The organism is Streptomyces sp. 5-10, assembly GCF_014712245.1.
Lineage (GTDB): Bacteria > Actinomycetota > Actinomycetes > Streptomycetales > Streptomycetaceae > Streptomyces > Streptomyces violaceusniger.
Genome location: NZ_JACVYG010000029.1, coordinates 1 through 55,871 on the forward strand (window position 1 = coordinate 1; position 55,871 = coordinate 55,871).

Sequence of the window (55,871 nt, forward strand, 5' to 3'; positions counted from 1 at the left end):
TCGACACGGCGGAGGCGGCCCAGCCGGAGGCGGAGGCCGCCGCCAAGCCGCGCCGCCGCCGCACGCGGGGCGCGGCGAGGGCCACCGACGCGGCCGAGGCGGCCGAGGGCGGCATGGCCGAGTCCACGGACACCGCCCACGCCGCCGAGGCGGCGGAAGCCGCGGTGACGGCCGTGACGACGGCGGAGGCTCCGGATGCCGTGGAGGCCCCCGCCAAGCCGCGCCGCCGGACTCGCGCCGCCAAGGCCGTGGAGGCCGTCGAGACGGCCGAGGGCACGACCGAGGCCGCCGAAGCCGCGGAGACCGCCGAAGCGTCGAAGCCCCGGCGCCGTACGCGCGCCAAGGCCGCCGAGCCCGCCCAGAGCGCCGTGGCAGCGGCCGAGGGCACGACGGACGCGGTGAACGCCGCGGAGACCGCCGACGCGCGGCCGGAGGCCGAGGAGGCCGCGGCCAAGCCGCGCCGCCGCACTCGCGCCGCCAAGGCCGACGCCGCCGACGCACCGTCGGGGACGAAGGCCGCGGAGGCCGCCGAGTCCGCTTTGGAGACCGTCGAAGGCACCCCCGAGACGGCCAAGCCCCGGCGTCGCACCCGTAAGGCCACCGAGGCAGCCCAGGCCGCCGTGGAAACGGCCGAAGGGGCGACGGCCGCGGTGAACGCCGCAGAGGCCGCCGAGGCCCCCGCCAAGCCCCGCCGCCGCACCCGTAAGGCCACCGAGACGGCCGAAACCGCCGTCCAAACGGCCGAGGGGACGACGGAGGAGGCCAAGCCCCGGCGTCGCACCCGTGCCGCCGCCAAGGCGGACACCGCCGACGCGCGGCCGGAGGCAGAGGCCGCCGAGGCTCCCGCCAAGCCGCGGCGCACCCGCGCCAAGGCGACAAAGGCCGCGGAGGCCGCTGTCGCGACCGCCGAAGGCACCACCGGTGCCACCGAGGCCGCCGACGGCGACGAAGCCGCCAAGCCCCGGCGCCGTACGCGTGCCAAGGCCGCCACGGCGGCACCGGCGGCGGACGAGGCCGAGGCCGCGCCCGCCAAGCCCCGGCACCGTACGCGTGCCAAGGCGGCCGAGGCCGTCGAGGCTACGGTCGAGGGCTGACGCGGCAGCACTAAGGCATTACGCCACGGCAGATGGCACCCGCCCAGGGGCCCGTTCCGCGACACCGCGGTACGGGCCCCTGGGCGTTCATGTGCCGTTTCCCGCGGGCTGTATAGCCTCGTCCCATGAGCAGGCCGCCCTTTCTCACACTGCCCGCGAGCGCCCGTGCGTACCGCCTCCGGACCGCGCGCGGCGAGTTCGCCGTCCATGACGCGCGGCCCGCTTCGGCGGCGCGCGGGACCGTCCTGCTGGTCCCGGGGTTCACCGGGAGCAAGGAGGACTTCATCGCGCTGCTGGAGCCGCTCGCCGCGGCCGGTTTCCGGGCCGTCGCCGTCGACGGCCGGGGGCAGCACGAAAGCGCCGGCCCCCGTAAGGAGGCCGCGTACGCCCAGGACGAGCTGGCGCGGGACCTGCTCGCGCAGGTCACCGCCCTGAGCGCGGGGACCGAGGACCCCGTCCATGTGCTCGGCCATTCGCTCGGCGGGCTGATCGCGCGGGCCGCCGCCCTGCGCGACCCGGGGGCGTTCGCCTCGATGACGATCATGAGTTCCGGCCCGGCGGCCATCTCCGCCCCGCAGCGCGCCCGGATCAAGCTGCTGATCGACGCGCTGACCGTGATGGACATGGAGTCCGTATGGCAGGCGATGCGCGAGCTGGACCCGCCCGAGGCGGCCGACGCGTCGACACCGCCCGGGGTCGCGGACTTCCTGCACCAGCGCTGGCTCGGGACCGTACCGGAGCAGCTGATCGTCACCGGGCGGCAGCTGTCCGACGAGCCGGACCGGGTGGATGAGCTGGCGGCGCTGCGGCTGCGCGTCCATGTGCTGTCGGGCGAGGCGGACTACGCCTGGCCGGTGCCGCTGATGGACGAGATGGCCAGACGGCTGGCCGCCCGCCGGACCGTGATCGAGGGCGCCGGACACTCCCCCAACGCCGAGCGGGCCCATCCCACCGCCGACGCCCTGATCTCCTTCTGGAGCGACCTCGGCTGAGCACTGAGACGTCGGCTGAGCCCGAAGCCCCGCCCCGATACCCCACCCGAAAACCCCGCCCAAAAGCCCCGCGGGCTCAGTACTGCGCCTGCAGATGCTCCCAGAAGCCGTCCCGCAGGGCCCGCCGCAGATCGGCGTGGGCGCGCAGCGAGAGCCGCAGCAGCCCCTCCGCGTCGATCAGCAGCTCCTGGTCCACGGAGCCGGGCAGATACGGATGGCCGGGCAGCAGCTCGGCAAGGGTTTCACGGCCGCGTGAGGACAGCCACTGGGCGGCGATCTGCGCCCCGACGAAGCGCACCTCGTCCCGGGTCGGGGCGGGCCCGCACAGGGGCGCGTCGCCGTTCGGCTCGTAGCCGGTGGCCCGCCGGGTGACATACGGCTTGCAGAAGTCGAGGTCGAAGGTGCGCTGGCTGTCGACCTCCCACAGCAGCGGCTCGGCCTGGTTGCGCCCGTCGAGTGCCTCGATGCCCCAGAGGTGGACGCGTGCCCCGTAGCCCTGGGCCGCCTCGACGGCGGAGACCAGGTCCTCGTCGCCGCCGATCAGCACGGCGTCGCCGATGGCGCGGTGGCGGGCGAGGGACTCCAGGTCGGAGCGGATGAGCGAGTCGACGCCCTTCTGCTGGTTGTTGGCGTTGAGGTTGCCGAGCCGCACCTTGACGTCGGGCAGCTCGGCGATGCCCTGCTGTTCCGGGGTGTGGATCCGGCGCCGGGCGCCGTCGAACCAGTAGACCCGCAGCAGCCTGCTGTCCGGGAAGATCGTGCGCGCCTTGTCGATGAACGCCTCGATGAGCCCCTCGGCGTCCAGCTCGAACGCCCGGCGGTCCTCCGTGCCGGCGACCAGCCGCCCGGCGGCCGCGTAGACATACCCCGCGTCCACGAAGATCGCGTGGGTCGAGGGCGTGGTCGCGACCTCGGCGAGCACGCGCTGCAGCAGCTCGTTCGTGCGCTCGATGCCCGCGACGATCGAGGCGAGGTCTGGTTGGCCCGGAGGCATGACGTCACTCATACGCGGTTCATTCTCCGGGCGGCTCGGCGAGGGGCACAACCGGACCCCGCCCCGGCTACCAGCGGATACTTAGGCTGCGAAAAAATTTTATTAGCGTAGGGAATGTTTTCGGGGGACCCTCTGGTTGAACCCGTACAGGAGCGCGTGGCAGCGACGCTGCGCGGCTCCGTACACATCAGTTCTCCTTCAGGAGGATCAGACGAAGGGAGAAGCCTTGCGCTTCGAGATCATGCGCCTTGACGACGTCGATGGCAGCGCCATCGAGAGCACCGTCGTGGACGCCGCCTCCGTCAATCGGATCGTGCAGCAGGCCGCCGCAATCGGCCAGCGCATCTACATCCGTCCAGCCGACACCGCAGCCCGGTAGTGCCGTAAGGCTCTCCCAGCAGCACAGAGCGTCGAGCGCCCCCGTACGGACGGTACGGGGGCGCTCGTGCGTGTCAGGCGGTGTGGGCCACCTGGATGACGCCGTTGATGATCTGCTGCACCGCGATGGCCGAGAGCATCATGCCGGACAGCCGGGTGACCAGCACCACTCCCCCTTCCTTGATCACGCGGATGATCAGCAGCGAGTAGCGCATAGTGACCCACAGCACGCCATGCATGGCCGCGATCGCGGTCCACACCGCCACCTGATCGCCGACCCCGCGCGCGTGCTGGACGGCGAGGATCACCGAGACGATCGCGCCCGGCCCGGCCAGCAGCGGCATGCCGAGCGGCACGAGCGCGACATTGACGTCCTTGGTCTGGGTCGGCTCGTCGTTCTTACCGGTGAGCAGATCGAGCGCGATCAGCAGGAGCAGCAGCCCGCCCGCGATCATCAGCGCGGGGACCGAGACATGCAGATAGTCGAGGATCTGCTGACCCCCGATGCCGAAGACGGCGATGACGCCGAAGGCGACGGCCGCCGCCTGGCCCGCCATCCTGCGCTGGACCTTGGCGGGGCGGCCCGAGGTCAGCGCGAGGAAGATGGGCGTGATGCCCGGCGGGTCCATGATCACGAACAGGGTGAGGAAGAGGGAGCCGAAGACGGCGACGTCGAACACGGTGAATGGCCTTGCGGGGACGAGCAGCGGTGCGGTGCTGATGCGGTACGGAAAACGGAGGGCTGATGCGGTACGGGAAACGGAGGGAGGACGGAGTGGGGGAAAGGCCGGGGCTCAGCCGCCCGCGCCCGGCACCGGGAAGGCCCCGGTCGCCCGGCGCACGATCTCCCCGTAGACCTCGGGATCGGTCGTGTACTCGCCGAGCCGACAGGTCTTCCGGCTGCCGTGATAGTCGCTGGAGCCGGTGGTGAGCAGGCCGAGCTCGGCGGCGAGGCCGCGCAGCCGCGCACGGGTGTCCTCGGCGTGGTCCATATGGTCGACCTCGATACCGTCGAGGCCCGCCGCCGCCAGCTCGCCGATCGCGCTCTCCGGGACGCACTGGCCGCGCTTGAGGGCCAGCGGATGCGCGAAGACCGCGACCCCGCCGGCGCCCTTGATCAGCCGGATCGCCTCGAAGGGGTCCAGCTCGTGCTTCTCCACATGCGCCCGGCCGCCGTCGGCCAGCCAGTCCTGCGTGAAGGCGTCCGAGACGCTCTCCACGACGCCCAGCTCGACCAGCGCGGTGGCGATGTGCGGCCGTCCGACGGCCCCGTCCCCGGCGATCTCCGCCACCCGCTCCCAGGTGATCGGGACGTCCAGCTCGCGCAGCTTCGCGACCATCGCCCGGGCCCGGGGCACCCGGTCGTCGCGCACCAGTTCGCGCTCGCGCGCCAGCTCGGGCTCGGCCGGGTCGAAGAGGTAGGCCAGCATGTGCAGGCTGACCCCGTTCAGACGGCAGGACAGCTCGGCGCCGGTGACCAGCGTCAGCCCGGAGGGCAGCGCCTTCGTCGCCTCCTCGTAGCCGCCGACGGTGTCGTGGTCGGTGAGCGCGACGACGTCCAGACCCTGGGTGGCGGCGTTCCGTACCAGCTCGGCGGGGGTGTCCGTACCGTCCGACGCGGTGGAGTGGGTGTGCAGATCGATGCGCACGGCACGGACTCCAAGCTGCGTTCGGGATGGACCGAGGGGACGCCCCAGCATAACCACGCCCGTACCTGCCCGTGTCGGCGGCCCTGACCTGTGCATGACCTACCGGGGCGACGGCGAATGCCTACGGTGAAGCCGGCGGCGAAAGTCAGCGGCGGAAGCCGGGCGGCGGAAGCCGACGGCGATGGGACTCAGGGCGAGAGCAGCCTCGGCGAGAGCGCCCCGCAGGGCACCAGGTCGACCTCGGCCCCCGCGTCCCGCAGATCGGTGAGCACCATCTCGTCGTACATCAGCAGCCCGGTCTGCTCGGGCCAGACGACCGCCCACAGCCACAGTCCGCACGCCTCGCCCGCGAAGACCGCGCGGTCGTCCGGGGTGCCCTCGACATGCCACAGCGGGGTGGGCCGCCCGGCGGCCAGCACCTTGACGTGCGGCGGCTTGTCCACCCGCATCCCGGGCCCCGGATCGGGCCCCGGGAGGCCCGCGAAACGCGCGCCGAGGCCGACGCCCAGCTCCTCGGCGATCAGCAGCAGCTCACCCGGGCCGCCCAGCGGTCCGGGCCCGGAGCAGGCCACGGCGGTGGCGCGGCCGCCGCTGCGGTCGTCCCCGGCGCAGGCCACCCCGGTGAACAGCCAGCCCACGGGCAGCGGCCACGGCATCCATACGGGCACCCGGGCGCGGTTGGTGACGACCACGAGTGCTTCGACGCTCGGCGGGACGACCGGCTGGAGGGGGTGCACCGTGCCGTGCACGCCGCACTGCCAGGAGTCGGCGAAGAGACCGGGCGCTCGCACCCGGCCACCGCACTTCGGGCAACTGGGTTCGCCCCTCATAGGGCCCCACGGTCCTCCCCGGTCGTCGCCGCGTCAAGGACGATCACCCGTCCGGAGGTCACTTCCCGCACCAGTTCCCGTACGGCCCCGCCGCGGCTTCCGTCCAGTCCCGTCACGGCATCCGCACGGCCCCGCTCCCGGGGGCGTCGCGGCCCTTCCGTACGGGTCTCAGTCCGACAACGGCACCCCGGGCCGCACCGGGTCGCGCAGATCCGTGCCGTGCCGCAGCCAGCGGTCCTGGAGGGCGCCGGCGCCGTGCACCCGCTTCCACGCCGCCTCGTTCGTGGTCATCGGCAGCATCGGCAGGAACCGCACCGGCTCCATGGGCTCCAGCAGCTCCAAGTCCTCGACCAGGCCGCCCGGTTCGGCGACCAGGACGGAGGTGAAGGGCGCCCCCGGCCACAGCGGCCCGCCGAGGTCCAGCGACGCGCCGGGGGTCACCACGACCCCCTCGACCTGGGGCGAGGCGGCCAGCACGGCGAGCGGGCGGAGCACCTCGTCGAGGACGGAGAGGTCGGGGCCGGAACCGCCCGCCCTCACGGTCAGCACGAGCTCGGCGCGCGGCCCGCGCAGCGGGTCGGCGACGGCGGCGGTCGGGCTGGTCATCGGATGGTCCGACATACCGAGCGTGGCATAGCGGATCACATCGCTCTCATCGCGGAACCGCAGCACCTCGATGCGGTCCGTACCGACGAAGGTGACGGCGGCGCGGGCGTCCGGCTCGCCCAGCGCGGTGATCAACCGGGCCTCGACCAGCTGCAGAACGTCTGACATGCGGTGAGCATAGATCGCGTATCGAACAGGCAAAGCGGCGACGTAACGGTTCTGCCGACTGATAGCCTTAATCCCTGCCCAGGGAGTTACAGATCGTCCCTCACGGGGGACCGGCCGGAGGAGGTGGGGCTGCGGTGGATCCTAGTCGACCGTGCAGTACCGACAGTTCTCCCGTCGTTTCCCCTTGGTATGCGACTTCATGATCTGAGCCTTCCGTACCCCGCCGCTGGGCGGTGAAACACGCGAAGCCCCCTCGCATCCAGGGCATCTGACGGTAGAGCGCCTTCGTACCGCTTTGTTCAGTTCCGAAGAACTTCCGTCAGCGCCATGGCACGGAGCGCCGCCCGCTTTGCGGACGTACGGGCACCGGATGTCGTACGTCCACCTTCCGGGCGCTGCGCTGCGCCGCGCGCCCGCGCTGACGGCCGGCCTGAGAAGGAGCCCGTCATGTCGATGATCCGTGACCTGCGCGCAGCCGTTCGCCCTGCCCTGCGCCGTTCCCGTACCGCCAGCGACTACGACGCGACGCGTGACCCGTCGGTCACCAGCGCCGTGGTCGACTGCGGGGTCTACCGCGACGGCAAGCGGATCAGCGAACACGTGAGCCCGGCGAAGGCCATGGAGCGGGTCCGCGAGGAGGGCGGGTTCGCCTGGATCGGGCTGCACGAGCCGACCGAGCGCGAGTTCGCGGGGATCGCCCAGGAGTTCGGGCTGCACCCGCTGGCGGTCGAGGACGCGGTGCAGGCGCACCAGCGGCCCAAGCTGGAGCGGTACGACGACACCCTCTTCACCGTCTTCAAGACCATCCACTACGTGGAGCACGCCGAACTCACCTCGACCAGCGAGGTCGTGGAGACCGGCGAGGTGATGTGCTTCACCGGCCGGAACTTCATCGTGACCGTGCGGCACGGCGGCCAGGGCTCGCTGCGCGCCCTGCGCCACCGGCTCCAGCAGGACCCGGAGCTGCTCGCCAAGGGCCCCTCTGCGGTGCTGCACGCCATCGCCGACCAGGTGGTCGACGGCTATCTGGCCGTGGCCGACGCGGTCCAGGACGACATCGACGAGGTCGAGATCGACGTCTTCTCGGCCGCGACCTCCCGGCGGGGCGGCGACGCGGGCCGGATCTACCAGCTCAAGCGCGAGGTCCTGGAGTTCAAGCGGGCCGTCTCGCCGCTGCTGCGGCCGATGCAGCTGCTGAGCGAGCGTCCGATGCGGCTGGTGGACCCGGACATCCAGAAGTACTTCCGGGACGTCGCGGACCATCTGGCGCGGGTCAGCGAGCAGGTGCTGGCCTTCGACGACCTGCTGAACTCGATCCTCCAGGCCAATCTGGCGCAGGCCACGGTCGCGCAGAACGAGGACATGCGGAAGATCACGTCCTGGGCGGCGATCTTCGCCGTGCCGACGATGATCGCGGGGATCTACGGCATGAACTTCGACTACATGCCGGAGCTGCGCTGGAAGTTCGGCTACCCGACCGTGCTCGTGGTCACGGTGGGCATCTGCTTCGCGATCCACCGCGGCTTCAAGCGCAACGGCTGGCTGTAGGGGTGTAGGGCTGTAGAGCCGGATCGCGCGCGGGCCCTCCTCAGCCGGGTTCAGCCGGGTTCGTTCAACGCGCCCTTCCCGTCCGCCATGATGACCAGCGCGAGCCCGCCGAGGATCACCGCGAGCGCCGGGTAGGCGGCCACGGGCGGCATCTGGCCCAGCCACAGGGCCGCGATCAGGGCCGCCCCCGGCGTCTCCAGCAGGATCGCGGTCGAGGTGACGGACGGGCCGAGGCCCTTGACCACCCGGTTGATGAGGGTGTGCCCCAGCAGCTGCGCGGTGACCGTCAGCGCGGCCAGCCGCAGCCAGGTGGTGCCGCTGTAGCCGCCGAGCTCCGCGCCCGCCACCAGGCAGGTCAGCAGCAGGAGCACGCTGGTGGTGGTGTAGCAGACGTAGGCGTACGCGGTGGTGCTCACCGAACGGCGCACCTCCGCCCCGAGCAGCACGTACCCGGCCGCCGCGACCCCGCCCAGCAGCGCGAGCCCGTCGCCCAGCAGGGCGCGCGGGGACGCGGACAGGTCGACCCCGGTGAGGATCACCACACCGAGGATCGCCAGCCCCATGCCCAGCCAGGCGAGCGTGGGCAGGCGGTGGCCGCGCAGCCGCAGCAGCAGCGCCGTCCAGATGGGGGTCGTGGTCACCAGCGCGGTCGAGGAGGCCACGGAGGTCATGTGGAGGCTCGGCAGCCAGGCCCCGAAGTGCACCGCGAGCAGCACCCCCGCCCCGGCCGACAGCAGCGCCGTACGGCGGCCCATCCCGCGCAGCTCGCCGCGGTGGCGCCACAGGGCGAACGGGGTGAGCGCGCCCACCGCCATGGCGTTGCGCCAGAAGGCGATGGCGAGCGCGGGCGCCACCGTCGCGGCGGCCAGCGGCGCGGAGAGCGAGACCCCGGCGATGGCGACCGTAAGGAGCGCGATGTCCACAGGGCCGCCGTGGAAGCGGCCACCGTCACCGGGCGCGGTGGGCGTGGCGGTGGAGGCCGCGGCGCGGGCGGCGCGGGCGGTACGGGCGATGGGCACGGCGCCAGGGTAAGGCGCGTGACGGTGAGACGGAACTGTCATTTCACGGGCTGGGACGGGTGCGTGGCTGGCCTAGGCTGTCGGCATGACGCAGACGCCGATGGACCGTGCCCTTGTCGAGGAGGCGGCCAAGAAGTCCGCCCTCATCTGGGCCCAGGGCACCGAGGGTGCCCCGCGCGCCCTGTGGCACATCTGGCACGAGGGCGCGGTCTGCCTCGTCGGGGACGGGCCCGACGAGCAGCCCCTCAAGGACCTCGGGCTGGCCGATGGCGGCAGCGCCACGGTGACCGTGCGCAGCAAGGACAAGGGCGGGCGCCTGGTGAGCTGGCCCGCGCGGGTGGTCGAGCTGACCCCGGGCGGCGAGGCGTGGACCGCGGCGGTCGACGAGCTCAAGGGCAAGCGGCTGAACGCGGCGGACGCCGACCACATCGCGGAGCGCTGGGCGCGCGAGTGCCGGGTGCTGCGGCTGGAGCCCGCGCCCGGGGCGCTCGCCGAGCACCCCACCGGCTCCCTGGCGGCGGCCCCGCTGCCGTCCCCCGCGACCACCCGCCGCCCGATCCCGGCGGCGCTCCCCAAGCTCCTGGCCCGCCGCAGGAAGCGGGCCCGTGACGACCGTAAGGACGCGTCCTAGCCGGCTGACGACCGTAAGGACGCGTCCTACGGGTGTCCGGCGGGCCACGCGGCGGAGCCGCACATCGACGCTTCCCCCTCCCCGCCCCTTCCCGAAACTGGGCTCCGCCCAGACCCCACGCGGCGGAGCCGCATATCGATGCCGTGAGAAGGGCCGGGGGAGGGAGCAGGCCGCCGCAGGCGTAAGGGCGCGCCCTTACACGGCGCGCCCGCGCCTACGGCGTCTCCGGGATCTGCTGCCCGTAGTCGAGCACATGGCCCTTCTCGGGGGCGGTGATCTTGAAGCCCTCGTTCCAGTCCGCGAGCCGGATCACACCCGCGCCGCCCGCCCGCCGCAACCGCAGCGGATACGGCCGGCCCTCCAGGGAGACGTCGAGCGAGCCACCCTCACCGGCCTTACCGGAGCTGATGGTGATCGTCCGCACGCCGTCCACCTGCCCGTGGTCGCCCGTGGTGATCTCGCCGTGCAGTCCGAGCAACCCGTCGAGCAGCAGCTTCATATCGGTGAAACCGCTGAGCCGCTGGTAGGAGGGGTCGCCGGAGGGGACCTTCACATACTTGTTGTCCAGCTTGCCGGCCGCGTCGCCCGCGCCGCCGCCGTCACCCTCGCCGCCGTCACCCTCGCCGTCGTGCGACTCGTCGTGCGACCAGAAGCCCGCGTCGGCCTTGAGGTAGAGCTCCTTGCCGACCCGCAGCAGCTCGAAGCTGGAGCCCTTGGTGGAGACCTGGCCCGTCCCGCCGTCGGCGTTGAGCCGCATGTTCAGCTTGTAGGTGGCTCCCCTGGTGACGAGGTTGCCGGAGAGCCGCACCGAATTCGCACTGGTGGCCGCCTGACGGGCCTTGCTCTCGATCTTCGTGGCGGGGAGCTTTCCCACGCCGTTCGTCCCCGCGTCGGGGTCCTTCTCCCCACCGCCGCCGCCACACGCGGCGAGCGTGGCGGCCAACCCCGCGCACATCGCCGCAACGACAGCCCTGTTCCGGGTGCGCACGTCCGCTCTGCCTCCTGATGCCGGTGCAGTAGGGCAGCGTACCGGTGCCGCCCCGCGGTGTCCGCCGGGTACCGCGGCGCCCTCGCCCGGCGGCAGGGCAGGTGCGGGCACGTTAGCCTGAACCCGGTGAAGAGCGGATCATTGCCTTGAACGACCACGAAATCTGACAAGGGAGCCCCACCTACGAGGGGAGGCAGGCATGCCGGCAGGCGCCCCCCGGGTCTTCGTCTCGCATCTCGCGGGTGTCGCCGTCTTCGACCCGAACGGCGACCAGGTGGGGCGGGTGCGCGATGTCGTGGCGATGCTGCGGCTGGCCGGCCGCCCGCCACGGGTGCTCGGCCTGGTGGTCGAGGTGATCGGCCGCCGCCGGATCTTCCTGCCCATGACCCGGGTGACCGGTGTGGAGTCCGGCCAGGTCATCACCACCGGCGTGCTCAACATGCGCCGCTTCGAACAGCGCCCCACCGAGACCCTGGTCCTCGGCGAACTGCTCGACCGCACGGTGCGGCTGGTCGAGACCGGTGACCCGGTGACGGTCCTGGACGTCTCGATGAGCCAGCTGCCCGCGCGCCGGGAGTGGGAGGTCGACAAGGTCTTCGTACGCCGCGGCAGGACCCGCGCGCTGCGCCGCCGTGGCGAGACGCTGACCGTGGACTGGTCGGCGGTCACCGGCTTCTCACTGGAGGAGCAGGGGCAGGGCGCGGAGACCCTGCTGGCCACCTTCGAGCAGCTGCGCCCCGCCGACCTGGCCAACGTACTGCACCACCTGTCCGCCAAGCGCCGGGGCGAGGTGGCGGCCGCCCTGGACGACGAGCGACTCGCGGACGTCCTGGAGGAGCTGCCCGACGACGACCAGGTGGAGATCCTCGGCAAGCTCAAGGAGGAGCGCGCGGCGGACGTCCTGGAGGCCATGGACCCCGATGACGCGGCCGATCTGCTCTCCGAGCTTCCCGAGTCCGACAAGGAGCGGCTGCTGGACCTGATGCGCCCCCGGGACGCCGCGGACATGCGCCGGCTGATGTCGTACGAGGAGGGGTCGGCGGGCGGTCTGATGACGACCGAGCCGATCGTGCTGCGCCCGGACGCCACCGTCGCGGACGCGCTCGCCCGGGTGCGCGACCAGGACCTGACCCCCGCGCTCGCCGCCCAGGTCTACGTCTGCCGCCCGCCCGACCAGACGCCCACCGGCCGCTACCTGGGCATCATCCACTTCCAACGGCTGCTGCGCGATCCGCCGTTCACCCTCGTCGGCGCGGCCGTTGACAGCGATCTGCCGACGCTGCCGCCGGACACCCCGCTGCCCGTCGTCGCGGGCCATCTGGCCACGTACAACCTGCTCGCGGCGCCCGTCGTGGACGAGACCGGCTCGCTGCTCGGCGCGGTGACCGTCGACGACGTCCTGGACCATCTGCTGCCGTCCGACTGGCGGGAGCGCGAGCTGCACGCCGGGATGGCCCTGCCGGAGGCCGCCGATGGACGGTGACGGCGGCCGTCTGGACCGGCCCAAGGCGCGGCGCCGCAGCCCGCTGCCGCGCTGGGACCCCGAGGCGTTCGGCAAGGCGTCGGAGCGGATCGCGCGCTTCCTGGGCACCGGGCGGTTCATCGCCTGGATGACGGTCTTCGTGGCCTTATGGCTGCTCTGGAACAGCCTGGCGCCGCCGCGGCTGCGTTTCGACCCGTTCCCGTTCATCTTCCTGACGCTGATGCTCTCGCTCCAGGCGTCGTACTCCGCCCCGCTGATCCTGCTGGCCCAGTACCGGCAGGCCGACCGGGACCGGGTCAACCTCGAACAGGACCGCAAGCAGAACGAACGGTCCATCGCCGACACCGAGTTCCTCACCCGGGAGATCGCGGCGCTGCGCACCGGGCTGGGCGAGGTCGCCACCCGCGACTGGCTCCGCGACCAGCTGGCGGAGCTGCGCCAGGGCCCGGACGGCGGCCGGAGCGCCCCGCGGCCGGGCGGCCACGGCGAACCCCTGCCGAGTGAGGAACGCGACCGCTGACGGCCGTCCGCGCCCCGCCCACGGCGCCGTACCATCTCCGTATGGCTACCGACACCCTCCCAGCGCCGAGCGAAGACGCGGTGCGCGCCGCGCTCGCGACGGTCAACGACCCGGAGATCCACAAGCCGATCACCGAACTCGGCATGGTCAAATCCGTCGAGATCGCGGCGGATGGCTCGGTCGCCGTGGTGGTCTACCTCACGGTCTCCGGCTGTCCGATGCGGGACACGATCACCGGCAACGTGCGGACGGCGGTCGCCGGGGTCGAGGGTGTGACCGGAGTCACGGTCGACCTCGAGGTGATGAGCGACGAGCAGCGGCGTGAGCTGGCCGCCTCGCTGCGCGGCGGCCAGGCCGAGCGCGAGGTGCCCTTCGCCAAGCCCGGCTCGCTGACCCGGGTGTACGCGGTGGCCTCCGGCAAGGGCGGGGTCGGCAAGTCCTCGGTGACGGTCAACCTGGCCGCCGCGATGGCCGCGGACGGGCTCAAGGTCGGCGTGGTGGACGCCGACATCTACGGCCACTCGGTGCCGCGCATGCTGGGCGCCGACGGACGGCCCACCCAGGTCGAGAACATGATCATGCCACCGTCGGCGAACGGCGTGAAGGTGATCTCGATCGGGATGTTCACGCCCGGGAACGCCCCGGTGGTCTGGCGCGGGCCGATGCTGCACCGCGCGCTCCAGCAGTTCCTGGCCGATGTCTACTGGGGCGACCTCGATGTGCTGCTGCTCGACCTGCCCCCGGGCACCGGCGACATCGCGATCTCCGTCGCCCAGCTGGTGCCCAACGCCGAGATCCTGGTGGTGACCACGCCGCAGCAGGCCGCCGCCGAGGTCGCCGAGCGGGCGGGCGCCATCGCCGTCCAGACCCATCAGAAGATCGTCGGCGTGGTGGAGAACATGTCCGGGCTGCCCTGCCCGCACTGCGACGAGATGGTCGACGTCTTCGGCACCGGCGGTGGCCAGGTCGTCGCCGACGGGCTCAGCCGGACCACCGGTACGACGGTGCCGGTCCTCGGCGCCATCCCGATCGACGTACGGCTGCGCGAGGGTGGCGACGAGGGCAAGCCGGTCGTGCTGACCGACCCCGACTCCCCGGCGGGCAGCGCGCTCAAGGCGATCGCGGGCAAGATCGGCGGACGGCAGCGGGGCCTCGCGGGCATGTCGCTGGGCGTCACCCCGCGCAACAAGTTCTGAGCGAGCGCGCTCGGCCACGGCCCATGGCCGACGCGCCCGCGCCCCACGGCTGAGGGGCGGTTTCCCGGAGGAAACCGCCCCTCAGCCGGGTACGCCCTACCCTCAGCCGGGTAACGCCCCTACCCGTCGTAGCGGGCGATGTCCTTCACGACGGCGAAGCCCAGGCCGTAGGCGCTCATCCCGCGCCCGTACGCGCCGATGTGCACGTCCTCGTTCGCCGTACCGGCCAGCACCCAGCCGTACTCCGACTCGCGGTAGTGGAAGTCGGTCGGCACCCCGTCCACCGGGAGCGACAGCTGCGACCAGCTCTCGCCCTCCAGGTCGTCCGCCAGCTCCCAGGCGATCGCGGTCTGCTGGTCCAGCCAGTCCTGGCGCAGCGCCCGCTCCATGCGGGTCGGCCAGGTGCACGACAACAGACCGGAGCCGGCCAGCCAGGCGGCCGAGGAGACCGAGGTGGCCTCCAGCTTGCCGGTGCCGTCGGAGCTGTCCCGCCCCGGGCGGCTGGCGACGGTGACGACCACCGTGAAGCGCTGCTGGTCCATATCGGTCTCGACCTTCAGGGACGGCTCCTCGCCATGACCGGTCGAGCCGTACTCCACGATGCCGTCCGCGGCCGCGCCCACCTGCATCAGCCAGCGGGGGCCGGTGAACGCCTCGTCAAGCCCGTACCAGGGGAAGGCGGCCATCAGATAGCCGTCGACGCTCCGCCGGGCGTCGGCCGGCATCCCCTGCGCGGCCGCTGCCACCCCTCGTTCCCCTAGCCGACCCGTGGTCTCCATGTGCGCGCGGCCTCCTCGTGTGCCCTGCGTCGTGGGCGGCCCGCCCCCCTCGGGCGACCCTCACCCCGGACAAAGGGAGGATAGCCATACGGGTCAACCAGGCCGGGCATACGGGGGGATCAAGTGGCGTCGGAGTCGAAAGGCGGACGCTCGTCGCGCCCCGGCTCCTCGCGCTTGCGCAGCAGGTCAGGCGTGTTGGAGCCGTCCTTGGACAGGGACGGCGGAGTGGTGCCGGAAGCCCCTGAAGAGCCCTGCTGCGGATCACTCTCCCGGCCGTGCACCGCGTCGGCGACCTCCGCCATCTCCTTGCGGAGGTCGAAACCGTTCCGGATCTCCTTCAGGCCCAGCTCATCGGAGTCCAGCACGTGCTTGCGCACGAAGGTCTTCGGGTTGAGGTCCTCGAACTCGAAGTCCTTGAACTCCGGCCCCAGCTCGGAGCGGATGTCCTCCTTGGCGCTGTCGGAGAACTCCCGGATCTTCCGGATGAACTGCGTCACGTCCCGAATCACCTTCGGGAGCTTGTCCGGGCCGAAGACGAGCACCGCAAGGACAACGAGCGCGACAAGCTCGAGAGGTCCTATGTCCAACACCTTGCAGCTCCTCAAGACGTCTGGGCCCCGGCCTGGGCCACTCAATACCGTACCTGGCGGTGGGGGCGGCGCGGGAGACGGCCGGGCCAACAACGGGCGTCAGCCGCTGCTCGCCGAGCCCAGGGTCAGCTCCGCGGCGCGCTCCTTGCCGTCGCGCTCGACGGTGAGCTCGAGCCGGTCCCCGGGGCGGTGGCTGCGGATCTTCACGATCAGCTCCTGGCCGCTGTGCACCTGGACGCCGTCCACCTCCGTGATCACGTCACCGGCCTCGATCCCCGCCTTGTCGCCGGGGCCGCCCGCGGTGACCGGCGGGCCACCGCCGGCGCCCTTGGTGTTCACCCGGGCGCCGTCGCCCGTGTAACCCATGTCGAGGGTGACGCCGATGACCGGATGGGTGGCCTTCCCGGTGTTGATCAGCTCCTCGGCGACCCGCTTGCCCTGGTTGATCGGGATGGCGAAGCCCAGGCCGATGCTGCCGCCCTGGCCGCCGCCGAGGCCCGAGCCGTCGTCGGCGGCCCGGATCGCGCTGTTGATCCCGATGACCCGCGCCTTGCGGTCGACCAGGGGGCCGCCGGAGTTGCCCGGGTTGATCGGGGCGTCGGTCTGCAGCGCGTCGACATAGCTGACGTCGCTGCCGTCCTCCTTCTCGCCGCCCGCGGTGATGGGGCGCTCCTTGGCGCTGATGATCCCGGAGGTGACCGTGCCCGCCAGGTCGAAGGGGGCCCCGATGGCCACGACGGGGTCGCCGACGCGCACGGAGTCGGAGTTGCCCAGCGGCAGCGGGGTGAGCCCGGAGACGCGGTCGACCTTGATCACCGCGAGGTCGTACCCGGCGTCCCGGCCGATCACCTTGGCCTTGGCGTCCTGGCCGCTGTTGAAGGTCACCGATATGTCGCCGTCCGTGCCGGCCGGCTGGACGACGTGGTTGTTGGTGAGGATGTGGCCCTGCTTGTCGAGGACGAATCCGGTGCCGGTGCCCTCCTCCGCGCTGCCGCGCACATGGATGGTCACCACGCCGGGCAGCGAGCTGGCGGCGATCCCGGCGACGCTGCCCGGCGACCTGGCCTCCTTCTCGACCGGGGCCTGCGGCAGCTTCACATCCACGCCCCCGGAGGCGCGGTCCCGCTCCGCGTAGGCGCCGATACCGCCACCGAGGCACCCCGCGACCAGGGCGATCAGCAGCACGGCGATCCACGCGCCGCGGCGCGAGACGGTCTTCCGCTCGCGCTCGGCGGGCGGCGGGACCACGGCCCAGGGGTCGTAGGCACCCCACTGGGCGCTCTGGGCGGGCCGCGCCATGGGGGCGCCCTGGTGGCTCTGGTGCGGCTGGTGGCCCTGGTGGGGCTCTCCGGGGCCCGGAGGCAGCTGTGTGCCGTGCGGCGGGGTCATCCCGGGGTGCCGCGGCAGGGGCGGGGGCGCGCCCTGGCCCGGTACGGGCCCCGCGGCGGGCGGCACGGTGGTGCCGTGGGGCGGGGTCATCCCGGGCGCCTGGGGCGGCGCCTGGGCCATTCCGGGCGGGACGTGCGTGCCCTGCGCGGGGGTCGCCACCGGGTGCTGAACGGGCGGGGCCGGGGCCCAGGGCCCTGGGTCGCCGTAGGGCGGGGTGCTGTACGGGTCGGGCTCATGCAACGGCCGAGGCGCCCGCTCCTCGGGCGCCGGGCCCTCCACGGGGGCGTCCACCGGCTCCGGCGCCACCTGCGCCGCGGCCGCCTCCGCACGCTCCTCGGCGCCCTCCGCCGCGTCGCTCGGCCGGTCGCCGGGTCGCGCGGCGGCCGGACGGCTCCACCACTTCGGCTTCGGCTTGGGCCCAGGGGCCTTGGCCATCGGCTCGTCCATGATCTCCCCAAGTTCCCGCAGACAGGCAGGGACCGCACCCGTCCGGGGGCATACATCGCCGCCTCCGGGTCGCGCTGCCCGGAGGCGATTCAATCAGGTCCGTCGGCGCTCGCGCAGGGCGGACGAAAAGACCTTGTCATGATCGGCAAAGACACGGGCGGCCGGAAACGGGGCGCCGTGATCGCCGTCGTACCGCTTCCGCGCTACTTCGGGGGCGCGCTGACCCCGAGGTACGGCGAGCCGCCCGACGCGGGTCCGGACGGGACCTCCAGCTGGGTCGGCCGGGGGGCCGGGGGTGTGGAGTTCGACGTCCGCAGCAGCTCGGTGACCGACAGAATCGGCTGTATCAGCGGATTCAGCGCCGCCACGGGCTGGCGCAGGGACGGTGGGTACGGGGTGGCCGTCGGGGACGGGGCGCCCGTGCTGGTGTCCGTGGTGGCCAGCAGGCCCACCTCCTGGCGGGTGCGCTCCCGCACGCCCGCGTTCACGGCGGTGTCGGCGCCCACCGGGGAGACCGCGGTGTCGGCGCCGTCGGCCGAATTCCCCGGGGGGTCGACCGCCGCGTCCAGCGGCAGGGCCGCGCCGAGCGCGAAGGCCGCCAGCGAGACCGCTCCGGCCGCCGCGAAGGCGAACCTGCGGCGCGGGGCGGGGCGCTCGACCTCATGGATCCGGAAGCCGCGCTGCCGCGAGGCACGGGCCGACGCCGCCGGTGCGATCGCGGTGCCCGGGGGCACCGCGGGCACGAAGGCGAACGCCCGCTCCCGTCTCTCCTCCGCCTCCCGCACATCGCGCAGCTCGCGCACGTCCCGCGAGCCGCCGCGCAGATCGCGCGGGCCGAAGACGCCCGGGCCCCCGAAGGGGGAGCCACCCACACCGTCCTCGCCGCCCGTGGCCGGCAGGCCCTGGAGACGGGCCAGAAAGCCCTCCGACGGTGCCGGGGGCGCCGTCTGGGCGAACACGTTTTTCAGCCGACGCTGAGCATCGGCTTCCGCCTTGCACTTGCAGCAGGTGGCGAGATGGGCGAGGACGCGCTCCCGCGCGTCATGCCCCAGCTCACCGTCGACCAGAGCCGCAAGGCGGTCGCCGAGATGCTGCTCGGCGGGGGACGGACCGCCTGATCGGGTCACGCGATTCCGACCTCCCCACTCAGCCGGGGGGCCGTGACACGCGGCGCCACCGCGGCGACCTCATGCTGCTGTCCGGTCCGCGCCGCGGGGGCCCGGTGCTGCAGCGCCTTGCGCAGATGCGAGCGGCCGCGGTGGATGCGGCTGCGCACGGTGCCCAGCTTGACGCCCAGGGTGGCCGCGATCTCCTCGTACGACAGCCCCTCGATGTCACAGAGCACCACGGCGGCGCGGAACTCCGGGGCGAGGGTGTCCAGCGCCTGCTGCACATCCGCGTCGAAGTGGGTGTCGTTGAAGTGCTGCTGGGGAGAGGGCTCGCGGCTGGGGAGCCGCTCCGCCGCGTCCTCGCCGAGCGCGTCGAAGCGGATGCGCTGCCGGCGGCGGACCATGTCGAGGAAGAGATTGGTGGTGATGCGGTGCAGCCAGCCCTCGAAGGTGCCCGGGGTGTACGTCGACAGCGAGCGGAAGACGCGGACGAACACTTCCTGGGTGAGATCCTCGGCGTCGTGCTGGTTACCGGTGAGCCGATAGGCGAGGCGGTAGACCCGTGCGCTGTGAGTGCTGACGATCTCCTCCCAGGTGGGAGGCGTCCACGCCGCGTCCGCATCCGTGGCGAAGGTCGCGGTGGTGGCGGACTCGGCGACGGGCGCACCTCCCGTGCCCTGCGGGCTACGGGGGTGAGAACGGTCAGCGGTGTTGGTCACGGATTTCGGCTCGCCCGCTGACCTGCGAAAGCGCTTCAGCACTCTCCGGTCACCGGCCGCAGCCGCACCTCCCCTGTCGGCTCTGGTGGTGTCCAGTAGAGCCCCTACCATATCCACCTCGCCCGTTAGCTCCGGATAAGCATTTTTGACCTGCATTTGGTCGTGATCCATACGGTCCCCCCGGCCTCTACAACGCCTGGTCCCATCTGCGGGTTCCCGTGCGCAGCGGATACAGTCACCGTTGCGCCAACTACGGGGACAGGAGAGGGTCATTACCGGCAACCGGCAGACGAGCTGGGCGTTCGCCGACGCGTTCGTCGCCGAGGACGAAGCCCTTCACTGGGCCCGCGACCGGGCCCGGGAAGCAGGGCTGCGCTCGGTGTCGGCGGGCACCGGCGCCGCGCTGCGGCTGCTCGCTGCCACCGCCGACGCCAAGGTCGTCGCCGAGATCGGCACCGGCACGGGCGTCTCCGGAATCCATCTGCTGCGCGGAATGCGCCCGGACGGCGTGCTGACCACCGTGGACACCGAACCGGAGATGCAGCAGTTCGCCCGGCAGGCGTTCCGCGCGGCCGGATTCACCGGGAACCGGGCGCGCTTCATCCCCGGCCGCGCCCTCGACGTCCTGCCCCGGCTGGCCGACGGCGGCTACGACCTGGTCTTCTGCGACGGCGACCGGCTGGAGTGCCTGGACTACCTCGCCGAATCGTTGCGGCTGCTGCGGCCCGGCGGGCTGGTCTGCTTCGAGGGGGTCTTCACCAACGGGCGGACCGTGGACTCCGCGGCACAGCCGACGGAGGTGCTGCGGGTGCGCGAGCTGCTGCGGACCGTACGGGAGTCCACCGTGCTCCAGTCGTCCCTGCTGCCGGTCGGCGACGGCCTGCTCTGCGCGGTCAAGCGGGGCTGAATCCCACGGTCGGACGGGGCTGAATCCTCGCGGTCAGGCGGGGCTGGATCCTCGCGGCCGCACGGGGCCGATTCTCGCGGTCGGACGGGGCTGATCGGGGCTGAATCCTCACCGATTCGGGAACGGCCGCCCTCCGCCTCCTCCGGCGGAACCCCCGTACGAGCGCTGCCCCGGCGGTCGGTACCTGACGTACCGGCCGCCGGGGCAGCGCGCGGGTGATGGTGGGCCGTAAGCCGTCAGCCGACAACCTTCTTCAGGGCATCGCCGAGGGCGTCGGCCTCGTCCGGTGTCAGCTCGACGACGAGCCGACCGCCGCCTTCGAGCGGAACGCGCATGACGATGCCCCGCCCCTCCTTGGTCACCTCGAGCGGGCCGTCGCCCGTCCGCGGCTTCATGGCCGCCATGCTCGTTCCCCTTCCTGAAACCAGCTCATCGCAGCCGACAACCCAGGTGTCACCGGCATCGAACACGTTGCTTCCCCCTCATTATCCCGCATGGCACGACCCGATGACCAACATCGGTCGGCAACGCCTGTGCGAGACGTTCTCCCAAAACCACCCAATTCGGGGAGGGGCTCGCGGTAGCGTACGCCCGCCGTCACCGAACGAAGGGCCGGTTCTTTGACGCGGGTCACATGTCGGTCGGTCATGATCTCCGGCATGCTGTGCGCTGACCGCATCGGCGGGCCCCTCCCGGGCCCGCCGATGCGGCCGCAGCCCGAGCCGCCCGCCTCGCCCCACCGCCGGAGGACCGCCATGGCCGACACCGTGCTCTACGACCTCACCGAGGGTCTCGCGACGATCACGCTGAATCGTCCCGACGCGATGAACGCCCTGAACATCGACACCAAGGAGGCGCTGCGCGACGCGCTGCTGGAGGCCGCGGAGAGCCCGGCGGTGCGGGCCGTGCTGCTCACCGGCTCCGGGCCGCGCGCCTTCTGCGTCGGCCAGGACCTCAAGGAGCACATCGGCCTGCTGGCCGCCGACCGCGACGGCAGCGGTGAGGGCTCGACCATGAGCACGGTGGCGCTGCACTACAACCCGATCGTCACCGCGATCGCCGGGATGCCGAAGCCGGTGGTCGCCGCGGTCAACGGCGTCGCGGCGGGCGCCGGGGCGGGCTTCGCCTTCGCCGCCGACTACCGGATCGTCGCCGACACCGCCTCCTTCAACACCTCCTTCGCCGGGGTCGCGCTGACCGCCGACTCGGGCGTCTCCTGGACCCTTCAGCGGCTGATCGGCTACGGCCGGGCGGCGGATCTGCTGCTCTTCCCGCGCACCATCGACGCCCAGGAGGCGCTCGGCCTGGGCATCGCCCACCGGGTGGTCCCGGCCGGCGAGCTGGCCTCCGAGGCGGCGGCGGTCGCCCGGCGGCTGGCCGAGGGCCCCACCGCGGCCTATGCGGCGATCAAGGAGTCCCTGGCGTTCGCCGCGGGCCACACCCTCACCGAGGCCCTGGCCATGGAGGACGAGCTGCAGCGCCGCGCGGGGGCCTCGGACGACCACGCCATCGCGGTGAACGCGTTCGTGAAGAAGGAGAAGCCGAGGTTCACCGGCCGCTGAGCGGACCGGCAGCCCGGCCGCCCGGCCTCGGCCCCGTCCCCCGGCCACCGAAGGCCGGCGGCCGGGGCGCTCAGACCGCGTCGCGGACGTGGCAGTCGGCCAGATGGTCGTTGACCAGGCCGCATGCCTGCATCAGCGCATAGGCCGTGGTGGGGCCGACGAAGCGGAAGCCGCGCTTCTTGAGATCGCGGCTGAGGGCCGTGGACTCCGGGGTGATCGCGGGAACGTCGGCGAAGGTCCGCGGGACCGGGCGGCCGTCCGGCGACGGGGCGTGGGACCAGATCAGCTCGCTCAGCTCCCCGGGCGCCAGCGCCGCCGCGGCACGGGCGTTGGCGATCGTGGCGGCGATCTTGGCGCGGTTGCGGATGATGCCGGGGTCGGCGAGCAGCCGCGCCTCGTCGGCCTCGGTGAACTCCGCGACCTTCTTGATCGAGAAGTCGGCGAAGGCGGCCCGGAACCCCTCCCGGCGGCGCAGGATCGTCAGCCAGGACAGCCCGGACTGGAACGCCTCCAGGGAGATCCGCTCATAGAGCGCGTCATCGCCGTGGACCGGGCGGCCCCACTCCGTGTCGTGGTAGACGCGGTAGTCGGCCATGGTCTCGCTCTCCAGGCCCCAGGGACAGCGCGGCAGACCGTCCGGCCCCTCGACCACACCCCGCTCGCTCATGCGCCATGCCCTTCGTAACCGCGGCCCTCGAAGCCGTTTCCGTCGAAGCCGATCCCGTCGAAGCCCCTGCCCTCGAAGCCGCCGTCCTCGAAGCCGCGCCGCTCGGGGCCGGGGCCCTCGAGGCCGCTCGGCCCGAAGCCATGGTCGCCCTCCGGGGCCGACAGCGGATCGGGGCCGGGCCCGGAGGACGACAAGGGCTTCGGGCGCGGACCGGCGAGCGCCGCCTCCAGCTCGGCGATCCGGGCGTCCCGCTCGGCGAGCTCGGCGCCGAGGCGGCCCAGCACATCGTCGACGTCCGCCATCCGGTAGCCCCGCAGCGTCATGGGGAGCCGCAGCCCCTCCACGTCGGCGCGCGCCAGCGGCCGGTCGGCGGGCAGCGGATCGTCCAGCCGGTCCGGGGGCGCGTCGGTGAGCGGGCCGTCACCGCCGCCGACGACGGCGAGCGTGACCCCGCCGACCACAACGACCAGCGCGATCAGCAAGAACAAGAACACGGTGATCGTCTCCCCGTCAGATGCATGGTTGAGTCTGTGTCCGTCGGCCTCGATAACTGTCTGCCCCGATCGTGCCATGCCCCTCTGACAGTTATCGTCGCTGCCCGCAACCTGGAAGAAGACGTGAGGGAAGTTCGATGCTGCGGCTGGGACGACGTGAGTTCGGCGAGAACGACCGGGTGATCATGGCGATCGTGAACCGGACGCCGGATTCCTTCTACGACCAGGGTGCGACCTTCAGCGACGAACCCGCCCTGGCCCGGGTGGAGCAGGCGATCGCGGACGGCGCCGCGATCATCGACGTCGGCGGCGTCAAGGCCGGTCCGGGCGACGAGGTGAGCGCCGAGGAGGAGGCGCGCCGCACGGTGGGTTTCGTGGCCGAGGTGCGCAGGCGCCATCCGGACGTGGTGATCAGCGTGGACACCTGGCGCCATGAGGTCGGCGAGGCGGTCTGCGAAGCGGGCGCGGATGTGCTCAACGACGCCTGGGGCGGGGTCGACCCCAAGCTGGCCGAGGTCGCCGCCCGGTACGGCGCCGGGCTGGTGTGCACCCACGCGGGCGGGGCCCGGCCGCGCACCCGCCCGCACCGGATCGGCTACGACGATGTGGTGGAGGACATCCTGCGGGTCACCCTGGAGCTCGCGGAGCGCGCCGTCGAACTGGGGGTGCGGCGGGACGGGATCATGATCGACCCGGGCCATGACTTCGGTAAGAACACCCGCCACTCCCTGGAGGCGACGCGACGGCTGGGCGAGCTGGCGGAGACCGGCTGGCCCGTGCTGGTCTCGCTGTCCAATAAGGACTTCGTCGGCGAGAGCCTGGACCGGCCGGTCAAGGAGCGACTGATCGGCACGCTCGCGACGACCGCCGTATCGGCCTGGCTGGGGGCCCGGGTCTACCGGGTGCACGAGGTGGCGGAGACCCGTCAGGTGCTGGACATGGTGTCGTCCATCGCGGGCCACCGGTCCCCGGCGGTCGCCCGCCGGGGACTGGCCTGAGCGGATCGTGCGGAGACGCGCGCGGTCAGGGGCCGGACTCCTTGGTCACCAGGTCGATCACCTCGTCGATGTCATCGGTGAGGTGGAACAGGTCCAGGTCGTGCGGGGACGCCTTGCCCTCCGCGATGAGGGTGTTGGTGAGCCAGTCGACGAGGCCCTTCCAGTAGGCGCTGCCGAAGAGGACGATCGGGAAGCGGGTGACCTTCTTGGTCTGGACGAGGGTGAGCGCCTCGAAGCACTCGTCGAGCGTGCCGAGCCCGCCGGGCAGCACCACGAACCCCTGGGCGTACTTCACGAACATCGTTTTCCGCACGAAGAAGTAGCGGAAGTTGACCCCGATGTCGACGTACGGGTTCAGGCCCTGCTCGTACGGCAGCTCGATGCCCAGGCCGACCGAGACACCACCCGCCTCGGTCGCACCGCGGTTGGCCGCCTCCATCGCGCCCGGGCCGCCGCCGGTGATCACCCCGAAGCCCGCCTCCGCGAGGGCCCGGCCGATCCGCACCCCCGCCTCGTACTCCGGGGACCCCTCGGGCGTACGGGCGGAACCGAACACGCTGATCGCCCGGCCCAGCTCCGCCAGGGTGCCGAAGCCCTCGACGAACTCCGACTGGATGCGCATCACCCGGAACGGGTCCTCGTGCACCCAGTGAGTGGCCCCCTGGGTGTCCAGGAGCCGCTGGTCGGTCGTCTCGGGTCGCATCTGGTGGCGGCGGCGCACGACCGGGCCCAGACGCTGCTCCCGCAGCGCTCGCTCTTCTTCGGCGTTGCCCACTGAGTGCTCCCTTCGCCAAGACCAAGATCTGGTCAAAGATCTGTGGTTCAGGGTAGGCCCCTCGGGCGGCCTACAGCCGAAATCCGGGCCACGCTCACCCACCGAACCGCTGATCACACAGGTGCGCGGTCCGCCGGCGCCGCTACGGGGTGCCTGGCGGACCACGCGGCGGAGCCGCCTAGCGATGCTTGCCCCTCCCCGCCCCTTCCCGATCCAGGGGCTCCGCCCCTGGACCCCGGGCCCCGGGCCGGAGCCGGCACATCGATGCCGCGAGAAGAGGCGGAGCCCCAGCCCAGGACCGAGGCACAGCCCCCGCTTCGGAGTCCGAGACGAAACCCCAGACACGGGGGCCCGGGACGAAACCCCAGCTACGGAGCCCCAGACAGAGCCCCGATCCGGGATCAGACATCAGACTCACAGCCCCCGCTTCGGGGCCCGGGACGAAACCCCAGCTACGGAGCCCCAGACAGAGCCCCGATCCGGGACCAGACGCACAGCCCCCGCTTCGGGGCCCGGGACGAAACCCCAGACACGGGGGCCCGGGACAAAACCCCAGCTACGGGGCCCCAGACAGAGCCCCGATCCGGGATCAGACATCAGACTCACAGCCCCCGCTTCGGGGCCCGAGACGAAACCCCAGACACAGGGCCCGGGACGAAACCCCAGCTACGGAGCCCCGATCCGGGATCTGGCGCACAGCCCCGGTTTCGGGGTCCGGGACGAAACCCGAGACACGGGGGCCCGGGACGAAACCCCAGCTACGGAGCCCCGATCCGGGATCTGGCGCACAGCCCCGGTTTCGGGGTCCGGGACGAAACCCGAGATACGGGGGCCCGGGGGCGAAGCCCCAGCTACGGGGCCCGGGGCAGAGCCCCGATCCGGGGGCTGGGGCGGAGCCCCGGTTTCGGGAAGGGGCGGGGTGGGGAGCAAGCCCGCCGCAGGCGTCACGGTCCGCCGGGCACCGCCTAGCGGGTCAGCCAGGCCCGCAGTCGCTCTTCGGCCTCCAGAACGGCGGCGACCGAAACGTGCTCCTCCCGGGTGTGGGCCAGCTTCGGATCACCGGGTCCGTAGTTCACGGCGGGCACGCCGAGCGCCGAGAAGCGGGCCACATCGGTCCAGGCGTCCTTGGGCGCCACCTCCACCCCGAGCGTCGCCACGAGCGCGGCGGCCGACGGATGGGCGAGACCGGGCAGGGCGCCGGGCGCGCTGTCGGTCAGCTCGACCTCGAAGCCGGTGAAGACCTCGCGGACGTGGGCGAGCGCCTCCTCCTCGGAGCGGTCGGGGGCGAAGCGGAAGTTCACCGTCACCGTGCAGAAGTCGGGGATGACGTTGGTCGCGTGGCCGCCCTCGATCGTCACGGCGTTGAGGCCCTCGCGGTAGGTCAGCCCGTCGATCTCCGCCCGCCGGGGCAGGTAACCGGCCAGCCGGTCCAGGATCGGGGCCGCCTTGTGGATGGCGTTCTCGCCGAGCCAGCTGCGCGCGGAGTGGGCGCGCCGCCCCCGGGTGCTCACGCGTACCCGCAGCGTGCCCTGGCAGCCGCCCTCGACCTTGCCGTCGGTGGGCTCCAGCAGCACGGCGAAGTCCCCGGCCAGCCACTCGGGGTGGTTCCTGGCCAGCCGCCCCAGCCCGTTGAGCTCGGCGGCGACCTCCTCGTGGTCGTAGAAGACGAAGGTGAGGTCGCGGTTGGGCGCGGGCACGGTGGCGGCCATGCGCAGCTGTACGGCGACGCCGGACTTCATGTCGGAGGTGCCGCAGCCCCACAGCACGCCGTCGTCGTCGAGGCGCGAGGGCACGTTGTCGGCGATCGGCACGGTGTCCAGGTGGCCCGCCAGCACGACCCGCTCGTCCCGGCCCAGGTTCGTACGGGCCACGACGGCGTCCCCGTCCCGGTCGACGGTCAGCTGGGGCAGGGCCCGCAGGGCCTGCTCCACGGCGTCGGCGAGCGCCTTCTCCTCGCCGCTGACCGAGGGGAAGTCGACGAGCCGGGCGGTGAGCCGGGCCGCGTCCAGGGACAGGTCGAGTGCTGGGTGTGCCATACCCGCGACCCTAGCCGGTCGGCCCGCGGGCCCGGCGGCCCCGGCCCCCGGCCACCCCCGGCCGCCCCCGCGAACGTGGCGTTCCCCACCCCGCACCCGGGATCGGGAAACAGGCCGCGTGCGGCTCCAGTACCGTGTGGCCCGTGCCCCTGTCCGTCTTCTCCCACCGCGCCCGGCTGCTGCGGGCCGCGGTCGCCTGTGCCGTACTGCTGGGCCTGGCCGGATATCTGGCGGCGCAGCTGGTGACGGGCGGTGTGGGACCGCCGCGCTGTGTCGTACGGGCGGGCGGCGTCCAGGTGCGGCTCTCCCCCGAGCAGACCGTGAACGCCGCCACGATCGAGGCCGTGGCCGCCTCCCGCGGGCTGCCCGAGCGGGCCGTCACCATCGCACTGGCCACCGCCCTCCAGGAGTCGGGGCTGCGCAACATCCGCCACGGCGACCGGGATTCGCAGGGGCTGTTCCAGCAGCGCCCGTCCCAGGGCTGGGGAAATGTGCGGCAGATCCGCGATCCGGTCTACGCCGCCGGGAAGTTCTACGACGACCTGGTGCGGATGCCCGGCTATTCACGGCTGCCGCTGACGGTGGCGGCGCAGCGGGTGCAGCGCAGCGGCTTCCCGCAGGCGTACGCGAAGCACGAGACCGAAGCGGTGGTGCTGACCGGCGCCCTCACCGGGCGCTCCGGGGCGGCCCTCAGCTGCCCGGGGCCGCCGGACGACGGCAAGGCGGGCGATCCGGTGCGCGTACGGGCCGCGCTCAAGCGGGAGTTCGGCGACGAGACGGAGGCGCGGCCCGCCTTGGCCGGGCACGGCGGCGAGCAGGCCGCCCCCTCGCCGCACACGGTGCTGGTTCCGGTGCCCGAGGCGGCGGCCCCGGGGCGCACCGGGCAGCGCGGCTGGGAGATCGCGCACTGGGCGGTGGCCCACTCGGACGAGTTGCGCATCGAACGTGTCTCTTATGGCCAACGTGAATGGAACGCGCGCAATTCCGGGGCGGGTTGGCGTCCGGCCAAGGGGATTTCGGGGGCGGAAGTACGGATCGACACCATGCGATAGCGCATGGAATCACCGCAGTTCAGGACGGCTGACAGTGGATTGAGCGGCACCTAAGGCGGAATGGTCCGGGCGTATTACGCGCAGAAACGGATAATGCGACGCATTACCAACTCTTTGCCTTGGGGCACCGCAACCTTCGCGAGGTTCACGCGGTATTCACAGCGTCCGAATCGCCGGACACAGACGCCAATTGTCCCCTCGTCAAAGGAGCACCATGTCCCTCCCTCTCACCCGTCGGATCGCCCGCGCGGCGCTACTGGTCGCGGCGAGCGCGGCTCCCGTCGTCGGCGCCGCCGGCGCCGCGAGTGCGGCGGAGCCGGCCCAGCCGCAGGCCTCCAACCTGGGGCTGTCCTCGCTGGACGCCGCCTCGGTCGGTGAGGTCGCCGACGTCGCCTCGCAGCAGGTCGGGAGCACGGCGGGTGACGTCAGCGGCAAGGCCGGCGGGACCGTCAAGGGGATCCTGCCGGGCAAGGCCGCCCCGGCGAACGTGACCCCGGACAAGCCCGCGCAGCCCGCCAAGGGCGGGAAGGCCGCCAAGTCCCACAAGGCCGCCAAGAGCGCCCCGGCCAAGAGCACCTCGGCCAGGGCCGCCCACGCCAAGGCCGCGCACGCCAAGGCCGCCGGTAAGGGCGAGGGCCGGGCCCTCGGGCACGGGAAGGGCAGGGGCGGCGCCCACGCCAAGGGCAAGGGCAAGGCGGCGAAGCCCGCGCGGCCCGCCCCGGCCGCCCCCGCCGCCCCGGCCGCCGCCCCGCAGGCCCCCGCGCCCAGCGCCCCGCAGGGCCCGGACCTGCCGGTCAGGGGCCTGCCGATCAAGGGCCTGCCGCTGCTCGGCTGATCGTCCGCCGGACGTACGCAGGGGCCCGGGGAGTTCGCGAACTCCCCGGGCCCCTGCGGGTTCATCGGCCGCTACGGGTCCGGCGGGCTGTTCCCCTCCCCGCCCCTTCCCGAAACTGGGGCTCCGCCCCAGCCCCCGGACCGGGGCTCCGCCCCTGGACCCCGGGATCCAGGGCAGAGCCCCGGGCCGGAACCCGAGGCGCAGCCCCGGGACGGGGTCTGGGGCTGCGCCCCAGTCGTGGGAAGGGTCGGGTAGGGGAGCAAGCAGCCCGCCGCAGGCGTCACGACCCGCCGGACACCCCCGGGCGGCTTCCGGTGCTCAGCCCGCCAGTCGGCGGACCGCCGCTTCCACGCGCTCGTCCGTCGCCGTGAACGCGACCCGGACGTGCCGCTCCCCCGCGGCGCCGTAGAACTCGCCCGGGGCCACCAGGATGCCCAGCTCGGCGAGGGCGCCCACGGTGTCCCAGCAGGGCTCGTCCCGCGTCGCCCACAGGTACAGCGACGCCTCGCTGTGCTCGATGCGGAAGCCGTGGCCCAGCAGCGCCGACCGCAGCGCGGCCCGGCGCCGCTCGTAGCGCTCGCGCTGCTCCGTCACGTGCTTGTCGTCGCCGAGCGCCGCGACCGTGGCGGCCTGCACCGGCGCGGGGACCATCATCCCGCCGTGCTTGCGGATCTTCAGCAGCTCGCCCAGCACCGCCTCGTCACCGGCGAGGAAGGCCGCCCGGTAGCCCGCCAGATTGGACCGCTTGGAGAGCGAGTGGACCGCCACCAGCCCCTCGAAGGAGCCGCCGGAGATCTCCGGGTGGAGCACCGAGACCGGATCCGCCTCCCAGCCCAGCTCCAGATAGCACTCGTCGCTGACCACCAGCACCCCGTGGGCACGGGCCCAGGCGACCGCGGCGCGCAGCTCGTCCCCGGACAGCACCCGGCCGGTGGGGTTGGACGGGGAGTTCAGCCATAGCAGCTTCAGCCCGGCCGGGTCGAGCTCCGTGCCCCCGGCGCCGGCCGCGAATGTCTCCGTGTCGTACGGCATCGGCTCGGCGCCCGCCAGCCGCGCGCCCACCTCGTACGTCGGGTAGGCGAGCCGCGGGAAGGCGACCCGGTCCCCTGGGCCCAGGCCCAGCTGCGCCGGCAGCGAGGCCACCAGCTCCTTGGAGCCGACCACCGGCAGCACCTGGGTGTGGGCCACTCCGGCCGCGCCCAGCCGCCGCTCCACCCAGCCGGTGAGGGCGTCGCGCAGCGCGGCCGTGCCCCAGACGGTCGGATAGCCGGGGCTGTCCGAGGCGTCCGCGAGCGCCGTGCGGATCAGCTCGGGGACCGGGTCTACGGGGGTGCCCACCGAGAGGTCGACGATGCCGTCGGGGTGGGCCGCGGCGGTCGCCTTGTACGGTTCGAGCCGGTCCCAGGGGAAGACCGGGAGGCGGTCGGAGACCGGAAGGCGGGCGGAGACGGGTGGCACGGGGTGACTCGCTTTCTTCGGAACTGCCCGGGCCGAGGGGCCCGGGGACCCGGCGGACCCCCGGGGACCCCCGGCGGGCTCCGGGAAATCCGCCGGAGCGCCGGGCAGCCCGCGGGAGCGCCGGGGAGGCCCGGGAAACAGCCCGGTCCCGCAGGCCACAGGCCATACGGGACCGCCGACTGCTTCCGGGCGATGGCGCCGGGGCAGGGGTTTTACTCGTCGTGCTCCTGCGGCGGAAGCGCGGCGATGAAGGGGTGGTCCCGCTCGATCAGGCCGAGCTTGCTCGCGCCACCGGGCGAACCGAGCTCGTCGAAGAACTCGACGTTCGCCTTGTAGTAGTCCTTCCACTCCTCGGGAGTGTCGTCCTCGTAGAAGATCGCCTCGACCGGGCAGACCGGCTCACAGGCCCCGCAGTCGACGCATTCGTCCGGGTGGATGTACAAGGACCGCTGGCCCTCGTAGATACAGTCGACGGGGCACTCCTCGATGCACGCCTTGTCCTTCAGGTCGACACAAGGCTGCGCGATGACGTAGGTCACGCTGTCGTTCCTCCTCGTTAGGGCTGCTATCGCGCGGGAGCGCGGCGTCGTCGATGCCCGCACCTAGTATCTCCGTTCTTGGGCACCGAGCGCACATGAGGGGCTGACAGAGCTGTGGATTTCACCACTGGCGGACGTCTCGAAGTCCGGATCACCCCGGATGACGTGGGAAAACGCGTCTCGGTCAGGCTTGTGACCGAAGATCGTGAGCCCGGCGCCACGTTCACCGACGTGGTCGGGGTTCTCACATCGTGGACCGAGGGCACGCTCTCCATCACCCGGCGCACCGGTGAGCCGGTGCGGATCGCCGAGTCGTCCCTGGTGGCGGGCAAGGTGGTGCCCGCCGCTCCGGCCCGCCGCCGCGGCCCCGCCGCGAGCGCGCCCGAGCTGGACCGGGTCGCCGCCCGGGCCTGGCCGCCGGTGACCAGCGAGCCGCTGGGCGAGTGGACGCTGCGCGCCTCCGGCGGCTTCACCCGGCGCGCCAATTCGGTGCTGCCCCTCGGCGACCCCGGGATGGGGCTCGACGCGGCGCTGCGCCGGGTGACCGCATGGTACGCGGCGCGGGAGCTGCCCGCGTACATCCAGGTCAGCACGGGCGCCGAGGGCACCCAGGAACTGCTCGCCGCGGAGCTGGAGAGCCGCGGCTGGATACGGGAGGTCTCCTCCCTTATGGAGATTGCGGCGCTGGCCCCCATCGGGGACCTGGACGCCGACATCTCGGCGGTGACGCTCTCCCGCCACCTCGACGACGCCTGGCTGACCCGCTACCAGCGGTCGTCCGGCGAGCCCTCGCCCGAGGCGCGGGCGGTGCTGTCGGGCGGCCCGTCGGTGTGGTTCGCGACCATAGCGGCGGAAGGGGGCGGCGCCCCGGCCGCGATCGGGCGCTGTGTGGTGGACGGCCGCTGGGCCGGGTTCACCGCCGTGGAGGTCGCCCCGGAGCGGCGGCGCCAGGGGCTGGCCAAGGCCGTGATGACGGCGCTGGCCCGCACGGCGCTCGACGAGGGCGCCTCAGCCGCGTATCTCCAGGTGGAGACGGACAATGACGGGGCACACGCCCTCTACGAGGGCATGGGCTTCACCGTCCACCACAGCTACCATCACTGGCGCGCGTCCGGACAGGATCCGCGCTGAGCAGGGTACGAGGCGGCTATGCCACGGATGAACGACGTCTCCCGCCGCCGCCGGTTCGCCGACGCGGCCCGCGAAGAGCGCCCCGATCTGGCGCTGCTGTGCCTTCTGGTGGGCATGGAGGCCGACCCCGGCCTGGACGAGACCGGAATCGACGAAGCCCAGATCGAGCTGGATCGGCTGGCCGGTCAGCTCCCCTTCTCCCCCGGCGGCCCCGAGGACTGGGCCGCCGCGCTGGCCCGCCTCCTCGGCGAACGCCATGGCTTCCGGGGCGGCCCGGCCGACTACCGGCGGCTGGAGTCCTCGCTCCTCCACCAGGTGCTGCGGCGCCGCCGCGGACTGCCGATCCTGCTGTCCGTGGTGTGGATGGAGGTGGCGCGGCGGGCGGGCGCGCCGGTGTACGGGGTGGGGCTGCCGGGCCACTTCGTGGTCGGCTTCGGCGATCCTTACGGCGGCCATGTGCTGGCCGATCCGTTCGACGGCGGGCGGCCGCTGTCCGACGAGGACGCGGCGACGCTGGTGTCGGGGGCCACGGGCACCCCGCTCTCGCCGTCGATGCTGACCCCGGCCGGCCCGCTGGACATCGTGCTGCGGATCCTCAACAACATCCGCGCCTGGGCGTCCGCCCGCCCCGAGCGCACCGATGTCCGGCTCTGGGCGCTGGAGCTGTCCCTGCTGCTGCCCAGCCACCCGGCCGAGCTCCGCTACGAGCGGGCGAAACTCCTGGTGGAGCGGGGCGAGTTCCTGACCGGCGCCAAGGAGCTGGAGGACTACGCGGAGGTCGTGGCGGCGGTGGAGCCCGACGCCGCCGAGACGATACGCCGCCAGGCCCGCGCCGCCCGCGCGATGCTGAACTGAGCGCGCCGCCCGGCACGGCCCGCGCCCCTCGCCGCCCGGCACGGCCCGCGCCCCTGTCGAGGGCGCGGCCATCAAGGGCGCGGCCGCCAGGCGCGGTCGCTACAACCAGCCCTTGTCGCGGGCGATGCGGACGGCGTCGGCCCGGTTGCGGGCGGCGGTCTTCTGGATGGCCGTGGAGAGGTAGTTGCGGACCGTACCCGGCGACAGGTTCAGCGCGCGGGCCAGCTCCGCGTTGGTCGAGCCGTCCGCCGAGGCGCGCAGCACCTCGCGCTCCCGCGCGGTCAGCGGGCTGGCCCCGTCCACGAGCGCGGCGGCGGCCAGCGTGGGGTCGATCACCCGCTCCCCGCGCAGCACCCGCCGTATCGCGTCCGCGAGCTGCGCCGCCGGGGCGTCCTTGACCAGGAAGGCGTCGGCGCCGGACTCCATGGCGCGGCGCAGATAGCCCGGCCGGCCGAAGGTGGTCAGGATCACGATCCGGATCCCGGGCTCGGCCCGGTGCAGCGCGGCGGCGGCCTCGATCCCGCTCATACCGGGCATCTCGATGTCCAGCAACGCCACATCGGGGCGATGGGTCCGGGTGGCGTCCACGACCTCGTCGCCGCGCGCCACCTGCGCGACGACCTCGATCTCGTCGTCGAGCCCGAGCAGCGCGGCCAGCGCCTCCCGCACCATGGACTGGTCCTCGGCCAGCAGTACCCGGATCACGCCCCGCAGCGTAGCCGCTCCCGCAGTGGCCAGGACCCGCCGGTCCGCCCGCCTTCCCTGCGGACCACCCGCCTTCCCTACGGCACGGCCTGCGAGTTCCCTACGGCGCCGCCTGCGAGGGCAGTTCCACGCGGGCGCCGCGGGAGAGCGGGACCAGGGCGCGGAGGGTGAACCCGCCGCGCTCGCCGGGGCCGGTCTCCAGGCGGCCGTCGGCCAGCTGGAGCCGCTCGGCCAGCCCGGTGAGCCCGTTGCCGTGCGGGCCGGTGGCGCCACGGCCGTCGTCGGTGACGGTCAGGCACAGCTCGTCGCCCGTCTCGTCGAGCGTCACCGCACAGCGGCGCGCCCCGCTGTGCCGCACCACATTGGTGACCGCCTCGCGCAGCGCCCAGGCCAGCGCACCCTCCTGGTCGGGCGGAAGGTCGGGGTGGTGGATGTCGGCCCGGCTCAGATCGGCGGCGATGCCCGCGGCGACGAGGGCGGTACGGGCCCCGGCGACCTCGGTCTCCAGGGTGGGGCGGCGAAAGCCGCTGACCGCCTCCCGGACGTCCACCAGCGCCTGCCGGCTGACCCGCTCGATATCGGCCACCTGACGCGCCGCCTGCTCGGGCTTGTCGGGGAGCATCCGCCCCGCCAGCTCGCTCTTGAGCGTGATCAGGGAGAGCGAGTGGCCCAGCAGATCGTGCAGATCGCGGGCGAGCCGCAGCCGCTCCTCGTTGGCGGCGAGCTGGGCCACGGTGGCGCGGGCGGCGCGCAGCGCCCGGGTGGTGCGGACCATCTGCCGCACGCCGCTCATCGCGAAGCCACCGAGCAGCGAGGGGATGACGAGGGCGGACACCAGCCCGTGCGAGCCGCGCACCAGCACCCCGACGGCCACCATGAACGCGGTGTTCAGCGGGATCGCCCAGCTCGCGAGCCGCAGCGGCAGCACCGCCCCGAAGGCGACGGACACATAGACCGAGAGCACCAGCCAGTCGTCGCCCATGGTGAGGGTGAGCACGGCGGCGAGCGCGCAGATCATGCCCAGCGCCCCCAGGACCGCGGCCCGGCTCAGCGCCCGCCCGGTGTGCCGGAAGACCAGCGCCAGATAGACGGCGACGAAGACCAGCAGGCCGAGCCCGCCGCACACGGTGCCCAGGGCGGTGTGGTTGCCGTCGGCCAGATCGCTCACCGGCGCGCCCATATAGGCCATCCAGATCCCGATCCACATCAGCTTGACCAGCGCCTGCCTGCGGTTCTCGGGGGGCTGCCCGATGGAGACCACCCGGTCGTACTCCTCGTCGTACGCCATCGCGTCGGCCCACCAGGTCGGCCGGCGGCGCCCGCCGGGGCGGCACTCGGCATCGCCGTCGGTCCACTCGGCCCGGTCAGCCATGGTTGGTCTCTCCTCGGATCACGCCTCGGGCCACGCCCTCGGTCATGCCTTACGGGTGTCCTTGCGGTACAGCCATGCCGCGCCGCCCGCGAAGACCGCGAGATAGCCGATGAGCAGCGCCACGTCCTTGGCGTGCGGGGCGCCGCCCAGCTCGATCGCCTGGCCGAGCGCGGTGTAGGCGTGGGTGGGCAGGTAGTCGCCGATGTTCTCCAGCCACCGCGGATACGACGTGGTGGGCATCCACAGTCCGCCGAGGATCGACAGACCAAAGTAGATGATCATCGTCAGCGGCCGTACCGCGTCCCCGCTCGCCAGATAGCCGATGGCCACCCCGAGCGCCGCGAAGACCAGGGAGCCCGCCCAGATCGCGGCGGTCAGCGCGGGCCACTCCCAGGCGGCGTCCAGCCGTACGCCCTTGGCGACGGCGGCCACCACGAAGACGATCACGATCGACGGCAGGGTGGCCACCGCACCCACGGCGATCTTGGCCCCCACATAGCCGCGGCCGGGCAGCGGGGTGAGCCGCAGCTGGCGGGTCCAGCCGCCCTCGCGCTCCTTGGCGATCCGCTCGCCGTTGCCCATCAGCCCGGCGGTCAGCGCCCCGAAGGAGGCCATCGCGACCATGTAGTAGAGCGGCATCGACAGCCGGGTGCCGGGCACCCGGTCGTCGGCGTCCGCGCTGCCCGCGATCAGCAGGAAGAGCACGGACGGGTAGACGACCGTGAAGAACATGAACTTGCGGTTGCGCAGGGTCCGCGCGATCTCCAGCTTGACCAGCGTCTTCATCGTGCGGACTCCTCAACTGCCGCCGCGGCGTCGGTGATGGCGAGGAACGCCTGCTCCAGACCGAGGCCGGTGACCTCGAGCCCGTGCGGATAGAGCCCGAGCCCGTAGACCGCGTGGACGGTCGCGTCCGCGTCGGTGGACCGCATCCGTACGGTACGCCCCGAAATCTCGATCCCGGTCAGCGCGGGCAGGGCGCGCAGCGCCGTCTCGTCGACCGGCCCGTCCAGCTCGAAGGAGATCCGCCGGGCCCCGGCCATCGCCTTGATCTCGGCGGACGAGCCGTCGGCCAGCACCCGGCCGCGGTGCAGCACGATCACCCGGTCGGCGACGGCGTCGGCCTCTTCGAGGTAGTGGGTGGCGAACAGGATGGTGCGGCCCTGCTTCGCCTGCTCCCGTATCGCGCCCCAGAAGGTCTGCCGGGACGAGACGTCCATACCGGTCGTGGGCTCGTCCAGCACGATGAGATCGGAGGCCCCGGCGGTGGCGAACGCGAAGCGCACCCGCTGCTCCTGACCGCCGGAGAGCTTGTTCACCTTGCGGGAGGCGATCTCGGTGATCCCCGCCCGCTCCAGCACCTCGTCCACCGGATGGCCCTTGGGGTGCAGATCGCAGGCCAGCCCCACCAGCTCGCGGACCGTCACCTCCTCCATCAGACAGCCGCTCTGGAGCATCGCGCCGACCCGGCCACGGACGATGGCCTGGCGCGGGGTGGTGCCGAAGACCTCCACCCGGCCGGAGTCGGGGTGGCGCAGGCCGAGCAGCAGATCGAGGCTGGAGGACTTGCCGGCGCCGTTGGGGCCCAGCAGGGCGACGGTCTCCCCCGGGTACAGGGTGAGATCGAGATCGGTCACGGCGCGCACGCTGCCGTAGGCCTTGTTCACCTTCTCGAAGCGGACCACGGGCGGCGGGGCACCCGTGGCGGCGGCCCCGGTGCCGGGGGCGGAAACAGCGGTCGTTGCGGTCATGGCCACAAGACTGGCCGAGGGCGGGGTGTGCCCGGCAGTGTCAGCGGTCGTGACCTGGAGATGACAGATGTCATGGGTCGGTGCGTGACGCGGCCCAGTAGACGCGACCCGGAAGACATACCGCGGCCCCCGCCCGGTGCCGGGCGGGGGCCGCGTCGTCCGACCGCGCGTGACCGGCCGGTCAGTTGTCCTTGCCGACGATGCCGATGCGCTCGCTGGGCGTCTTGCCGACCAGCGCCTGGCGCAGCGCCGACACCACGTCCTCCGGGGTCACGGGCTTCTTGGAGCCGTCGCCCCGCTCGAGCAGGACGCCGTCGAAGGTGCTGCCGTAGAGCTGCTTGAGGACGGCCAGGTCGTAGTGCTCCACCAGCTTGCCGTCGACCACCCGCATGGAGAGGATCTTCGGCAGCGACTTGTCCGGGCCGAACGGGATCGAGTGCTCGGCGTCCGTCTGGACCGTGACCAGCCCCGACATCGCGGGCTCGGCGAAGGTCTTCAGCTTCCGGTCCACCTCGGCCTTGCTGACCGTGGGGCGCTTGATGGTCACCGGCAGGGTGATGGCCTTGTTCTGGCCGGTCTCGGCGCGCAGCCGGAACCCGTCCGAGACGGCCTTGACCGCCTTGTCCACGTCCAGCCCCTTGCCCTCCTTGCCGTACACCGGGACGGCCTTGCCGGAGGTGAAGCTGATGCCGCCCTCGCGGGCCGTGCCGGAGTCGCCCGCGAGCCGCTCCAGGGCGTCCCGCAGCTTCTCCTCGTCCACGGTGACCGCCGGGTCGGCCTCATGGGTGCCGCCGAAGAGCGAGCCGATCACGGTGACCGGGTTGTAGTCCCGGCCCGCGACGTCCCGGACCGTGGCCTCGGTGTCGAGCGCCAGGCCGGCGACGGAGGGCTTGATCTCCTTCTCCTGGCCGTCGACCGACACCGTCAGCGGGGCGGTGGTGCGCTTGCCCAGCGCGGAGTCCAGCTTGTCGACGGCGACCTCCTTGGAGGTGCCGCCGATGTCGACGCCGAGGACGGTGGTGCCGTTCGGCACATCGGCGTGGTTCATCACCAGACCGGCCGCGTAGGCCCCGCCCGCGATCACGAACAGCAGGCCCCCGGCCATGACGACCTTGGACCGGCCCTTCTTCTTGGGCTTTCCGGCCTTCGGGGCGGACGGCGCCGGGGCGCTGTCGCCGCCGGGCGCCGGGGCCCCCGGGCCGCCCGGGGCGGGCGGGGACGGCGGCTTGGCCCGGCCCTCGGCCGAGGGCACCACGGGCACCCCGCTGACCAGCGTGTCGCTGGAGATCTGCTCCGGCGGTACGCCACCGGTCGGCGTGGGCTCGGGGTCGCGGAACAGCGAGGGGGACGGATCGGCTCCGAGGCCGTCCGCGGGCCCCTTCCCGGGGTCGGTCAGCGGGCCCACGCCGGTGGTGGCGCCGAGGCTGCCGGACAGCGGCGAGCCGCCCGGCGGGGTCGGCGGCTGACCGGCCGGGCCGCCGCCGGCCAGCGGGCCCACTCCGCCCGGAGGCGTCTGCGGGTCACCGCCGTACGCGCCGCCCGAGGAGCCCGGTCCGGGCGGGGCCAGCAACTCGCTGTCGCGCGGGGCCGCACCGGGGCCGGACGGCGGCATGTACATGTCGCCGGTGACCGGGCCGGTGGTGGGCCCGGTCGGCTCGGGGTGGCCGGACGGGGCCTGGGCGTCGGTGAAGTACGGCAGATCGGCGACCGGGCCGCCGCCCTGCTGCGGCGCCGGGAACCCCTGAGTGGTGTCGGGGGCCGGGAATCCCTGCGTGGTCTCCGGCGAGGGGAATCCCTGCGTGGTCTCCGGGGAAGGGAAGCCCTGTGTGGTGTCGGGTGCGGGGAAACCCTGGGTGGTGTCCGGTGCGGGGAACCCTTGCGTGGTGTCCGGGGCCGGAGGCGTCGGCGGTTTCGGGGTGTTCCCGGTGGCCGACAAGCCGCTTCTGGGCTTACGGGGCGAGAACCAGTCGCTGGTCCGCTCGCCGTCGCCCTTGCCGCTCTTCCTCTCCCGTCCCTCGGTGGGCTCATTGGCCCCGCCGGGCTCGGCCGGCACCCCGCGCTCCGGTGTCGGCGTGAAGTCGACCCGGGGCAGGGCGCTGGTGCGCTCGGGGGCGTCGTCGTCGCCGGAGCGCGGCGCGGGCACGCCGTCCTCCGCGACGGGCGTGCGCATGACCACCGGCGGGATGGGCCGCGACCCCGGAATGTTGATCTTGATCCGGGTCGTCAGCGTGGTCTCGGTCTTCGGCTCCTCCGGCTTGGCCGCGGCACGCGCCTGCCCATCCTCGGCGGCACCCTGCGGGGCCTCCTGCGTGGGGCTCGGCGAGGGGTACTGGCGGGATCCGTACGGCGGGGTGCCCGACGGGTAGGCGGCACCACCGCTTCCCTCCCGGGGCCCGGAGGACGAACTGTCAGATTCACGGCTCAAAGCAGGTTCTCCCAGTTAGCTCCGCCGCCCGTCAGACCTCGCGCGGGCGGCTCGGCGGCGGCACCACCATACTGGGCGGTGCGGACGCGCACTTGACGGCCGCCGGATCACCGCATCCGGTACGCCCGATGGCGCACCCTTCGCCATGAGTCCGAAGGGCCTCCGAGTGCCGGGGACGTCGTGCCGAAAACGTCACGTCACTTACCAAGTCGGACCGGCGGGCCAGGAGGTTGCGGCACCAGAGGCAGCGTGGCACACATCACACCGATGAACATCCCGCCGAGGAGGAAAGCGTACGACCCCAGCCCGGCGCCGAAAAGGAAATCCCCTTCCGGACGGGTGGAAGTGAGCAGCAACACGGCCACCGTCCAGGCCCCCGCGGGCACTCCACCGCCCATCCGGGCGCCCATGACCTTGACCCCGCCATAGCACAGGCCCGCGACCGCGAGCAGCGCGAGCAGCAACCCGCCGGGGAACCACGCCGCTTGGACCAGCGCGCCCGCACCGCCCACCAGCACCCCGGCCACGGCGAGCAGGACGTATCCGCCCAGGCGCGGGGCCGTCACGCCGTCACCCCCGCGAACAGGTCGTCCTCGCGGTCCGCCCCGGCCTCGCCCTTGACGAGCCGGTAGTGCTCATGGAGGAACATCGGCTGGACCAGGTCGTTGGAGAGCGCGAAGAAGGGCCCGTCCACCGCGATCTGGGTGGCGTGGGCGCGCATCGCCGCGGCCTTCGCCCCGGCGTGGGCGGTGCCGTCGATGAACGCGGTGACGTCCGCGTCCGCCACCACCCCGGGGACGTCGTCCACCGTGGCGACGCCGGGGAAGAGGGAGTCACGGCCCGCGGCCCGGAGCCGGGCGAAGCCCTCCTCGACGGCCGAGCGCGGCACGCAGTTCCAGTAGACCTTCGCGATGTCGTGCGGCTCGCCGAGATCGAGGCGGAAGCCGGGATCGGCGGCCAGTTCCACGGCGCGCATCGCCACGCGGTGCGCCTGGATGTGATCGGGGTGGCCGTAGCCCCCATTGGGGTCGTACGCCACGAGGACCTGTGGCCGGATCTCGCGGACCACGGCCACCAGATGCCCGGCAGCCTCGTCCAGGTCGGCCCGCCAGAAGCAGTCCGGCCGGTCGTTCTGCGGGGCGCCCATCATCCCGGAGTCGCGATAGCGGCCGGGCCCGCCCAGGAAGCGGTGGTCCTCGACCCCCAAGGCGGCCATGGCCGCGGCGAGTTCGCCGATCCGGTGCGGGCCGAGCGCGTCGTCGCGGTCGGCGGCGAGGTGCGCGAGGGCAGGCGGGATGACCTCGCCTTCCTCACCGAGGGTGCAGGTCACCAGGGTGACGTGTGCGCCCTCGGCGGCATACTTCGCCATGGTCGCGCCGTTATTGATCGACTCGTCGTCCGGATGTGCGTGTACCAGCAGCAGACGACGGGCGGGAAGAACGGTCATGGGCACAGCCTACGATTCGCACACGCGTGCCCATGGGTCGCACGCCCCGGCCCCGCTCGGGGTCAGATCTTCACGCCGCCGATCATGTCCGCCACATTGGTGGTGAGGTCGTCGATCGTCGGAGCGACCGAGGAACTGGCCAGGTAGAAGCCGAGGAGGACACAGACGATCGCATGAACCGCCTTCAGTCCTGCCTTGTTCACGAGCATGAAGACGATGATCAGCAGCAGCACTGACATCGAGATCGAGAGCGCCACAGCGGCTCACCTCCAGGTACACGCACTCGGACGGACAACATATTGATGCCACAGGGGGGCTACCCACTATGCGCAATCGATCATAACTATGGCGCTGCGCACACGACTCGGTGCACGGGAGCATGACAGGGGCGCATGCCTGATCGCACGAACTTCCCGGTCTCCGGGGCGACTTCTCGTTGGTTATGCGCCATCTCGCCATCGCCCGGGGCCGCTTGGCGCCGGCACCGCCCCGGCCGGACCGTGCCAGGGGCAACGCCCACCCGGCCTACCGATCCGTACCCTCCCTCACGGTGATCCGACAGCCGTACGCTCCCCCTATGACCGGACAGCTCTCGTTCCCTCGGCAGCACGCGCGCACCCAACGTTTCACCCTCGGGACACCACGGGCCCTCGCCGTGGCCCCGGACGATTCACGCGTCGTCTTCCTGCGCTCCCGCTCGGGCACCGACCGGACCGGCCTGCTGTGGGTGTACGACCTCACCGAGCGGCGCGAGTACCCCGCCGCCGACCCGGCCGAGCTGCTCGGCGGCGCCGACGAGGAGCTGTCCCCCGAGGAGCGGGCCCGGCGCGAGCGCAGCCGCGAGGGGTCGGCCGGGGTGGTCGGCTACGCGGTGGACGCCGCGGTCGAGCGGGCCGCCTTCGCCCTCTCCGGGCGGCTGTTCACCACGGAGCTGCCCACGGGCACCACCCGCGAGCTGCGCGTCCCCGGTCCGGTCGTGGACCCGCGCCCCTCGCCCGACGGCCGCCACATCGCCTACGCGGCGGGCGGGGCGCTGCGGGTCACGGGCGCGGACGGCGAGGGGGACCGGGCGCTCGCCGAGCCGGAGGGGGACTCCGTCACCTACGGCCTCGCGGAGTTCATCGCGGCCGAGGAGATGGACCGCTCACGCGGCTTCTGGTGGTCGCCGCGGAGCGACGCCCTGCTGGCCGCCCGGGTCGACGAGTCCCCGGTACGGCGCTGGTGGATCGCCGACCCCGCCCACCCCGGCCGGGAGCCCGCGGAGGTGGCCTATCCCGCTGCGGGCACCGCCAACGCCGAGGTGCGGCTGGTTCTGCTCGGTCTGGACGGCTCCCGTACGGAGATCGAGTGGGACCGGGAGCGCTATCCGTACCTCGCGCGGGTGCACTGGTCGGCCTACGGTCCGCCGCTGCTTCTGGTCCAGGCCAGGGACCAGCGCAGCCAGCTCTACCTGGCCGTGGACACCGGCACCGGTCGGACCAGCACGGTCCATGTGGACGAGGACGCGGTTTGGCTGGATCTGTTCCCCGGAGTGCCGGCCTGGACCGAAGATGGACGACTCGTCCGCATCGCGGACGAAGGCGGCGCCCGGGTCCTGATGGTCGGCGACCGCAAACTGACCTCCAGCGCCCTCCAGGTGCGCGCGGTCCTCGGCATCGGCACGGACGACGTGCTGTTCTCCGCCTCCCCCGGGGCCGGTGCGCCGCTGCCCGAGCAGCCCGGCGAGATCGCCGTCCACCGCGCCTGGTTCCGGGGCAGCGGCGACCAGGGCGGCTGGGAGCCGGTCGGCAAGCGGCCCTTCCCGGCGGTCCACTCCGCCGTGCGCGGCGGTGAGGTGATCGCGCTGTCGTACACGGGCCTTGAGCGGCCCGGGGTGAGCGTGGAGATCCTCCGGCCCGCCGACCACGGCGCGGCCGAGCGCCTCGCCGAACTCGACGCGTACGCGGAGCGGCCCGTCATCACCGCCCGCCCCCAGCTCGTCTTCGCGGGCAAGCGGGACATCCCCTGCGCCGTGCTGCTGCCCAGCGGCTACCAGGAGGGCGACGGACCGCTACCGGTCCTGATGGACCCCTACGGCGGCCCGCACGGCCAGCGGGTGGTCGCCTCGCACAACGCCCACCTCACCTCGCAGTGGTTCGCCGACCAGGGCTTCGCGGTGGTCGTCGCGGACGGCCGCGGCACCCCCGGCCGCTCCCCCGCCTGGGAGAAGGCGGTGCGCGACGACCTGGCCGCGGTCACGCTGGAGGACCAGGTCGAGGCGGTCACGGCGCTCGCCGAGCGCTATCCGCTGGACCTCGGCCGGGTGGCCATCCGCGGCTGGTCCTACGGCGGCTATCTGGCCGCGCTGGCGGTGCTGCGCCGCCCCGATGTCTTCCACGCGGGCGTGGTGGGCGCCCCGGTCACGGACTGGCGGCTGTACGACACCCACTACACCGAGCGGTACCTGGGCCTGCCGGACGAACAGCCCGAGGTCTACGCCGCCAACGCGCTGATGACCGACGAGGGGCTGTCCGGCGCGGCCGACACGGCCCGGCCGATGATGATCATTCACGGTCTGGCGGACGACAACGTGGTGGCCGCGCACACCCTGCGGCTCTCCTCGGCGCTGCTGGCCGCGGGCCGTCCGCATGAGGTGCTGCCGCTGTCCGGGGTGACCCATATGACCCCGCAGGAGCAGGTCGCGGAGAATCTGCTCCTGCTCCAGGTGGACTTCCTCAAGCGGGCCCTCGAACTGCGGTAGGCGTTCCACTGGGAGTGCCCTGACCTGCCGTCGATCGGCTGCGGCTGCGGCTGCGTCGTGGCTGGTCCCACGCGGCGGAGCCGCACATCGACACGGCCCCGCGCCCCTGCGGGGCGCCTCTCGCACCGCAGTCGACTTCCCCTCCCGGAGCCGTGCCCGGCCGCCGTCACCAGCCCGGTGGCGGCGGAGGTGCGGACGGGGGCGGGGGCGCGGTGGGCGGGGTCCCGGGCGGTGGGGGCACCAGCGGCGGAGTGGCGGGCGGCGGCGGGGCATAACCGCCGCTGCCATAGCCGCCGCCATAACCGCCGCCGTAGCCCCCTGCCCCGGAGCCGTCCCCGTAGCCCCCGGGCCCCTGGGCGTCGTAGCCCCCGGGCCCCTGGGCGTCGTAGCCCCCGTCGTAGCCGCCATAGCCGCCGCCGTACGCCGGGGCGCCCCCGAGGCCCCCGGTGCCCGCGGCGCCCTCCTCCACGCCGGGCCGCGCCAGCGCGATCAGGGCGATCAGCCCCGCGATCGCCTCGAAGAAGCCGGTGAGCACGCTGAGCACGCCCACCGTCGGCAGATCGCTGAGGTGGTCCACGTAGTCGAGCTTGATGTAGAGCGACGCCTCGCTGATCCCCGTGGCCGTGACCAGGGCCGCCGCCACCATCCCCAGCGGGCGCGCCAGCGGTGCGCGCGCGAGCGCGGCGGCCGCTCCGGCCAGGCACAGCGCCACCGCCGCCCACGCGACCCAGGCACCCGGTGCCGAGAGCAGGGTGGGCAGCGTGTGCTTGCCGGTGAGCAGGTACTTGTAGATCTCCCAGCCGCGCTCCTGGGCCCAGTAGATCTGCCAGGCGGCGATGACGGCCCCGACGGCGCCCAGGAACAGCGCGCCGACGACCGCCGCCCCGGGCGAGGGGCGGCCCGGCGGCCGGTCGGTGGGCGAGACCGGCTGCCCGGGCGCGGCGGCGAGGTCGGCGGGGCGGCGTGCGGCGGCCACGACGGCCAGCAGCAGCCCCGCGAGCACCACCTGCACCCAGGCGCTGGCATTCGCCCGGGTCTTCAGATCGCCGGGGATGCCCTGGAGCCAGTCGGAGTTCAGGTTCCACAGGCTGGGCAGGCGCACCGCGACGGTCGCCACCGCGACCGCGCCGAGCGCGCCCGCGGCGGCCGGTGAGCGCAGGGCGGTGATCCCGACGACCGCGTAGACCAGCAACAGCACGAGGTCGAGCAGGGAGGAGCCGAAGATCCCTCCGGTGGCCCGGAACGGCAGCCCCGCCCAGGTCCACCACAGATGGTTCGCCTCATCGGCCTTGTCCAGGTCGTGGATGATCCATCCCAGCGAGATCAGCCCGAGCACCGCGCAGACGAGCGCCCCGAAGACGCGCGCTCCGCTGTTGAGTATCCGTCCCTGCCCCATAGCCGTAGGTCTCCCCCGCCTCGCACCCCGGGCAACCGTCGCGAGCCGAAGAAAAATACGCATCGTGGAAGAAAAATGCGGATCGTGACCGTCCGGAGACCGCGGGGAGATCCGACCGGTCGAGCCCCCGAAGGGGTGCGACCGGCCGGGGCGGCAAGGCGCGCCCCGGCCGGTCCACGGCACCCGCACGGCCGTACGCAGTTCAGCTTGACGCGTCCGTATATCGGTGTTGCGACAGGAGAGTTGCCTGTGTGTTAACGCGTTTCCTGTCCATAGTTCACGCTTTGTCCCCCACGGGGGATCTCTGTCAAGCACGCCCGGACCTCGATCTGCCAAATCTTCGCTCAAGACTCGAATGAGCGGCACATCCACCCTCCCCGGCCCCTTGACTGGGCCGTTCTCCGATTGCGAAAGTCCGCTCAACCCGACACGCATGCACCACCCTGGCGAGCGGGCGGCGACATGACGCGCATAGACAACGCGAGTTGACGGTGTGACACCAGTGCGGGGGGACGCTACGCGATGACGAGTCCATCCCAGACCGGCGTGGTCGAGAAGACCGCACCGGGCGGCCCGGAGGGCGAGGCGCCGGCCGGTCTGGCGCCCCGCCAGCTGATGTGGCGGCGCTTCAGACGCGACCGCACCGGTGTGATCTCCGCGTGCGTGGTGGCCTTCTTCTTCGCCGTCGCCGTACTGGCGCCGGTGATCGCCTGGCTGTACGGCAAGGATCCGTACACCACCTACGGCCTGGACCGGCCCGAGCTGCTGGACCCCCTCACCGGCTATCCGATGAAGCCCAACGGGGGCATCGACGGCGAGTTCTGGTTCGGCGTCGAGCCCAAGCTGGGCCGCGACGTGCTGACCCAGCTCGTCTACGGCATTCGCACCTCACTGCTGATCGGGCTGGCCGCGACCGTGCTGTCCACGCTCACCGGCATCGTGATCGGTGTCGTGGCGGGCTATATGGGCGGCCGCACCGACTACTTCCTCGGCCGCCTCATCGATCTGCTGCTGTCCTTTCCGCAGCAGCTGTTCTTCGTCGCCTTCATGCCGGTGGTCACCGCGCTGTTCGTCAGCCCGCAGAAGGAGACGCCCACCTATTTCCGGGTCACGGCCCTGGTGATGGTGTTGTGGCTGCTGGGCTGGATGCAGCTGGCCCGGCTGCTGCGCGGCCAGGTGCTCTCCCTGAGGGAGCGTGAGTTCGTCGAGGCGGCCAGGGTGACCGGCGCCTCGCCGTGGCGCATCGTCCGCAAGGAGCTGCTGCCCAACCTCGTCACGCCGATCCTGGTGCAGTCCACGCTGATGCTGCCGAACTTCGTGACGACGGAGGCGGCGCTGTCCTTCCTCGGCGTCGGCGTGGTGGAGCCGACCCCCGACTGGGGCCGGATGTTCGCCAAGGGCGCGAACTTCTACGAGGGCGACATCACCTACATGTTCTTCCCCGGCATCGCCATGGTGGTCTTCGTGGTCGCCTTCAACCTGCTCGGGGACTCGGTCCGGGACGCGATGGACCCGAAGACCACGCGGTGACCGGGGGGGGCCGGCGTGGCCCAAGGCAGTGAACGGCAAGTCTTCCGTCCGATGAGGCAGGTGCAGTGGCAACGTGAAGATCGAAGAACAGTCGAAGAGAAGCCGCAGAGCCCGTACCTACGCCGTCGCCCTGGCCGCGGGGGCCCTGGCGCTCGCGGGGTGCAGCAGCGGTGGAGGCGGCTCGAACCCCAAGGATTCGAACGAGCCCAAGATGGAGTCCCAGGACATCACCCTGGGCACCGCCGCCGACTCCACCGGGCCGGCCAAGGACCTGCCGGGCGCCAAGAAGGGCGGCACCGTCACGGTGCTCCAGCGGGACGCCTTCGAGCACCTGGACCCGGGGCAGATCTACGTCAGCGACGAGCTGATCATGCAGACGCTCTACAACCGGACGCTGACGAACTACCAGTTCGACGACAAGACGGGCAAGGCCAAGCTGGTCGGCGACCTCGCCACCGACACCGGCAAGTCCTCCGACGGCGGCCGCACCTGGACGTACACCCTCAAGGACGGGCTGAAGTTCGAGGACGGCTCGCCCATCACCTCCAAGGACGTCCGGCACGCCATCGAGCGGCTCTACGCGCCGTATCAGACGAACGGACCGACCTATCTCCAGCAGTGGCTCTCCGGGGAGGGCCAGAAGTACCGCAAGGCGCTTCCGGACGGCCCCTACAAGGGCAAGCACCTGCCCAAGTCGGTGCTGGACACCCCGGACGACAAGACCATCGTCTTCCACTTCGACCAGCCGCGCGCCGAGGTGCCGTTCGCGGTCGCCATGCCCAACATCGGCGCGGTGCCGCCGGGCAAGGACACCAAGGAGAAGTACGACAAGGCCCCGCTGGCCTCCGGTCCGTACAAGATCCAGAACTTCAAGCCGGGCAAGGGCATCCAGTTCGTCAAGAACGACCAGTGGGACCCGAAGACCGACTCGATACGCCATCAGTACGTCGACAAGTTCGACGTCTCCTTCGGCCACCAGTGGGTGGACTCCACCCGCCGGCTCCAGGCGGACAAGGGCGCCGACCGGAACGGGATGACGTGGACCAACGCGGTCGACCCGTCGCAGATCTCCACGGTCCTCAAGGACAAGGAGGCGATGTCCCGGTCACTGACCAAAACGCAGCCCTATGTGGATGTCGTTTCGATCAACACCGATCGGGTCAAGGACAAGAAGGTGCGCGAGGCGATCGCCTGGGCCTTCCCCAGCGGTCAGTACCTCCAGCAGTTCGGCGGTCCGAAGGCCGGTGAGATCGGCGGCGGACTGGTCGGCCCCACGCTCAAGGGCTACGACCCCTCGTTCGACCCGTTCCAGAAGAAGAAGTACCCCGGCGGCAACGCCAAGAAGGCCAGGGAACTGCTGAAGGAGGCGGGCAAGGAGAACTACGAGCTCGTCTACGCCTACGGCAACGGCGACACCCACCAGGACGCCTCGGTGGTCGTCGAGCAGGCCCTGGAGCGGGCCGGGTTCAAGGTGCAGAAGAAGGAGATCGACCAGTCGACGTATTACACCCAGATCGGAAAGGTCAAGAACAAGTACGACCTGTACCGGTCCTCGTGGGGTGCCGACTGGCCGTCCGCCTCGACCGTGGTCCCGCCGGTGTACGGCGGCGAGAACGTCTACGACGACTCCGCGAACTACTCGCACCTCAACGTCCCGTCGGTCAACGACGAGATCAGCAAGGTGACCAAGGTCAGCGATCTGAGCCGGGCCACCTCGGAGTGGATCAAGCTCAGCGAGAAGATCCTCACCGATGACGTCCCCGCCGTCCCGACCTTCTACAACCGGCTGTTCACCCTCTGGGGCTCGGGGCTCGGCGGAGTGAAGTTCAACTCGGTCTACGGCGCCGTGGACCCGACGGCCGTCTTCGTCAAGTAGCCGCGGCCGCACCCAGGCAGCGCAGAACCCGGCCGCGTCCGCCCCGGCGGACGCGGCCGGAACCCGCCCCTAGCGGAAGATCACCGACGTCATGTTGAGATTCCTCGCCCGCCGGTCCCTCGGCGCGATCGTGATCCTGATCCTGATCAGCGCGATCACGTTCTTCCTCTTCTTCGCCCTGCCCGCCGAACCGGCCCGGCTCGCCTGCGGCAAGAACTGCGATCCCACCTCGCTCGCCATGATCAACAAGAATCTGGGCCTGGACCAGCCGGTGCCGGTCCAGTACTGGAAGTTCATGGTGGGGATCGTCGCCGGGCGGGACTTCGCCGTGGGGCACTGCGACGCGCCCTGTTTCGGCTACTCCTTCGTCAGCCAGGAGCCGGTCTGGAGCACCATCGTCGACCGCTTCCCGACCACCCTCTCGCTCGCCGTCGGCGGCGCCGCCGTGTTCCTGGTCTGCGGGATCGGCATCGGCATGATCGCGGCCTGGCGGCGCGGCACCTGGATCGACAAGGTCTTCAGCTCGCTGTCGCTGCTCGGCGCCTCGATGCAGATCTACTTCGTCGGGGTGCTCGCCCTGGCCTGGTTCGTCAGCGGGCTGGGGATCATGGACCAGCCCGCCTACTACCCCTTCACCGAGAATCCGGCGAAGTGGTTCAGCGGGATGCTGCTGCCCTGGGTGGTGCTCTCGCTGATCTTCATGGCCAACTACAGCCGGATGACCCGCTCCCAGATGGTCGAGCAGCTGCAGGAGGACCACGTCCGCACGGCGCGGGCCAAGGGGCTCTCCAGCCGTACGGTCTTCTTCCGCTACGCCTGGCGCGGCGCCATCGCCCCCATCGTCACCATCTTCGGCATCGACCTCGGATCACTCCTCGGCGGGGCCATGGTCACCGAGTACACCTTCACCCTGCACGGCATCGGGCGGCTGGCGGTGGAGTCCGTCCAGCTCACCGATCTGCCGATGCTGATGGGCGTGATGCTGGTCAGCTCCGCGGCCATCGTGGTGTTCAACATCCTGGTCGACGCCGCCTACGCCTTCATCGACCCGCGCGTGCGCCTCGCCTGACTGACCCGGAGCTGCCGAGATGACCACACTCACCAAGCCCGACGACGGCGCGACGCCGCCACCGGCCCCCGGCGACGGCGCCTTCCTGTCCGTACGCGACCTGTACGTCCGGTTCTCCACCGAGGACGGGATCGTCAAGGCCGTGGACGGCCTCTCCTTCGACCTCGAGCGCGGCCGGACGCTCGGCATCGTGGGCGAGTCCGGCTCCGGGAAGTCCGTCACCAACCTCACCGTGCTGGGCCTGCACGATCCGCGCACCACCACCGTCAGCGGCGAGATCCTGCTGGACGGACAGGAGCTGACCGGCGCGCCCGAGCGCACCCTGGAGCGGCTGCGCGGCAACACCATGGCGATGATCTTCCAGGACCCGCTGACCGCCTTGTCGCCGTACTACACGGTGGGCCGGCAGATCGCCGAGCCGTACCGCAAGCACACCGGCGCCTCCAAGAGCGAGGCCCGCTCCCGGGCGATCGAGATGCTTCAGAAGGTCGGCATCCCCAACCCGCGGCTGCGGGTGGACGACTATCCGCACCAGTTCTCCGGCGGGATGCGGCAGCGCGCGATGATCGCGATGTCGCTGGTCTGCGACCCCGATCTGCTGATCGCCGACGAGCCGACCACCGCCCTCGACGTCACCGTCCAGGCCCAGATCCTCGATCTGCTGAAGGACCTCCAGCAGGAGTTCGGCTCCGCGATCATCCTCATCACCCATGACCTGGGCGTGGTGGCCAACACCGCCGACGACCTGCTGGTGATGTACGCGGGCCGGGCCGTGGAGCGCGGTACGGTCCGCGAGGTGCTGCGGGCGCCCCAGCACCCGTACACCTGGGGGCTGCTGGGCTCCATGCCGCGGCTGACCTCCGCCGTGGACGAGCCGCTGAGCCCCATCCCCGGCTCCCCGCCGAGCCTGCTCAGCCCGCCGCCGGGCTGCCCGTTCCACCCGCGGTGCCGCTACACCGACCAGGTGGCGGGCGACCGCTGTGCCACCGAGCGGCCGTCGCTGCCGGACGGCCGCGGCGCCGCCTGCCATCTGAGCGCCGAGCGGAAACAGACCCTCTTCACCGAGCAGATCAAGCCCCGGCTGGGCTAGGGACCAGGGCTTAGGAGCGCTGACGCATGAGCATCGAGTCGGGCACACCCGAACCCCTCCTGGTCACCGAGAAGCTGACCAAACACTTCCCGATCATGGGCGGCTTTCCGTTCAAGCGGAAGGTCGGGGCCGTGCAGGCGGTGGACGGGGTCGATCTGACCGTGCACGCCGGGGAGAGCTTCGGGCTGGTCGGCGAGTCCGGCTGCGGCAAGTCCACCACGGGCCGGCTGCTGACCCGGCTGCTGGAACCCACCAGCGGCACGATCACCTACCGGGGCCGGGACATCACCCACGCGGGGCGCAAGGAGCTCGCCCCGATCCGCTCCGAGATCCAGATGATCTTCCAGGATCCGTACTCCTCGCTGAACCCCCGGCAGACCGTCGGCACCATCATCTCCGGCCCCATGGAGATCAACGGCATCGATCCGCCGGGCGGCCGCGAGGCCCGGGTGCGCGAACTGCTGGAGATCGTGGGCCTCAACCCCGAGCACTACAACCGCTTCCCGCACGAGTTCTCCGGCGGCCAGCGCCAGCGCATCGGGGTGGCCCGCGCGCTCGCCCTGGAGCCCAAGCTGATCGTCGCCGACGAGCCGGTCTCGGCGCTGGACGTCTCCATCCAGGCGCAGGTCGTCAATCTGCTCCAGAAGCTCCAGCGGGAGCTGGGCATCGCCTTCCTGTTCATCGCCCATGACCTCGCCGTCGTACGCCACTTCTCGCAGCGCGTCGCCGTGATGTACCTGGGCAAGGTGGTCGAGGTGGGCGACCGCGACTCCATCTACCGCCGCCCCCGCCACCCGTACACCCACGCCCTGCTGTCCGCGGTGCCGGACGCGACGGTGGTGATGGCCGAGGACGCCCCGGACGGCCCGGACGGCCCGGACGCCGTGGAGACCACCCGCCGTGAGCGCATCCGGCTCGCCGGGGACGTCCCCTCCCCCATCAACCCGCCCTCCGGCTGCCGCTTCCGCACCCGCTGCTGGAAGGCCCAGGACAAGTGCGCGCGGGAGGAGCCGCCGCTCATCCGCCTGGACGGCAACCGCGAGGGCCACCTGTCCGCCTGCCACTTCCCCGAGGACCCGACGCTCGAGGCCCGCGAGGAGGACGTGGTGCTGGACCCGGCGCTGATCGCGGCGGAGTCGGAGGCCCTGCCGCACAAGGAGCCGTGACGGACCGGCCTTCCGGTATCAGAACCGCGAGTCCGCTGTCAGTACCGCGAGTCCGCCGTCAGAACCGCGAGTCCGCCGTCAGCACGCGAGTTCGCCGTCAGAACCGCGAGAAGGCGTGCGCGCGGCCGACGGCGGTGAACCCGCGGCGGCCGTACCAGCGCAGCGGCCAGTCGTCCTGGTCGGCGACGAGGAACCGCAGCGCGCACCCGGCGGCGGCCGCGCGGCGCAGCGCGTCGGCCAGGACGGCGTCGGCGAAGCCGCGGCGCAGATACGGCTCGGCGGTCGCCACCTCCTCGATCTGGGCGATCCCGGCGGCGGGCTCCAGATAGAGATCGGCCCAGGAGGCGATCTCGCCGCTGTCGTCGTGGGCGGCGAGGAAGAGCACCTCCTCGGCCCCGGCCCGCCGGGCGGTGCGCCGCTCCACGAGGTCGTGCACGGTCTTCTCGTCCGCGTCCGGCATCCACCGCCACTGCTGCGCCGTCACCGCCCGCCGCAGCAGCCCGTGCGGATCCGGCCCCAGCTCCCGCTCCACCACATCGGCCGCCCCGGCCTCCGGCGCCGGCCCGGTGTGGACCATCAGCACCTCGGTGACATGGGCGTATCCGGCCCGTTCGAGCGCCGGCACACAGAGCAGGCCCAGGGCCTCGTCATGGACCGTGATCCGGCGGTGCGGCAGGAAGGCCATGACCTCATCGGCGAGCTCGGGCAGCCCCTCGGGGTCGGCGGGCCCGGTGATGTGGAGCTGATTGTGCTCATGGGAGCGTGCGTACTCCCGGTGCAGCACCAGGAAACCGCCCGGCACCTCCCGCACCTCACCGGCCTGTCGGCGGGCGAAGGAGATCCGGAAGTCGATGATGCGCTGAAGGTCGTTCCGCGACACGTCGCGATCATAAGCGAATCCGCACCAGGAAACGCCTTTCGATAACTGGCAAACGTGCATAACCCACGGAGTAAAAGGAATTAAGCGATCCACTACCTTCTGATGAAAATTGTCAACTCTTGATAGTTGTGCGACGAATATTTACTGTCTAGCGCATGTCGGCACAGTGACCCCACTGTGTCCGACCCCCAACGAGAGGGAGGTGTTCGCCATGCGCAAGCTGATCCTCACCGGAGCGCTCTTCGCCCGGCTCACTCGTAAGGACCGTCTCACGCTGCCTTACTCGTACTACTAAACCGGCGCGGGTGAGCGCAGGCGGTGGCCGCGGCGGCAATGCCGCGGCCACCGCCGTTCGGCCACGATCCGAGGGGACGTCCATGACCGCCGCTCCGTACCGCACCGACCTGCCGGGCCCCTCCGGGGACAAGTACCTCGGCAATCTGCACGCCTTCTCCTCCGATCCGCTGGGCTTCCTGACCGACTGTTCGCGCCGCTACGGCGACGTGGTCCGGCTCGGAGAGAACAACGTGCTGCTGACCGACCCCGCCGACGTGGAGAAGATGCTGGTCGACCGGGACTCCCTGTTCTCCAAGGCCAGCGCGGACACCCGGCGCGGCTCGCGGCGGCAGGGCTTCCCGCACTCCACCATGAACAGCGACGGCGACCGGTGGAAGGCCAAACGGCACCGGCTGCAACCGGCGTTCGGGCGGTCACTGTCCACCAAGGCGGCCGAAATCGTCGACGCCCAGGGCGAGAAGCTGCTGCGCACCTGGCTCCCCGGCCAGGCCCGTACGCTCCAGGACGACATCGCGGTGGTGACCCTGCGACTGGTCACCCAGCTGATGTTCGGGGACGAGTTCAGCGATCGGGACACCGCCGAAGTGGCCCGGCTGGTGGCGCCCATCATGGACCTGTCGACCTCGCCGGTCCTGCTGCCCGAGTGGGTGCCGACCCCGCGCAAGCTGCGCATCCGCCGCTCGATGGCCCGCATCGACCGCACCCTGCGCGCCCTGGCCGCCTCCCCCGCCGCGCACGACCCGGAGCGCGCCCCCGTGTTGCACGCCCTCGTCCACGGCTCCCCCGCCCCCTCCCCGGAGGAACTGCGGGACGAGCTGGCCACCTTGATCATGGCGGGCTTCGAGACCACCAATGACGCGGTGGTCTGGACGAGCTTCCTGCTGGCCCGGCACCCCCGGATCGCCGAGCGGGTGCGGGCCGAGGCCGAGGCCGCCTTCGCCACCACCCCCGCCGGGCTCCCCCGGATGGAGGCCCTGCCCTACACCCACGCCGTCGTCCGCGAGGCGCTGCGCCTCTACTCTCCGGTCTGGCTGACCAGCCGGGACGCGCGGGAGGACCTCGACTTCGGCGGCTATCTCATCCCCGCCGGGACCACCGTCACCGTCAGCCAGTGGGTGGCCCACCGCGATCCGCGCTTCTGGGAGGAGGCCGAGGCGTTCCGCCCCGAGCGCTGGCTGGGCGGCGGCCCCTCCTCGGTGCCGCGCGGCTCGTACTTCCCGTTCGGGCTCGGCCCCCGCGTCTGCGTGGGAGCCGCCGTGGCCACCACCGAGACCGTCCACCTGGTGGCCGACATCTGGCGCCGCTTCCGGCTGGAGCTGACCACCCCGGACCGCGTCCACCCCCGCCCGGCCCTCGCCCTCCAGCCGGTCGGCGTCGAGGTGATCCCGCGCCCCTGGTGACCCCGGCCAAGATCGAGGCAGGGCGATCGCGGCAGGCGTCCTGTCGTCCATGACGCGGGGGCGCGGCAGGCGCGCCTGGTGCGATCGCTCAGCAGGTCTGACGGCCGGCTGCCACCACCTCACGTACCCCACATCATGTTGGACAGGGCCACGAACAGCACGAAGGCGATCCCCACGCCCTGTACGGCCTTGCCCCAGCCGGGCATGGATTCGCCCCGCTTGACCGCCGAACGCTGGGCGGAGAAGGCGACCGCCAGCGCGATGAGGGCGAGGGGGCCGAGCACGATGGACAGCCAGTCGACTTGCACGGGGGTCATGGCGGCACTTCCTTGCTTTACCTCGGCTACGGGCGGCCCATCATCCGCGGGACCGCCCGGGACCCCTCCCGAGGAGCGATGGCGTCGGCCTTCGCCGCGCGCGTGCGAACGGCTCGTTCCTAGGCGGCCGTGAGCACGATCTTGCCTTGGATATGTCCCCGGGAGGCGCGCTCGTGCGCCGCTCGGGCGTCCGCGAGCGGGAACGTGCTGTCCACCGCGACGCGAACCGTGCCCGCGTCGAGCAGGAGTCCCAGTTCGGCGAGTTGCGCGCCGTTCGAGCGGACCTGGGTGCCGGTGACCGTGACGCCCAGCTTCGCGTTCTCCTCGTCGTCGAACTCGCCGAAGTACACCGGGTACAGGGACCCGCCGCGCTTGACGGTGCGCAGGAAGCGCCTGCTGTGGGGACCCCCAACGGTGTCCAGGACGAGATCGACGTCACGGGCGACCTCCTCGGGCCGTTCCTTGGTGTAGTCGATGAACGCGTCGGCGCCGAGCTCGCGCAGGAACGTCTCGTGGGCGCCGGAGGCCACGGCGATGACGCGGGCCCCCTTCCACTTGGCCAGCTGGAGGGCGAGGTGCCCCACGCCACCGGCGGCGCCGTTGATGAGCACCGTGGTCCCGCTGCCGAGTGCCATCGGGCGGTGCCGGGCCTCCTGGAACGGCGAGGGATGGTCGTGCCCGAGTTCGATCAGGAACTGCCACGCCGTCAGCCCCGACATGGGCAGACCGGCGGCGTGCACGTGGTCGACGGCGGCCGGCTTGCGGGCGAAGTCGGACGCCGGGGCGGTGACGTACTCGGCGTACGCGCTGCCCTGGAGCGCGGTGGGGAAGCGCAGCAGCCCGATCACCTCGTCTCCGGCCGCGAAGCCGCTGACGTCGGCGGCGACGGCTGCCACGACGCCCGAGACGTCGGTCCCCGGAATCAGCGGGAGATGGAACGGGGGCTTGAGCTCGGGAGGCACGTTGGGCATTCCCTCGCGCACGTACCAGTCGGGAGGGTTGATGCCGACCGCGTGCACGCGGACGAGCACCTCACCCGGCCCCGGTTCGGGGACCGGCACCTCCTCATAACGCAGCACCTCGGGGCCGCCGAAGTCGTGCAGCCGGATCGCCCTCATCGTGCGTGTCGACATCATTTTCTCCTGCCCGCGACGCGGGATACGCTGATCGGATCAGTGGTCCACATATCCGAACCACTGATCCGAATATATGGACCACTGATCCGGATAGTCAAGCCGGATAGTCAAGAGGGGCAGATGCGGGCCGACGCCAGGAAGAACCGTGACCACCTGCTCGCCGTCGCGGGCACCGTCATCGCCGAGCAGGGCGTCGACGCGTCGCTGCGCGATATCGCACGCAAGGCCGGTGTGGGGCTCGCGACGCTGCTCCGCCACTTCCCGACGCGCGAGGCGCTGCTCGAGGCCCTGCTCCACACGAGCTTCGAGGAGCTGACGGCAAAGGCGGGCGAGCTTGAGACGTCGAGCTCACCCGAAGACGCTCTCGTTTCGTGGCTGCGCGACTGCGTGGCGTGGACCACCGAGTACCGGGGTGTGACCGTGCTGATGGCGGCCGCCATCGAGGACACCGAATCCGCGCTCCACGCTTCGTGCGTCACCCTCCGCGCGGCCGGCACGCGGCTGCTCACCCGTGCCCAGGACGCGGGCATGGCACGGACGGACATCGATGGCACCGATCTGTTCGCGCTGATCGCGGCGCTCGCGTGGCTCGGCGACCAGCCCTCGCTCGCGCCACGCGCCGATCACCTCTTCGACGTTGTCGCGAGCGCGATCTTGACGAAATGACGTTCCTCAGGGCCGGTCGCGCCCTGATCAGCGAAGGCAAGTCAGCGCAGGTCGCGGAAGAACGTCCGTACGTCGCCCACCAGCAGCTCCGGGACCTCCATCGCCGCGAAGTGGCCGCCCGCCCCGAACTCCGACCAGTGGGTGATCGCGTGCGACGGCTCGGCGAGGCG

The 55,871-nt window shown here is 72.2% G+C and carries 55 protein-coding genes and 1 pseudogene (1 of these 56 running past the window's edge); 24 read left to right on the forward strand and 32 right to left on the reverse strand.

All coding sequences use genetic code 11. The features are described 5' to 3' along the window. Positions 1-1,094 (forward strand): annotated as a pseudogene (locus IEJ02_RS27850) (DEAD/DEAH box helicase); the annotation flags it as partial. A 125-nt stretch (positions 1,095-1,219) separates the two neighbouring features. Further along, entirely contained in the window at positions 1,220-2,086 is an 867-nt protein-coding gene (locus tag IEJ02_RS27855; protein WP_191067358.1) for an alpha/beta fold hydrolase, read from the forward strand. Between the two features lie 76 nt (positions 2,087-2,162). On the opposite strand, the gene IEJ02_RS27860 is transcribed toward IEJ02_RS27855, so the two are convergent. Continuing rightward, a complete protein-coding gene (locus tag IEJ02_RS27860; protein ID WP_137979428.1) occupies positions 2,163-3,092 on the reverse strand; it encodes an NYN domain-containing protein in 930 nt (309 codons plus the stop codon). A 214-nt stretch (positions 3,093-3,306) separates the two neighbouring features. Between IEJ02_RS27860 and IEJ02_RS27865 the strand changes: the two genes are divergently transcribed. Then, a complete protein-coding gene (locus tag IEJ02_RS27865) occupies positions 3,307-3,459 on the forward strand; it encodes a DUF8834 family protein (RefSeq protein WP_165556269.1) in 153 nt (50 codons plus the stop codon). 73 nt (positions 3,460-3,532) lie between these two features. Here the strand turns inward: IEJ02_RS27865 and IEJ02_RS27870 are convergent, their stop codons facing one another. The 4 genes from IEJ02_RS27870 to IEJ02_RS27885 all read right to left on the reverse strand — a co-directional run bounded on the left by IEJ02_RS27870 (position 3,533) and on the right by IEJ02_RS27885 (position 6,711). Continuing rightward, complete coding sequence (locus tag IEJ02_RS27870) at positions 3,533-4,138, reverse strand: MarC family protein (protein ID WP_137979427.1); 606 nt, start codon at positions 4,136-4,138, stop codon at positions 3,533-3,535. Positions 4,139-4,252: 114 nt separating this feature from the next. Next, the gene (locus tag IEJ02_RS27875; RefSeq protein WP_191067359.1) at positions 4,253-5,107 is read right to left on the reverse strand and encodes a PHP domain-containing protein; all 855 of its coding nucleotides are present in this window, start codon (positions 5,105-5,107) and stop codon (positions 4,253-4,255) included. A gap of 188 nt (positions 5,108-5,295) precedes the next feature. Next, complete coding sequence (locus IEJ02_RS27880; RefSeq protein ID WP_121824791.1) at positions 5,296-5,937, reverse strand: DUF6758 family protein; 642 nt, start codon at positions 5,935-5,937, stop codon at positions 5,296-5,298. A 168-nt stretch (positions 5,938-6,105) separates the two neighbouring features. Then, the gene (locus IEJ02_RS27885) at positions 6,106-6,711 is read right to left on the reverse strand and encodes a suppressor of fused domain protein (protein ID WP_191067360.1); all 606 of its coding nucleotides are present in this window, start codon (positions 6,709-6,711) and stop codon (positions 6,106-6,108) included. Between the two features lie 447 nt (positions 6,712-7,158). Between IEJ02_RS27885 and corA the strand changes: the two genes are divergently transcribed. Next, complete coding sequence (gene corA, locus IEJ02_RS27890) at positions 7,159-8,259, forward strand: magnesium/cobalt transporter CorA (protein WP_037952243.1); 1,101 nt, start codon at positions 7,159-7,161, stop codon at positions 8,257-8,259. A 50-nt stretch (positions 8,260-8,309) separates the two neighbouring features. Here corA and IEJ02_RS27895 read toward each other — a convergent pair whose 3' ends face one another. Continuing rightward, a complete protein-coding gene (locus IEJ02_RS27895; RefSeq protein ID WP_317985936.1) occupies positions 8,310-9,278 on the reverse strand; it encodes a DMT family transporter in 969 nt (322 codons plus the stop codon). 85 nt (positions 9,279-9,363) lie between these two features. Between IEJ02_RS27895 and IEJ02_RS27900 the strand changes: the two genes are divergently transcribed. Further along, a complete protein-coding gene (locus tag IEJ02_RS27900) occupies positions 9,364-9,909 on the forward strand; it encodes a hypothetical protein (RefSeq protein WP_191067362.1) in 546 nt (181 codons plus the stop codon). 214 nt (positions 9,910-10,123) lie between these two features. Here the strand turns inward: IEJ02_RS27900 and IEJ02_RS27905 are convergent, their stop codons facing one another. Then, positions 10,124-10,897: a hypothetical protein gene (locus IEJ02_RS27905; protein WP_191067363.1), complete on the reverse strand. Its 774-nt coding sequence runs from the start codon at positions 10,895-10,897 to the stop codon at positions 10,124-10,126. A 199-nt stretch (positions 10,898-11,096) separates the two neighbouring features. Between IEJ02_RS27905 and IEJ02_RS27910 the strand changes: the two genes are divergently transcribed. The 3 genes from IEJ02_RS27910 to IEJ02_RS27920 are packed head-to-tail and all read left to right on the forward strand — an operon-like array spanning position 11,097 to position 14,096. Continuing rightward, positions 11,097-12,380 (forward strand): magnesium transporter MgtE N-terminal domain-containing protein, encoded by a 1,284-nt coding sequence (locus IEJ02_RS27910; RefSeq protein ID WP_191067364.1) that lies wholly within the window; start codon positions 11,097-11,099, stop codon positions 12,378-12,380. Continuing rightward, positions 12,370-12,900 carry a DUF1003 domain-containing protein gene (locus tag IEJ02_RS27915; RefSeq protein WP_191067365.1) on the forward strand — a complete coding sequence of 177 codons (531 nt, stop codon included), beginning with the start codon at positions 12,370-12,372 and terminating at the stop codon, positions 12,898-12,900. The genes IEJ02_RS27910 and IEJ02_RS27915 overlap by 11 nt, the downstream gene beginning before the upstream one ends. A 41-nt stretch (positions 12,901-12,941) precedes the next feature. Beyond that, entirely contained in the window at positions 12,942-14,096 is a 1,155-nt protein-coding gene (locus IEJ02_RS27920) for an Mrp/NBP35 family ATP-binding protein (protein ID WP_137979419.1), read from the forward strand. A gap of 119 nt (positions 14,097-14,215) precedes the next feature. Here IEJ02_RS27920 and IEJ02_RS27925 read toward each other — a convergent pair whose 3' ends face one another. From IEJ02_RS27925 to sigE, 5 genes are all read right to left on the reverse strand, one after another. After that, entirely contained in the window at positions 14,216-14,875 is a 660-nt protein-coding gene (locus IEJ02_RS27925; protein WP_137979418.1) for a hypothetical protein, read from the reverse strand. Positions 14,876-14,994: 119 nt separating this feature from the next. After that, positions 14,995-15,465: a sec-independent translocase gene (locus IEJ02_RS27930; protein WP_191067366.1), complete on the reverse strand. Its 471-nt coding sequence runs from the start codon at positions 15,463-15,465 to the stop codon at positions 14,995-14,997. Between the two features lie 99 nt (positions 15,466-15,564). Then, entirely contained in the window at positions 15,565-17,301 is a 1,737-nt protein-coding gene (locus IEJ02_RS27935) for a S1C family serine protease (RefSeq protein WP_191067367.1), read from the reverse strand. A 203-nt stretch (positions 17,302-17,504) separates the two neighbouring features. Continuing rightward, the gene (locus IEJ02_RS27940) at positions 17,505-18,428 is read right to left on the reverse strand and encodes an anti-sigma factor family protein (protein WP_191067368.1); all 924 of its coding nucleotides are present in this window, start codon (positions 18,426-18,428) and stop codon (positions 17,505-17,507) included. Then, the gene (gene sigE / locus IEJ02_RS27945; protein WP_137979416.1) at positions 18,425-19,240 is read right to left on the reverse strand and encodes an RNA polymerase sigma factor SigE; all 816 of its coding nucleotides are present in this window, start codon (positions 19,238-19,240) and stop codon (positions 18,425-18,427) included. The genes IEJ02_RS27940 and sigE overlap by 4 nt, the downstream gene beginning before the upstream one ends. Before the next feature lie 130 nt (positions 19,241-19,370). On the opposite strand from sigE, the gene IEJ02_RS27950 reads away from it, so the two are divergent. After that, a complete protein-coding gene (locus tag IEJ02_RS27950; RefSeq protein WP_137979415.1) occupies positions 19,371-20,036 on the forward strand; it encodes an O-methyltransferase in 666 nt (221 codons plus the stop codon). 236 nt (positions 20,037-20,272) lie between these two features. Here the strand turns inward: IEJ02_RS27950 and IEJ02_RS27955 are convergent, their stop codons facing one another. Beyond that, positions 20,273-20,440 carry a DUF3117 domain-containing protein gene (locus IEJ02_RS27955; protein ID WP_003966491.1) on the reverse strand — a complete coding sequence of 56 codons (168 nt, stop codon included), beginning with the start codon at positions 20,438-20,440 and terminating at the stop codon, positions 20,273-20,275. A gap of 351 nt (positions 20,441-20,791) precedes the next feature. Here IEJ02_RS27955 and chcB point away from each other — a divergent pair, with 351 nt between their 5' ends. Continuing rightward, on the forward strand, positions 20,792-21,598 hold the full coding sequence (gene chcB, locus IEJ02_RS27960) for a 2-cyclohexenylcarbonyl CoA isomerase (RefSeq protein WP_191067369.1): 807 nt from the start codon (positions 20,792-20,794) through the stop codon (positions 21,596-21,598). A gap of 70 nt (positions 21,599-21,668) precedes the next feature. Here the strand turns inward: chcB and IEJ02_RS27965 are convergent, their stop codons facing one another. Together IEJ02_RS27965 and IEJ02_RS27970 are read right to left on the reverse strand one after the other, a co-directional pair. After that, positions 21,669-22,265, reverse strand: a complete 597-nt coding sequence (locus IEJ02_RS27965) for a DNA-3-methyladenine glycosylase I (RefSeq protein WP_191067370.1) — start codon at positions 22,263-22,265, stop codon at positions 21,669-21,671. Beyond that, the gene (locus IEJ02_RS27970) at positions 22,262-22,759 is read right to left on the reverse strand and encodes a DivIVA domain-containing protein (RefSeq protein ID WP_191067371.1); all 498 of its coding nucleotides are present in this window, start codon (positions 22,757-22,759) and stop codon (positions 22,262-22,264) included. The genes IEJ02_RS27965 and IEJ02_RS27970 overlap by 4 nt, the downstream gene beginning before the upstream one ends. A gap of 137 nt (positions 22,760-22,896) precedes the next feature. On the opposite strand from IEJ02_RS27970, the gene folP reads away from it, so the two are divergent. Beyond that, positions 22,897-23,757, forward strand: a complete 861-nt coding sequence (gene folP / locus IEJ02_RS27975; RefSeq protein WP_191067372.1) for a dihydropteroate synthase — start codon at positions 22,897-22,899, stop codon at positions 23,755-23,757. A 25-nt stretch (positions 23,758-23,782) separates the two neighbouring features. On the opposite strand, the gene IEJ02_RS27980 is transcribed toward folP, so the two are convergent. Then, positions 23,783-24,532 (reverse strand): LOG family protein, encoded by a 750-nt coding sequence (locus IEJ02_RS27980; protein ID WP_020868627.1) that lies wholly within the window; start codon positions 24,530-24,532, stop codon positions 23,783-23,785. Between the two features lie 965 nt (positions 24,533-25,497). Further along, a complete protein-coding gene (gene dapE, locus IEJ02_RS27985; RefSeq protein ID WP_191067373.1) occupies positions 25,498-26,568 on the reverse strand; it encodes a succinyl-diaminopimelate desuccinylase in 1,071 nt (356 codons plus the stop codon). Between the two features lie 134 nt (positions 26,569-26,702). Here dapE and IEJ02_RS27990 point away from each other — a divergent pair, with 134 nt between their 5' ends. Both IEJ02_RS27990 and IEJ02_RS51140 read left to right on the forward strand, forming a co-directional pair. After that, a complete protein-coding gene (locus IEJ02_RS27990) occupies positions 26,703-27,620 on the forward strand; it encodes a VldE C-terminal domain-containing protein (protein ID WP_191067374.1) in 918 nt (305 codons plus the stop codon). Between the two features lie 214 nt (positions 27,621-27,834). Beyond that, the gene (locus IEJ02_RS51140) at positions 27,835-28,455 is read left to right on the forward strand and encodes an ATP-binding protein (RefSeq protein WP_370467147.1); all 621 of its coding nucleotides are present in this window, start codon (positions 27,835-27,837) and stop codon (positions 28,453-28,455) included. Between the two features lie 318 nt (positions 28,456-28,773). Here IEJ02_RS51140 and dapC read toward each other — a convergent pair whose 3' ends face one another. Further along, the gene (dapC, locus tag IEJ02_RS28000; RefSeq protein ID WP_191067375.1) at positions 28,774-29,913 is read right to left on the reverse strand and encodes a succinyldiaminopimelate transaminase; all 1,140 of its coding nucleotides are present in this window, start codon (positions 29,911-29,913) and stop codon (positions 28,774-28,776) included. Between the two features lie 212 nt (positions 29,914-30,125). Further along, positions 30,126-30,452, reverse strand: a complete 327-nt coding sequence (gene fdxA, locus IEJ02_RS28005; RefSeq protein WP_014054705.1) for a ferredoxin — start codon at positions 30,450-30,452, stop codon at positions 30,126-30,128. Between the two features lie 114 nt (positions 30,453-30,566). Between fdxA and IEJ02_RS28010 the strand changes: the two genes are divergently transcribed. Beyond that, positions 30,567-31,583: a GNAT family N-acetyltransferase gene (locus IEJ02_RS28010; RefSeq protein WP_191067376.1), complete on the forward strand. Its 1,017-nt coding sequence runs from the start codon at positions 30,567-30,569 to the stop codon at positions 31,581-31,583. 18 nt (positions 31,584-31,601) lie between these two features. Next, on the forward strand, positions 31,602-32,438 hold the full coding sequence (locus IEJ02_RS28015; RefSeq protein ID WP_191067377.1) for a transglutaminase-like domain-containing protein: 837 nt from the start codon (positions 31,602-31,604) through the stop codon (positions 32,436-32,438). Between the two features lie 99 nt (positions 32,439-32,537). Here the strand turns inward: IEJ02_RS28015 and IEJ02_RS28020 are convergent, their stop codons facing one another. The 8 genes from IEJ02_RS28020 to IEJ02_RS28055 all read right to left on the reverse strand — a co-directional run bounded on the left by IEJ02_RS28020 (position 32,538) and on the right by IEJ02_RS28055 (position 40,395). Further along, positions 32,538-33,143: a response regulator transcription factor gene (locus IEJ02_RS28020; protein WP_370467148.1), complete on the reverse strand. Its 606-nt coding sequence runs from the start codon at positions 33,141-33,143 to the stop codon at positions 32,538-32,540. 100 nt (positions 33,144-33,243) lie between these two features. Beyond that, entirely contained in the window at positions 33,244-34,515 is a 1,272-nt protein-coding gene (locus IEJ02_RS28025) for a sensor histidine kinase (RefSeq protein WP_191067378.1), read from the reverse strand. A 42-nt stretch (positions 34,516-34,557) separates the two neighbouring features. Beyond that, complete coding sequence (locus IEJ02_RS28030) at positions 34,558-35,301, reverse strand: ABC transporter permease (RefSeq protein ID WP_191067379.1); 744 nt, start codon at positions 35,299-35,301, stop codon at positions 34,558-34,560. Next, a complete protein-coding gene (locus IEJ02_RS28035; protein WP_191067380.1) occupies positions 35,298-36,266 on the reverse strand; it encodes an ABC transporter ATP-binding protein in 969 nt (322 codons plus the stop codon). Before IEJ02_RS28035 ends, IEJ02_RS28030 begins: the two co-directional genes overlap by 4 nt. Positions 36,267-36,447: 181 nt before the next feature. Beyond that, the gene (locus IEJ02_RS28040) at positions 36,448-38,691 is read right to left on the reverse strand and encodes a peptidoglycan binding domain-containing protein (protein WP_191067381.1); all 2,244 of its coding nucleotides are present in this window, start codon (positions 38,689-38,691) and stop codon (positions 36,448-36,450) included. A 197-nt stretch (positions 38,692-38,888) separates the two neighbouring features. Beyond that, a complete protein-coding gene (locus tag IEJ02_RS28045) occupies positions 38,889-39,257 on the reverse strand; it encodes a DUF6113 family protein (protein ID WP_137979403.1) in 369 nt (122 codons plus the stop codon). After that, positions 39,254-40,138, reverse strand: coding sequence for an N-acetyl-1-D-myo-inositol-2-amino-2-deoxy-alpha-D-glucopyranoside deacetylase (gene mshB, locus IEJ02_RS28050; RefSeq protein ID WP_191067382.1), 885 nt, complete (start codon positions 40,136-40,138; stop codon positions 39,254-39,256). Before mshB ends, IEJ02_RS28045 begins: the two co-directional genes overlap by 4 nt. Positions 40,139-40,200: 62 nt before the next feature. Then, the gene (locus IEJ02_RS28055; protein WP_037952186.1) at positions 40,201-40,395 is read right to left on the reverse strand and encodes a hypothetical protein; all 195 of its coding nucleotides are present in this window, start codon (positions 40,393-40,395) and stop codon (positions 40,201-40,203) included. Between the two features lie 320 nt (positions 40,396-40,715). Between IEJ02_RS28055 and IEJ02_RS28060 the strand changes: the two genes are divergently transcribed. Further along, positions 40,716-42,878 carry a S9 family peptidase gene (locus tag IEJ02_RS28060; protein ID WP_191067383.1) on the forward strand — a complete coding sequence of 721 codons (2,163 nt, stop codon included), beginning with the start codon at positions 40,716-40,718 and terminating at the stop codon, positions 42,876-42,878. Positions 42,879-43,044: 166 nt separating this feature from the next. On the opposite strand, the gene IEJ02_RS28065 is transcribed toward IEJ02_RS28060, so the two are convergent. Further along, a complete protein-coding gene (locus IEJ02_RS28065; protein ID WP_191067384.1) occupies positions 43,045-44,274 on the reverse strand; it encodes a hypothetical protein in 1,230 nt (409 codons plus the stop codon). A 522-nt stretch (positions 44,275-44,796) separates the two neighbouring features. Between IEJ02_RS28065 and IEJ02_RS28070 the strand changes: the two genes are divergently transcribed. The 5 genes from IEJ02_RS28070 to IEJ02_RS28090 all read left to right on the forward strand — a co-directional run bounded on the left by IEJ02_RS28070 (position 44,797) and on the right by IEJ02_RS28090 (position 51,005). After that, positions 44,797-45,804, forward strand: coding sequence for an ABC transporter permease (locus IEJ02_RS28070; RefSeq protein WP_137979398.1), 1,008 nt, complete (start codon positions 44,797-44,799; stop codon positions 45,802-45,804). 73 nt (positions 45,805-45,877) lie between these two features. Further along, on the forward strand, positions 45,878-47,680 hold the full coding sequence (locus IEJ02_RS28075) for an ABC transporter substrate-binding protein (RefSeq protein WP_317985937.1): 1,803 nt from the start codon (positions 45,878-45,880) through the stop codon (positions 47,678-47,680). A 91-nt stretch (positions 47,681-47,771) separates the two neighbouring features. Beyond that, positions 47,772-48,749 (forward strand): ABC transporter permease, encoded by a 978-nt coding sequence (locus IEJ02_RS28080; protein ID WP_191067385.1) that lies wholly within the window; start codon positions 47,772-47,774, stop codon positions 48,747-48,749. Positions 48,750-48,768: 19 nt separating this feature from the next. Further along, a complete protein-coding gene (locus tag IEJ02_RS28085) occupies positions 48,769-49,839 on the forward strand; it encodes an ABC transporter ATP-binding protein (protein ID WP_137979396.1) in 1,071 nt (356 codons plus the stop codon). Positions 49,840-49,865: 26 nt separating this feature from the next. Continuing rightward, entirely contained in the window at positions 49,866-51,005 is a 1,140-nt protein-coding gene (locus IEJ02_RS28090; RefSeq protein WP_191067386.1) for an ABC transporter ATP-binding protein, read from the forward strand. 97 nt (positions 51,006-51,102) lie between these two features. On the opposite strand, the gene IEJ02_RS28095 is transcribed toward IEJ02_RS28090, so the two are convergent. Next, positions 51,103-51,885 (reverse strand): GNAT family N-acetyltransferase, encoded by a 783-nt coding sequence (locus IEJ02_RS28095; RefSeq protein ID WP_191067387.1) that lies wholly within the window; start codon positions 51,883-51,885, stop codon positions 51,103-51,105. 211 nt (positions 51,886-52,096) lie between these two features. Here IEJ02_RS28095 and IEJ02_RS48920 point away from each other — a divergent pair, with 211 nt between their 5' ends. Together IEJ02_RS48920 and IEJ02_RS28100 are read left to right on the forward strand one after the other, a co-directional pair. Next, positions 52,097-52,180 (forward strand): cittilin family RiPP precursor, encoded by an 84-nt coding sequence (locus IEJ02_RS48920; RefSeq protein WP_223864545.1) that lies wholly within the window; start codon positions 52,097-52,099, stop codon positions 52,178-52,180. Between the two features lie 82 nt (positions 52,181-52,262). Then, complete coding sequence (locus IEJ02_RS28100) at positions 52,263-53,582, forward strand: cytochrome P450 (protein WP_191067388.1); 1,320 nt, start codon at positions 52,263-52,265, stop codon at positions 53,580-53,582. 119 nt (positions 53,583-53,701) lie between these two features. On the opposite strand, the gene IEJ02_RS28105 is transcribed toward IEJ02_RS28100, so the two are convergent. Both IEJ02_RS28105 and IEJ02_RS28110 read right to left on the reverse strand, forming a co-directional pair. After that, on the reverse strand, positions 53,702-53,899 hold the full coding sequence (locus IEJ02_RS28105) for a hypothetical protein (protein WP_191067389.1): 198 nt from the start codon (positions 53,897-53,899) through the stop codon (positions 53,702-53,704). 119 nt (positions 53,900-54,018) lie between these two features. Then, a complete protein-coding gene (locus tag IEJ02_RS28110) occupies positions 54,019-55,032 on the reverse strand; it encodes an NADP-dependent oxidoreductase (protein ID WP_191067390.1) in 1,014 nt (337 codons plus the stop codon). A 123-nt stretch (positions 55,033-55,155) separates the two neighbouring features. On the opposite strand from IEJ02_RS28110, the gene IEJ02_RS28115 reads away from it, so the two are divergent. Continuing rightward, positions 55,156-55,701: a TetR/AcrR family transcriptional regulator gene (locus IEJ02_RS28115; RefSeq protein WP_191067391.1), complete on the forward strand. Its 546-nt coding sequence runs from the start codon at positions 55,156-55,158 to the stop codon at positions 55,699-55,701. A gap of 41 nt (positions 55,702-55,742) precedes the next feature. Here the strand turns inward: IEJ02_RS28115 and IEJ02_RS28120 are convergent, their stop codons facing one another. Beyond that, positions 55,743-55,871, reverse strand: partial view of an epoxide hydrolase family protein gene (locus IEJ02_RS28120; RefSeq protein WP_191067392.1) — the final stretch only. It continues 996 nt past the right edge of the window; 129 of the gene's 1,125 nt are visible here — the last part of the coding sequence; its start codon lies beyond the right edge, outside the window — the gene reads right to left on this strand; it ends in the stop codon at positions 55,743-55,745.

Coding starts and splice junctions, on each gene's coding strand:
- IEJ02_RS27855 (WP_191067358.1), top strand. CDS start 1,220: ATGAGCAGGCCGCCCTTTCTCACACTGCCCGCGAGCGCCCGTGCGTAC.
- IEJ02_RS27860 (WP_137979428.1), bottom strand. CDS start 3,092: ATGAGTGACGTCATGCCTCCGGGCCAACCAGACCTCGCCTCGATCGTC.
- IEJ02_RS27880 (WP_121824791.1), bottom strand. CDS start 5,937: ATGAGGGGCGAACCCAGTTGCCCGAAGTGCGGTGGCCGGGTGCGAGCG.
- IEJ02_RS27885 (WP_191067360.1), bottom strand. CDS start 6,711: ATGTCAGACGTTCTGCAGCTGGTCGAGGCCCGGTTGATCACCGCGCTG.
- corA (WP_037952243.1), top strand. CDS start 7,159: ATGTCGATGATCCGTGACCTGCGCGCAGCCGTTCGCCCTGCCCTGCGC.
- IEJ02_RS27900 (WP_191067362.1), top strand. CDS start 9,364: ATGACGCAGACGCCGATGGACCGTGCCCTTGTCGAGGAGGCGGCCAAG.
- IEJ02_RS27910 (WP_191067364.1), top strand. CDS start 11,097: ATGCCGGCAGGCGCCCCCCGGGTCTTCGTCTCGCATCTCGCGGGTGTC.
- IEJ02_RS27915 (WP_191067365.1), top strand. CDS start 12,370: ATGGACGGTGACGGCGGCCGTCTGGACCGGCCCAAGGCGCGGCGCCGC.
- IEJ02_RS27920 (WP_137979419.1), top strand. CDS start 12,942: ATGGCTACCGACACCCTCCCAGCGCCGAGCGAAGACGCGGTGCGCGCC.
- IEJ02_RS27925 (WP_137979418.1), bottom strand. CDS start 14,875: ATGGAGACCACGGGTCGGCTAGGGGAACGAGGGGTGGCAGCGGCCGCG.
- IEJ02_RS27935 (WP_191067367.1), bottom strand. CDS start 17,301: ATGGACGAGCCGATGGCCAAGGCCCCTGGGCCCAAGCCGAAGCCGAAG.
- sigE (WP_137979416.1), bottom strand. CDS start 19,240: ATGGTAGGGGCTCTACTGGACACCACCAGAGCCGACAGGGGAGGTGCG.
- IEJ02_RS27955 (WP_003966491.1), bottom strand. CDS start 20,440: ATGGCGGCCATGAAGCCGCGGACGGGCGACGGCCCGCTCGAGGTGACC.
- chcB (WP_191067369.1), top strand. CDS start 20,792: ATGGCCGACACCGTGCTCTACGACCTCACCGAGGGTCTCGCGACGATC.
- IEJ02_RS27965 (WP_191067370.1), bottom strand. CDS start 22,265: ATGAGCGAGCGGGGTGTGGTCGAGGGGCCGGACGGTCTGCCGCGCTGT.
- folP (WP_191067372.1), top strand. CDS start 22,897: ATGCTGCGGCTGGGACGACGTGAGTTCGGCGAGAACGACCGGGTGATC.
- dapE (WP_191067373.1), bottom strand. CDS start 26,568: ATGGCACACCCAGCACTCGACCTGTCCCTGGACGCGGCCCGGCTCACC.
- IEJ02_RS51140 (WP_370467147.1), top strand. CDS start 27,835: ATGTCCCTCCCTCTCACCCGTCGGATCGCCCGCGCGGCGCTACTGGTC.
- IEJ02_RS28015 (WP_191067377.1), top strand. CDS start 31,602: ATGCCACGGATGAACGACGTCTCCCGCCGCCGCCGGTTCGCCGACGCG.
- IEJ02_RS28025 (WP_191067378.1), bottom strand. CDS start 34,515: ATGGCTGACCGGGCCGAGTGGACCGACGGCGATGCCGAGTGCCGCCCC.
- IEJ02_RS28030 (WP_191067379.1), bottom strand. CDS start 35,301: ATGAAGACGCTGGTCAAGCTGGAGATCGCGCGGACCCTGCGCAACCGC.
- IEJ02_RS28035 (WP_191067380.1), bottom strand. CDS start 36,266: ATGACCGCAACGACCGCTGTTTCCGCCCCCGGCACCGGGGCCGCCGCC.
- mshB (WP_191067382.1), bottom strand. CDS start 40,138: ATGACCGTTCTTCCCGCCCGTCGTCTGCTGCTGGTACACGCACATCCG.
- IEJ02_RS28060 (WP_191067383.1), top strand. CDS start 40,716: ATGACCGGACAGCTCTCGTTCCCTCGGCAGCACGCGCGCACCCAACGT.
- IEJ02_RS28065 (WP_191067384.1), bottom strand. CDS start 44,274: ATGGGGCAGGGACGGATACTCAACAGCGGAGCGCGCGTCTTCGGGGCG.
- IEJ02_RS28070 (WP_137979398.1), top strand. CDS start 44,797: ATGACGAGTCCATCCCAGACCGGCGTGGTCGAGAAGACCGCACCGGGC.
- IEJ02_RS28080 (WP_191067385.1), top strand. CDS start 47,772: ATGTTGAGATTCCTCGCCCGCCGGTCCCTCGGCGCGATCGTGATCCTG.
- IEJ02_RS28085 (WP_137979396.1), top strand. CDS start 48,769: ATGACCACACTCACCAAGCCCGACGACGGCGCGACGCCGCCACCGGCC.
- IEJ02_RS28090 (WP_191067386.1), top strand. CDS start 49,866: ATGAGCATCGAGTCGGGCACACCCGAACCCCTCCTGGTCACCGAGAAG.
- IEJ02_RS48920 (WP_223864545.1), top strand. CDS start 52,097: ATGCGCAAGCTGATCCTCACCGGAGCGCTCTTCGCCCGGCTCACTCGT.
- IEJ02_RS28100 (WP_191067388.1), top strand. CDS start 52,263: ATGACCGCCGCTCCGTACCGCACCGACCTGCCGGGCCCCTCCGGGGAC.
- IEJ02_RS28105 (WP_191067389.1), bottom strand. CDS start 53,899: ATGACCCCCGTGCAAGTCGACTGGCTGTCCATCGTGCTCGGCCCCCTC.
- IEJ02_RS28110 (WP_191067390.1), bottom strand. CDS start 55,032: ATGTCGACACGCACGATGAGGGCGATCCGGCTGCACGACTTCGGCGGC.
- IEJ02_RS28115 (WP_191067391.1), top strand. CDS start 55,156: ATGCGGGCCGACGCCAGGAAGAACCGTGACCACCTGCTCGCCGTCGCG.